Origin of the sequence: Thalassotalea algicola (assembly GCF_012932965.1) — a bacterium.
GTDB classification, from domain to species: Bacteria; Pseudomonadota; Gammaproteobacteria; order Enterobacterales; family Alteromonadaceae; genus Thalassotalea_F; species Thalassotalea_F algicola.
Window position 1 is genome coordinate 746980 of record NZ_JABBXH010000002.1, and the last position, 57671, is coordinate 804650.

The 57671-nt window shown below is 39.1% G+C and carries 49 protein-coding genes (2 of these 49 only partly in view); 28 read left to right on the top strand and 21 right to left on the bottom strand.

All coding sequences use genetic code 11. From position 1 onward, the window contains the following. Together HII17_RS08035 and HII17_RS08040 are read left to right on the top strand one after the other, a co-directional pair. A protein-coding gene (locus HII17_RS08035) for a glycoside hydrolase family 3 protein (RefSeq protein WP_169074816.1) crosses the window boundary here: on the top strand, nt 1-2339 show its 3' portion. Its footprint begins 235 nt before the window's first position; only the last 2339 of its 2574 coding nucleotides appear in the window; the start codon falls outside the window, past its left edge; it ends in the stop codon at nt 2337-2339. Nucleotides 2340-2395: 56 nt separating this feature from the next. Next, nucleotides 2396-3541 (top strand): glycoside hydrolase family 16 protein, encoded by a 1146-nt coding sequence (locus tag HII17_RS08040; RefSeq protein ID WP_235938671.1) that lies wholly within the window; start codon nt 2396-2398, stop codon nt 3539-3541. Between the two features lie 6 nt (nt 3542-3547). Here the strand turns inward: HII17_RS08040 and HII17_RS08045 are convergent, their stop codons facing one another. The 6 genes from HII17_RS08045 to HII17_RS08070 all read right to left on the bottom strand — a co-directional run bounded on the left by HII17_RS08045 (nt 3548) and on the right by HII17_RS08070 (nt 12294). Further along, on the bottom strand, nt 3548-4342 hold the full coding sequence (locus tag HII17_RS08045; RefSeq protein WP_169074817.1) for a polysaccharide deacetylase family protein: 795 nt from the start codon (nt 4340-4342) through the stop codon (nt 3548-3550). A 32-nt stretch (nt 4343-4374) separates the two neighbouring features. After that, nucleotides 4375-5862: a tryptophan halogenase family protein gene (locus HII17_RS08050; protein ID WP_169074818.1), complete on the bottom strand. Its 1488-nt coding sequence runs from the start codon at nt 5860-5862 to the stop codon at nt 4375-4377. Between the two features lie 14 nt (nt 5863-5876). After that, on the bottom strand, nt 5877-6881 hold the full coding sequence (locus HII17_RS08055; protein WP_169074819.1) for a cupin-like domain-containing protein: 1005 nt from the start codon (nt 6879-6881) through the stop codon (nt 5877-5879). Between the two features lie 15 nt (nt 6882-6896). After that, on the bottom strand, nt 6897-7613 hold the full coding sequence (locus tag HII17_RS08060; protein WP_169074820.1) for a SapC family protein: 717 nt from the start codon (nt 7611-7613) through the stop codon (nt 6897-6899). Nucleotides 7614-7633: 20 nt separating this feature from the next. Next, nucleotides 7634-9196 (bottom strand): tryptophan halogenase family protein, encoded by a 1563-nt coding sequence (locus HII17_RS08065; RefSeq protein ID WP_169074821.1) that lies wholly within the window; start codon nt 9194-9196, stop codon nt 7634-7636. A gap of 107 nt (nt 9197-9303) precedes the next feature. Then, complete coding sequence (locus HII17_RS08070; RefSeq protein WP_169074822.1) at nt 9304-12294, bottom strand: TonB-dependent receptor; 2991 nt, start codon at nt 12292-12294, stop codon at nt 9304-9306. A 504-nt stretch (nt 12295-12798) separates the two neighbouring features. On the opposite strand from HII17_RS08070, the gene HII17_RS08075 reads away from it, so the two are divergent. The 18 genes from HII17_RS08075 to HII17_RS08160 all read left to right on the top strand — a co-directional run bounded on the left by HII17_RS08075 (nt 12799) and on the right by HII17_RS08160 (nt 28295). Further along, nucleotides 12799-14190: an MFS transporter gene (locus HII17_RS08075; protein WP_169074823.1), complete on the top strand. Its 1392-nt coding sequence runs from the start codon at nt 12799-12801 to the stop codon at nt 14188-14190. After that, complete coding sequence (locus tag HII17_RS08080; RefSeq protein ID WP_169074824.1) at nt 14177-16552, top strand: GH36-type glycosyl hydrolase domain-containing protein; 2376 nt, start codon at nt 14177-14179, stop codon at nt 16550-16552. Before HII17_RS08075 ends, HII17_RS08080 begins: the two co-directional genes overlap by 14 nt. Further along, nucleotides 16549-17082, top strand: a complete 534-nt coding sequence (locus HII17_RS08085) for a gluconokinase (RefSeq protein ID WP_169074825.1) — start codon at nt 16549-16551, stop codon at nt 17080-17082. Before HII17_RS08080 ends, HII17_RS08085 begins: the two co-directional genes overlap by 4 nt. After that, nucleotides 17079-17852: a sugar-binding protein gene (locus HII17_RS08090; protein ID WP_169074826.1), complete on the top strand. Its 774-nt coding sequence runs from the start codon at nt 17079-17081 to the stop codon at nt 17850-17852. Before HII17_RS08085 ends, HII17_RS08090 begins: the two co-directional genes overlap by 4 nt. A gap of 14 nt (nt 17853-17866) precedes the next feature. Continuing rightward, entirely contained in the window at nt 17867-20392 is a 2526-nt protein-coding gene (locus HII17_RS08095) for a glycoside hydrolase family 3 C-terminal domain-containing protein (RefSeq protein ID WP_169074827.1), read from the top strand. A gap of 361 nt (nt 20393-20753) precedes the next feature. After that, entirely contained in the window at nt 20754-21212 is a 459-nt protein-coding gene (locus tag HII17_RS08100) for an Imm26 family immunity protein (RefSeq protein WP_169074828.1), read from the top strand. 97 nt (nt 21213-21309) lie between these two features. Continuing rightward, the gene (locus tag HII17_RS18960) at nt 21310-21855 is read left to right on the top strand and encodes a hypothetical protein (protein ID WP_211185283.1); all 546 of its coding nucleotides are present in this window, start codon (nt 21310-21312) and stop codon (nt 21853-21855) included. Nucleotides 21856-21965: 110 nt separating this feature from the next. Further along, nucleotides 21966-22373 (top strand): hypothetical protein, encoded by a 408-nt coding sequence (locus HII17_RS08110; RefSeq protein ID WP_169074829.1) that lies wholly within the window; start codon nt 21966-21968, stop codon nt 22371-22373. Between the two features lie 111 nt (nt 22374-22484). Then, nucleotides 22485-22934: a GNAT family N-acetyltransferase gene (locus HII17_RS08115; RefSeq protein ID WP_169074830.1), complete on the top strand. Its 450-nt coding sequence runs from the start codon at nt 22485-22487 to the stop codon at nt 22932-22934. Nucleotides 22935-23061: 127 nt separating this feature from the next. Further along, nucleotides 23062-23556, top strand: a complete 495-nt coding sequence (locus HII17_RS08120; protein WP_169074831.1) for a chloramphenicol phosphotransferase CPT family protein — start codon at nt 23062-23064, stop codon at nt 23554-23556. Nucleotides 23557-23705: 149 nt separating this feature from the next. Beyond that, entirely contained in the window at nt 23706-24173 is a 468-nt protein-coding gene (locus HII17_RS08125; RefSeq protein WP_169074832.1) for a GNAT family N-acetyltransferase, read from the top strand. A 121-nt stretch (nt 24174-24294) separates the two neighbouring features. Beyond that, on the top strand, nt 24295-25386 hold the full coding sequence (locus tag HII17_RS08130; RefSeq protein WP_169074833.1) for a serine hydrolase domain-containing protein: 1092 nt from the start codon (nt 24295-24297) through the stop codon (nt 25384-25386). Nucleotides 25387-25492: 106 nt separating this feature from the next. Beyond that, the gene (locus HII17_RS08135; protein WP_169074834.1) at nt 25493-25849 is read left to right on the top strand and encodes a nuclear transport factor 2 family protein; all 357 of its coding nucleotides are present in this window, start codon (nt 25493-25495) and stop codon (nt 25847-25849) included. 42 nt (nt 25850-25891) lie between these two features. Beyond that, the gene (locus HII17_RS08140) at nt 25892-26248 is read left to right on the top strand and encodes a DUF1428 domain-containing protein (RefSeq protein ID WP_169074835.1); all 357 of its coding nucleotides are present in this window, start codon (nt 25892-25894) and stop codon (nt 26246-26248) included. A gap of 23 nt (nt 26249-26271) precedes the next feature. Next, nucleotides 26272-26661, top strand: a complete 390-nt coding sequence (locus HII17_RS08145) for a Fis family transcriptional regulator (protein WP_235938673.1) — start codon at nt 26272-26274, stop codon at nt 26659-26661. Nucleotides 26662-26782: 121 nt separating this feature from the next. Beyond that, nucleotides 26783-27130, top strand: coding sequence for a DoxX family protein (locus HII17_RS08150; protein WP_169074836.1), 348 nt, complete (start codon nt 26783-26785; stop codon nt 27128-27130). Nucleotides 27131-27208: 78 nt separating this feature from the next. Further along, the gene (locus HII17_RS08155) at nt 27209-27577 is read left to right on the top strand and encodes a PH domain-containing protein (RefSeq protein ID WP_169074837.1); all 369 of its coding nucleotides are present in this window, start codon (nt 27209-27211) and stop codon (nt 27575-27577) included. 106 nt (nt 27578-27683) lie between these two features. Continuing rightward, a complete protein-coding gene (locus tag HII17_RS08160) occupies nt 27684-28295 on the top strand; it encodes a LysE family translocator (protein WP_169074838.1) in 612 nt (203 codons plus the stop codon). 42 nt (nt 28296-28337) lie between these two features. On the opposite strand, the gene HII17_RS08165 is transcribed toward HII17_RS08160, so the two are convergent. The 4 genes from HII17_RS08165 to HII17_RS08180 are packed head-to-tail and all read right to left on the bottom strand — an operon-like array spanning nt 28338 to nt 33508. Next, the gene (locus tag HII17_RS08165) at nt 28338-29051 is read right to left on the bottom strand and encodes a cytochrome b/b6 domain-containing protein (protein WP_169074839.1); all 714 of its coding nucleotides are present in this window, start codon (nt 29049-29051) and stop codon (nt 28338-28340) included. A gap of 22 nt (nt 29052-29073) precedes the next feature. Further along, the gene (locus tag HII17_RS08170; protein WP_169074840.1) at nt 29074-29388 is read right to left on the bottom strand and encodes a DUF3240 family protein; all 315 of its coding nucleotides are present in this window, start codon (nt 29386-29388) and stop codon (nt 29074-29076) included. Then, nucleotides 29381-32449 (bottom strand): efflux RND transporter permease subunit, encoded by a 3069-nt coding sequence (locus tag HII17_RS08175; RefSeq protein ID WP_169074841.1) that lies wholly within the window; start codon nt 32447-32449, stop codon nt 29381-29383. Before HII17_RS08175 ends, HII17_RS08170 begins: the two co-directional genes overlap by 8 nt. 3 nt (nt 32450-32452) lie before the next feature. Further along, nucleotides 32453-33508, bottom strand: a complete 1056-nt coding sequence (locus HII17_RS08180; RefSeq protein ID WP_169074842.1) for an efflux RND transporter periplasmic adaptor subunit — start codon at nt 33506-33508, stop codon at nt 32453-32455. Nucleotides 33509-33668: 160 nt separating this feature from the next. Here HII17_RS08180 and HII17_RS08185 point away from each other — a divergent pair, with 160 nt between their 5' ends. Next, complete coding sequence (locus tag HII17_RS08185; RefSeq protein ID WP_169074843.1) at nt 33669-34163, top strand: helix-turn-helix transcriptional regulator; 495 nt, start codon at nt 33669-33671, stop codon at nt 34161-34163. Nucleotides 34164-34338: 175 nt separating this feature from the next. Beyond that, complete coding sequence (locus HII17_RS08190; RefSeq protein WP_169074844.1) at nt 34339-34698, top strand: hypothetical protein; 360 nt, start codon at nt 34339-34341, stop codon at nt 34696-34698. A gap of 59 nt (nt 34699-34757) precedes the next feature. Here the strand turns inward: HII17_RS08190 and HII17_RS08195 are convergent, their stop codons facing one another. Further along, nucleotides 34758-35384, bottom strand: coding sequence for a glutathione S-transferase family protein (locus HII17_RS08195; RefSeq protein WP_169074845.1), 627 nt, complete (start codon nt 35382-35384; stop codon nt 34758-34760). Between the two features lie 155 nt (nt 35385-35539). Next, nucleotides 35540-37333, bottom strand: a complete 1794-nt coding sequence (locus HII17_RS08200; RefSeq protein WP_169074846.1) for a hypothetical protein — start codon at nt 37331-37333, stop codon at nt 35540-35542. Between the two features lie 213 nt (nt 37334-37546). Between HII17_RS08200 and HII17_RS08205 the strand changes: the two genes are divergently transcribed. Then, the gene (locus tag HII17_RS08205; RefSeq protein ID WP_169074847.1) at nt 37547-38023 is read left to right on the top strand and encodes a low molecular weight protein-tyrosine-phosphatase; all 477 of its coding nucleotides are present in this window, start codon (nt 37547-37549) and stop codon (nt 38021-38023) included. 64 nt (nt 38024-38087) lie between these two features. Here the strand turns inward: HII17_RS08205 and HII17_RS08210 are convergent, their stop codons facing one another. Both HII17_RS08210 and ppsR read right to left on the bottom strand, forming a co-directional pair. After that, entirely contained in the window at nt 38088-39149 is a 1062-nt protein-coding gene (locus tag HII17_RS08210) for a 3-deoxy-7-phosphoheptulonate synthase (RefSeq protein WP_169074848.1), read from the bottom strand. A 178-nt stretch (nt 39150-39327) separates the two neighbouring features. Next, entirely contained in the window at nt 39328-40137 is an 810-nt protein-coding gene (gene ppsR / locus HII17_RS08215) for a posphoenolpyruvate synthetase regulatory kinase/phosphorylase PpsR (protein WP_169074849.1), read from the bottom strand. A 206-nt stretch (nt 40138-40343) separates the two neighbouring features. Here ppsR and ppsA point away from each other — a divergent pair, with 206 nt between their 5' ends. After that, complete coding sequence (gene ppsA, locus HII17_RS08220; RefSeq protein WP_169074965.1) at nt 40344-42719, top strand: phosphoenolpyruvate synthase; 2376 nt, start codon at nt 40344-40346, stop codon at nt 42717-42719. A 134-nt stretch (nt 42720-42853) separates the two neighbouring features. After that, on the top strand, nt 42854-45913 hold the full coding sequence (ydiJ, locus tag HII17_RS08225) for a D-2-hydroxyglutarate dehydrogenase YdiJ (protein WP_169074850.1): 3060 nt from the start codon (nt 42854-42856) through the stop codon (nt 45911-45913). 87 nt (nt 45914-46000) lie between these two features. On the opposite strand, the gene HII17_RS08230 is transcribed toward ydiJ, so the two are convergent. The 3 genes from HII17_RS08230 to HII17_RS08240 are packed head-to-tail and all read right to left on the bottom strand — an operon-like array spanning nt 46001 to nt 49184. After that, the gene (locus HII17_RS08230; protein ID WP_169074851.1) at nt 46001-47371 is read right to left on the bottom strand and encodes an alkaline phosphatase; all 1371 of its coding nucleotides are present in this window, start codon (nt 47369-47371) and stop codon (nt 46001-46003) included. 11 nt (nt 47372-47382) lie between these two features. Beyond that, the gene (locus HII17_RS08235) at nt 47383-48552 is read right to left on the bottom strand and encodes an endonuclease/exonuclease/phosphatase family protein (protein ID WP_169074852.1); all 1170 of its coding nucleotides are present in this window, start codon (nt 48550-48552) and stop codon (nt 47383-47385) included. After that, nucleotides 48552-49184 carry a TetR/AcrR family transcriptional regulator gene (locus tag HII17_RS08240; protein WP_169074853.1) on the bottom strand — a complete coding sequence of 211 codons (633 nt, stop codon included), beginning with the start codon at nt 49182-49184 and terminating at the stop codon, nt 48552-48554. The genes HII17_RS08235 and HII17_RS08240 overlap by 1 nt, the downstream gene beginning before the upstream one ends. Before the next feature lie 500 nt (nt 49185-49684). On the opposite strand from HII17_RS08240, the gene HII17_RS08245 reads away from it, so the two are divergent. The 3 genes from HII17_RS08245 (at nt 49685) to deoA (ending at nt 54664) form a co-directional block, all read left to right on the top strand. Beyond that, nucleotides 49685-52789 carry a TonB-dependent receptor gene (locus tag HII17_RS08245; RefSeq protein ID WP_169074854.1) on the top strand — a complete coding sequence of 1035 codons (3105 nt, stop codon included), beginning with the start codon at nt 49685-49687 and terminating at the stop codon, nt 52787-52789. Nucleotides 52790-52935: 146 nt separating this feature from the next. Then, complete coding sequence (locus HII17_RS08250) at nt 52936-53340, top strand: cytidine deaminase (protein ID WP_169074855.1); 405 nt, start codon at nt 52936-52938, stop codon at nt 53338-53340. A gap of 10 nt (nt 53341-53350) precedes the next feature. Continuing rightward, complete coding sequence (deoA, locus tag HII17_RS08255) at nt 53351-54664, top strand: thymidine phosphorylase (protein ID WP_169074856.1); 1314 nt, start codon at nt 53351-53353, stop codon at nt 54662-54664. 91 nt (nt 54665-54755) lie between these two features. On the opposite strand, the gene upp is transcribed toward deoA, so the two are convergent. The 4 genes from upp to HII17_RS08275 all read right to left on the bottom strand — a co-directional run. Then, nucleotides 54756-55385 (bottom strand): uracil phosphoribosyltransferase, encoded by a 630-nt coding sequence (gene upp, locus HII17_RS08260; protein ID WP_169074857.1) that lies wholly within the window; start codon nt 55383-55385, stop codon nt 54756-54758. Nucleotides 55386-55451: 66 nt separating this feature from the next. Beyond that, complete coding sequence (locus tag HII17_RS08265) at nt 55452-56030, bottom strand: thymidine kinase (RefSeq protein WP_169074858.1); 579 nt, start codon at nt 56028-56030, stop codon at nt 55452-55454. A 16-nt stretch (nt 56031-56046) separates the two neighbouring features. Then, complete coding sequence (deoC, locus tag HII17_RS08270; RefSeq protein WP_169074859.1) at nt 56047-56832, bottom strand: deoxyribose-phosphate aldolase; 786 nt, start codon at nt 56830-56832, stop codon at nt 56047-56049. A 15-nt stretch (nt 56833-56847) separates the two neighbouring features. Beyond that, nucleotides 56848-57671, bottom strand: partial view of a NupC/NupG family nucleoside CNT transporter gene (locus tag HII17_RS08275; protein ID WP_169074860.1) — the 3' portion only. 424 nt of this gene lie beyond the right edge of the window; the window shows 824 of its 1248 coding nt (coding positions 425-1248); its start codon lies beyond the right edge, outside the window; its stop codon occupies nt 56848-56850.

Sequence of the window (57671 nt, forward strand, 5' to 3'; positions counted from 1 at the left end):
TACAACCAGAAATTCGCGACATTACTATCGAAGACATGCGCAAGTATGGGTTTGGCTCGTATCTTAATGGTGGCGGTGCGTTTCCTAATAATAACAAGCATGCAACACCACAGGACTGGATTAAGCTTGCCGAAGATTTATACCAAGCATCTGTTGATGACAGCGTAGATGGTATTAATATTCCAACTATGTGGGGAACAGATGCCGTACATGGTCATAACAATGTTATTGGCGCGACCTTATTTCCGCATAACATCGGCTTAGGCGCCGCAAACAATCCTGCATTAATCGAGAAAATAGCAGAAATTACCGCAACTGAAGTTATGGTCACGGGTATTGATTGGGTGTTTGCACCAACAGTTGCTGTTGTTAGAGATGACCGCTGGGGCCGCACTTATGAAGGTTACTCTGAAGATCCAGAGATAGTTCGCGAATATGCTGCCGCTATTGTAAATGGGCTACAAGGGCATGCAGATGGAGATTTTCTAAGCGATAAACGCGTTATTTCTACCGTCAAACACTTTTTAGGTGACGGCGGTACAGAAAAAGGTGATGACCAAGGGGATAACATTGCCGCAGAACAAGCCCTTTTTAATATTCATGCTCAAGGTTATGTTGGCGGTTTAGGTGTCGGTGCACAGTCAGTAATGGCATCTTTTAACAGTTGGCATGGTGATAAAATTCATGGCAATAAATACCTTTTAACTGATGTGTTAAAAGACAAAATGGGTTTTGATGGCTTTGTAGTGGGTGACTGGAATGGTCATGGACAAGTCAAAGGCTGTACCAATGAAAGTTGCCCGCAGGCAGTAAATGCAGGGCTGGATATTTATATGGTGCCAACCGCAGCTTGGAAACCTTTGTATGAAAACACCATTGCTCAAGTAAACTCTGGAGAAATTGCTCAATCTCGTATTGACGATGCTGTTCGTCGTATTTTGAGAGTAAAATTTAGAGCAGGGCTTTTTGATAAACCAAGTCCTGAAAATCGCCCTTACTCTGGTAAAACAGAGTTAATTGGTGCGAATGCACACCGCGAAGTAGCGCGCCAAGCGGTACGTGAATCGTTAGTGCTTTTGAAGAATAAAAATAATCTTTTGCCTTTATCTCCAAAGTTAAATGTTTTAGTTGCTGGAGATGGCGCTGATAATATTGGTAAACAGTCGGGTGGTTGGACAATTACTTGGCAAGGTACCGGCAATAATAATAATGATTTCCCTGATGGTACATCAATTTACAATGGTATTGCCAAGCAAGTAAGTCAAGCGGGGGGCTCTGCGACACTAAGTGTAGATGGTAGTTTTGAGCAAAAACCTGATGTCGCTATTGTTGTTTTTGGTGAAGACCCTTATGCAGAAGGTCATGGTGATCGCGATAACTTAGCTTATCAACGAGGCGAGCAGAGTGATTTGGCATTATTAAAGTCACTAAAAGCACAAGGTATTCCGGTAGTGTCGCTATTTATTAGTGGTCGTCCAATGTGGGTTAATGGCGAGCTAAACGCTTCAGATGCTTTTGTTGCCGTATGGTTACCTGGCTCTGAAGGTAATGGTGTTGCCGAGGTTATTTTTAGCGATGCTAACGGTAAAGTTCAGCATGACTTTAAAGGTAAGCTTTCATTCTCATGGCCGAACTCGCCTAGCCAAGCAGTTGTCAACCGTGGCGACGCAGATTATGCGCCATTACTGCCTTATGGGTTTGGTCTGAAATACGGTGACAAGAATGTATTGGTCGACAGTTTAGATGAAACTGTTATTGCGAGTGCTGATGAGCAGCAAAGTGAACAATTTTTTGATGGGAAAATGCATAAACCTTGGTTAATGTGGTTGTTCTCTGGTGAACAAAAAATTGAGCCAACCGCTAACACGCACATGCTAGGCAACCTTGCTTACCGTACCGTTGATAAAAACGTTCAAGAAGATGCAAGACAAATTAAAGTTACCGACGGTGTTAAAGCGGGCTTGAGCTTTATTAGTAAAAGTAATTTTAGAGAAGATTTGATCTCAGCAATAGAAAGCAAATCTGTTCTACGCTTTATGGTCAGTGTTACTGAAGCACCAAAAGGTAGGGTTATGCTAGCAACTCGCTGTCAAAAAGCGGAAAGTCCAACTGATAACTGTGGTTCAGAAGTTGATATTACAGAGCATCTATCACAAATCATCCACCATGGCTGGTCCGAAGTCACGGTGGATCTTCAATGTTTCGCCGAAAAAGGAACTAGCTTTGGTGATCTTGTCGTACCTTTTGAAATTTATTCTGAGAAAGCAATGACTTTGCAAATAGCAGAGGTTAGCTATGAGCCAAATAAGGCCAATGAAGCTTCCTTAAGCTGTCAATAAATACTCAATAGTAAAAAGCAGCCAAGTAGGCTGCTTTTTTTTAAGGAAAAATTGTCATGAAAAAGTGGATAACTTTACCGGCATTTATTTCATCGGCTTTAAATCTACATGTATTAACGTTATCTGCGTTAATGGTGTTGGTAAGCTGTGGTGGCTCGGGTAGCAGTGTTAATAGTATTCCTTCTTCGAACCCTACTACAACAGAGCAAACAGAAGGCTCAGAGACGACAATCTCATTTGAAGTTCCTGAGGTCAGTGCAAATTGGCAACTGATTTGGTCTGATGAATTTGAGGCAGGTACGATAGATTCAACAAAGTGGAGTTTCGAACGGAATTGTGCCGGTGGTGGTAACAATGAGCAGCAATGCTATACCAATAGACTAGATAACGCCTTTATTGAGTCTGGTAGCTTAGTAATTAAAGCACTACGCGAAGATTTTACCGGCCCAGCAGTGTTTGATGACTCACCAAACTACGATACCAATATCACTAAAACTCAGCCGTATACTTCAGCTAGATTACGGACAAAAAATCTTGGAGATTGGCGTTATGGTCGTATTGAAGTACGCGCTAAGTTGCCGTCAGGCCAAGGAACATGGCCTGCGATCTGGATGCTGCCAACAGAATGGAAGTACGGTGGCTGGGCTGGTTCTGGTGAAATCGACATTATGGAAGCAGTGAATTTGAAGGCAAAATCAGACGCTTCTGGTCAGTTAACTGATACGGCAGAAAACAGAGTTCACGGTACGTTGCACTATGGTAGAAAATGGCCTGAAAATGTATATTCAGGCACTAGCTACAGTATGCCTGACAACGCTAACCCTGCTGATGACTTTCATTTATACGCCATAGAGTGGCAAGCGGGAGAAATTCGTTGGTATGTTGATGGTGCTCACTACGCTACACAAAACGCTAATGGTTGGTATAGCCAATTTCATAATGAAAAAGGTGAGATCATTGATGGCACTGGTACTGCACCATTTGATCAAAAGTTTCATTTGATCCTAAACTTTGCCGTTGGTGGTGACTGGCCTGCTACTGTTAATGAAAAAGGCATTGATGAGTCGGCATTTCCTCAACTTTTTGAAATTGATTATGTTCGTGTTTATCAATGTAGTATAGATGCTGATTATGGGCGGGGTTGCGAGGCTATAGGAAAAGATGCAAAGCTGGTTGAAGGGCATACGGCACCACCTTTATAAAACTAATTACTTAAGGTGATTATGTTTGTGAACATATTCACTTATTTCTCTATAAGTCGCTACCCAATAGAGAGAAGCATTACTTGCAAGATATTTAAGTAATGCTTCGTGTGCTTCTTTAGTCACTGATAAATGATCACCGCCAATACCATGAAATGTATAGTTGGCAAGACTTCCTTTATTCGCAGCATTTTCTGCATAGCCTATTAACGCAGCGACATTTACGTTGTGTGGTGCCCATACTTGTGCATCTTTTACATCAAGGTTGTATCGTTCAACAATGGATTTATTCGCTTTGGTTTTTATCCCTACAAAGTGAGTTTTAAGTGCAGGTAAAATTGACTGTCCTTTGACAATTATATCGCCACAAGGCAGAGTCAATGTACGGGTATTCTTTCCATCAATGGCGTGTAGCCAAGCATTAGCGTTAAGTAGCTCTTTGAGGTATTGCTGATGTGTTTGTTTATCTAGGTCATTTTCTACAGCTACCCAATCTCTGTTAGGTAGGGATTTTCGACAAGGGTGACTAATACTGTGATTGCCAAGTTCATGACCTTGCGCTGCAGTTGCTCTCCAGTCAGCTAAACGTGTGCTTAGCGTAGGAGAGGAAAGCGTTAAATAGAATGTGCCTTTGAACCCATATTGATTCAGTTGTGGAATAGCATTATCTAAGTGGCTGGTTAAAGCATCGTCATAGGATAAACTGATTGCCGCTTTAGCACCGTTGGGCCAACTAAACTCTGCATTGGTTGCGGTTGCAGTGAAGGACATCACTATGAAACTAAGTGTTAACTTTTTCACAGTTAAATCCTTCTTCACTTTAATGGCAATACTTAGCTGTCCTTGATTAAACAGTATTTATCGACAAACTGTTTGTGTGCAGGCAATGCATTGACGGTATTGGTAATATTACTTTTTATATGATCAAGGAAACGTTTTAATTCATCATCGCTCATATTATCGACTATAGGGTGGTAACTTTCAGGTATCAGCCCTTGTCCGATCATAACTTGCATCCAAGAATCATCAAATAACTCATTGTTTTTTCTAAATACACGTCCGGTATTTTTAAATAATTTTATACGGTGTGCTAAACCTTCTGGTATATCGATATTTTGGCAGTGACGCCAAAATGGTGTGTCGTCTCGGTTATGAACCTTATAATGTAAAATGATAAAGTCACGAGTTGTTTCCCAATCAAAGCGTGTTTGTTGATTAAACTCTTCTACGTCATCTTCACTAATGCCTTGTTGCGGAAACATGCGCAATAATCTGACGACTGACTGTTGAATTAAATGAATACTGGTTGACTCTAGCGGCTCCAAAAAGCCACTTGATAAACCAACCGCAATACAGTTCTTATGCCAATGTTTACGTCGCATCCCAGTTCTGTATTTGATAACAAAAGGCTCAGTAATTGGCTTTCCGTCGATATTATTAAGTAAGGTTTGCTTGGCTTCTTCATCACTTACGTACTGGCTACAATAGACAATACCGTTGCCAACTCGATGTTGCAGTGGAATACGCCACTGCCAACCAAAATCGTGGGCAATAGAGCGTGTATAAGGTTTTGGTGTTTCAACAGACTCAGTTTGTACAGCAACTGCGGAATTGTTTAATAACCAGTGTGACCAATCCTCAAAGCCGGTATGCAGTGCACCTTCAATTAGTAGTGCTCGTTGTCCTGTACAATCTAAAAATAAATCGCCTTGTACTTCTGTACCATTAGTAAGGGAAAGCGACTCAATAAAGCCGGTTTCACTGTTAAGGTTTACGTCAGATATTTTACCTTCTACACGATTAACACCGCAGGATTCAGCTATCTTACGTAAAAACTGACCATATCGTGTTGCATCCATGTGATAAGCGTAATTCAAGCCATTATTTGGTAGTTGAGCAAACTTCTCTTTAACCGCTGCAACCTGCTCAAGACAGTAATCGCCAAAGTCGCTTGCGAGCCCTTTTTGTTTACCTTTTAACCAAAAATGTTGAAATCCGGCGGCCCAGCAATCATTACCTGTAGTACCAAACGCATGAAGATAATCTTCATTTTTATTGCGCCAGCTTTCAAAGTTAATACCTAGCTTAAATGTACCGTGGGTTGCTTTAAGAAACTCTGCTTCATTTATTTTAAGTAATTGATGGAAGTATTGCAGGGTAGGGATAGTTGCTTCACCAACGCCAACAGTACCTATTTCGTCAGATTCGACCAAGGTGATTTCTAGGTTTTTTCCTATTGTCTTTGCAATGGCTGCTGCTGCAATCCAACCAGCGGTTCCACCACCAGCGATTACAACTTTTTTCACTTGATTGGTATTCATAATTAGTATCTTTTTTATTGATTGAGCTTGTTAAGTAACAAGGCTCGTAACTTTCTAATTGATAACTCGTCGTCGGTTTTAAGTACGCCTAGGGCCTTTTCTGGTATATGTTTAAAACGATTTGGTTCATCACTAAAAACGTAATAATCGAATAACGATTTCATCGCTTTTTTTTGCACTGTTGAAAGTGATCCTAAGTTCATTATTCCATGCATTAAGGCATCCATCGGAGCACCTGCACCTGCAGTGGCCTGTTGCCACCAAAAATTAACTAAACCATTAATTGGCGCCAGGCTTTCAACACAGTGCCACCATAAACTGGGGAGTAATAAAGCGTCACCAGGCTGCAATTCTGCAACTAACGCAGTTTTAAGCGCTTTTTTATATTTAGGGTGTAGAGCAAAGTCAGGTTTTCTATGGTCTACTAGACTAATAGCTTGACCAGCAGGGGTTAAGTCAATTGGACCAATGTAAAGGTTTTCAATTTGTTCAGGTGGAAATAATGTAAATCGCCTTACCCCTGCAACACAAACCGCAACATTGTTAGGTAAATCCTGATGGGCAGCTACGACAGTTTTATTACTTAACCAGATGCTAACAAGTGGATTTTCATCTACAAGTGCTTCGATATCATTGTCAGCTCGAATGGCAGGAATTAATTTATCGACATTTGTAGAGCCCATATAGTGAGCTTGACCTTGTTCTGTGTCGTCAACACTAGAAAGCATGTCAAGAAACTCATCAAAGGCGACACTTTTTCTGGAAAAATTAAAGCCAGAGCATTCTTGGTTATAAAAAAGTCGTCCTTGATGTTCATTTGCAACAGAGCCTGTACCCACGATCATAGGTTCATGATGTTGTTTTAGGTAGTCAAGAAAGCTGTTGTCTGAAATATTTGCCGCTTTAACCATAGGCCAGTTTTCGGCTAAACCTTTAAATATAATAGGTTCTCTAACCTCAACTAAGTAATCGTTAAGGTTGTTAACTTCAGAGAAAGTAACTTCTTTCACCATTTTCATTAAATGAACCTTTGGCTACCTAAATGTACGCTGTTCTTTTCGTTGAATTAACGCTGTAACGTTTGCGTGAGACGCGATAACCATATAAATCAGGTTTAACAATCCGGATTTGTTTAATGACGCTAATTGCTCACCATCAAGTTGAGCGAGTTTATCTTCATTAATGGTATAAAAGCCTGATAAACGATTATTGGAGCCGTCATTTAATTGAATGTCGAGGTTAAACGGTTCAAGTAAATCGAGCTCTTGAACAGTCTCCATAAATTTTTGCGTTGTCGCTTTACTGTCGTGAATGGTTTTTAAAATAGTACTAATGCGATTAATGTATTCGCTGTTACCACCATGAGGTAAAAACACCTCTACACCAGTCTCGGTGTTTACACGAGGACTGTCCATATCAATATGCACTACTGGGCTTTGTTCGTTTTGCTCATTAGTTTGAAAGCCGATTAGAAAAGGCTCTCGCTCAACCATTAACGGCACATAGCTCGCTTGCCAACCTTGATCAGTTAAAAATAAGTTTTCATTTTGCTCAAAGCCAAATAACGCAATCGAAGAATAAGCGTCATTTTGATCTTTTAGGAAGAAAATAGGGTAGTCAGCTTGAGCGTGCTTATATTCAAAAGGGTAAAGCAAACTATAGGTCTTGTTATTGCCAAACTTGGCCGACTTCTCTGTATTAATTTTGAGATCTTTGTGCTCAACGTTATTGAGTAATTCGTGATTTGCCATAATTTCCCCGTGGTATTTTTCTAGCCCGCTTTTTGTTGTTGATATTGCGAGGTTAAATAATTGATTAATTCTCGATTAGCAGGCAATCCTGCTAAGTATTTATCTGTAAGTTGCTTGTTTTCGTTAAATAATTTTTCGCTGAGCAATTGATTGTCGTATTGTCGTTGTGTCGCTCGATGTTGAGTTTTAAACCCCATGCCATACAAAATGTACTGGTAACTGGCGGCTGGAAAAATTTCTTCAATTTGAATGAAGTCATTATAGGTTGGCTCTTGATGCTGCCAAAGAGCCAATAGTTCTTGTAAATGCTCTGGTACAGTTGCCGATGCGCGATTATCTTGCCAATATTTGCTTGAGCGCATACTTAATACGTAATGAAGTTTTAAAAATTCTACGATTCGTTGCCAACGATAGTTAAAACGCTGATTGAAACGTTTTGCTGCGATAGGCATTACGTCCATTACACTTGGTAGCTCTTTGGCAATCATTTTTGCAGATAATTCGATTAGTGCTAATGCAGACGCTTCAAGTGGTTCAATAAAGCCTGCAGCCATGCCTACGGCAACACAGTTTTTATGCCAGAATATTTCTCTATGACCTGGTGTAAAGGAAATCTCTCTAAAATCTAGAGATTCAATGTCCTCGTTAGTTAATTCTTTACTTAAATATTGGGTGAGTTCTTCTTTGGCTTGCTCTGTATTACAATAATCGCTGGCATATACGCAACCTACGCCACGACGATTAACAAGGCCAATATCCCATAACCAGCCATTATCATGAGCTGTAGCGATAGTTTGGCTAGCAATTGCCTGATCTGGCTTTTTATAAGGGACCTGAACGGCAATAGCACTGTCGTTAAATAGAATGTGCTTAAGACTTTTCAAAGGTATTTGGTAATGTTTATCGATTAGTAAGGCATGTTGCCCTGAACAATCGATAAATAGGTCACCCTTAATTTCACCATGGTTTTCCGTAATAACGGCTTCAATATCGTTATCAATTGCCCCTTTAACTTGGTTAACCTTGTCATCGATATGGATAACACCAAGGTTGTTAACACAGTGCTCTTTTAAAAGCGTAGCGAATTTCCCTGCATTTAGATGGTAACCATAGTTGGCTACTGCTGCATATTGTGGTGTTTGCAGTTGTTTTGGTGCTTTGAAATTGTCGCAAAGGTGTGGTTGACAACTTAACGCATGAGCAAAAGAAGTTTGTTGCTGGTTTTGTTGCCAATAACTCACTAAGTCACTTTGACCAAATCCGTGGGGGGCAACAAAAGGGTGGTAGTAACTATCCTGCTCGGTGTCATGACACCAGTTAACAAAAAATGAACCTTGTTTAAACGATGCATCGCAACAAGCAATAAACGCTTGTTCACTGATACCGATTGAATGCAATGTGTCGCGCATTGTTGGCCATGTTCCTTCACCAACACCAATGGTAGGAATATCGCTCGATTCAATTAAGGTGATGTTAATACCGTTCGGTAGATGCGTGTTATGTGCGGCAGCTATTATTCCAGCAGTTAACCAACCGGCTGAACCACCACCAACAATCACGATTTGTTTTACCGACTTATCCATACTACCAAGGCAACCTATACGAACATCGTGTAGCTAGAGTAATGAATACTACTAATAAATGTAAAGGCAAAAGCCGCTAAATTTAAGCGGCAATTGCCCTTGGGGGGTTAGAACTTGTAACGAAGTCCAAAGTTATAACGAGGTCCCATTTGCTGAATGTTTTTCACCATTAACTTATGGCGACCATACGAGCGTGTATATTCATCGGTAAGGTTAATACCTTCAACGAATAGTGTTAGGTTTTCGTTATAGTCATAGCTAATGTTAGCGTCTAACTGACCATAGTCTTCAACGTAAACAGGGTTTGAACCTTGACCGTCATTTAGACCTTGCAAGAAGTCGTCACGCCAGTTGTACGCGATACGTACTTGCAAACCGTCTTTGTCGTAGAAACCAACAAGGTTGTATGAGTCACTTACACCTAGTAATGGTGTATTTTCGTCACCATGGTCAGCATTATCATATTCTACGTCACTATCAACAATCGTGTAGTTAGCAATGATACCGAAACCTGTATCGTCAAATAAATGCTGAACAGCTAGCTCGAAACCATCAACTTTATTTGAGCCTTGGTTGTAAGGTTGGCTAAACAATACACTTAACGGATCGTTACCTGTTGGGTGACCCCAAATTTGGTTTTTAACCGGATCACCGCCTGGATCAACGATTACGTATTCACCATCAGCATAGTTAGCAGCAAGGTATGCACGAATCGCAGCACTATTTGATGGATCGCCACCTGTAGCAGCTACAGCTTCTTGATAACGAGCACCTTCAACAGGGCTAGTTGCATCATATGGCTGTTCTACAACTTCACGAGAACCGATAACGTTATCTACATCTTTTTGGAAGAAACCAATTGATGCGTAGCTACCTTCACCGTAGTAGTACTCAAATGATAAATCGATGTTGTCAGATTCAAGCGGTAATAAACCTACGTTACCACGTGATCCTCGACCGTTATCAACATTACGAACTTCGTCTAATACCGAGCCGGCCGTTAAGTTACCGTAACCAGGACGAGTAATCGTTTGACTGTATGATGCACGGAAAATCATGTCTTCCATTACTTCAATATCAAAATCGATATTAGGTAATAAGTAGTCGTAATCGCCTTCATCACTGAAGAACTGCGCATCGCCGCGAACAATTTGGAATTCGTTGGTAGATACCCAACCAATTGCATTAATTTCTGGCAATAATGTCTTTGAAGTTACATCAGTTTGCTCGTAGCGTAAACCAACGACTAAGTTTGCTTGTTTTTCGCCAATTTCAAAGCTCATGTTAGCTTTAACGTAAGCACTTACCGATTCTTCTTTAGTACGACGATCTGTCTCAAAAGTAGATGGTGCACAAATTGTCGTGCCACAAGGCCAAGCTGTTGGATCGCTTGGATCACCGTATAAGTTTCCTACAAGGTCAGCAATGGTATTAAAGTCAACGGCCCAGTATTGATTAATCATATTTGATTTATCACCTGGTAAGTTGTCAAAACGATCAACCATTGTATCCATGCTAGCTAATAAGAAACCATCATCGATATCTGCTGGTGAACCGGTACCACCCCAGTTAGGGCGCTCTGCTCGGCCAAAGGCATTGCGGTTTTCTACTTTGTTAAAACCAATACCAAAGTCAACACTTTCAACAATACCGTCATCAAAAATGTAGGTACCGTCTAATTGAATTTGGTCAATTTCAGATTTCATGTAACTATTACGGAAACTAGTACCCGTTGTCATTACACCTTCAGGTGTTAAACCTGCTGTGCCATCAGGGAATACCACTTCAACTACTGGGAAACCTGAAGAAAAATCAACTTTAGTCTCAGCACGCGTCCAAGTCGCCATTTGAATAGTATTACTGTTACCGTAGATGCTATCTGGCTTCGCTTCAGCTTCTGAGCTATGGAAATCTAACGAGAACTGTAAGTTGTCATTTACTAAGTATTCTAAATTTAAACCGACAGATTTATTTTCATTAACTTGAGCACTTTGCTCTACTTGGCTAACTAAATCAGAAGGGCCATCCATATCGTGTAGGAAAATAGGCGCTGCTACGTTATCACTATTTGGATCAGTCCATTGAGAACCTGTTGGTTGACCCGCATAGTTTAAGCTCATCCATACTGAGTGGATATTCTGATTAAGCTCTTGCTCAAGTTTTGAATAAGTATAATCGAGAGTTGCAGTAAAGTTTTCTACAGGGCGGTACTGCATAGTCAATTGACCGTTAGTACGTGTACGCTCTACTTCACTAAAACCATATAGTACATTGTGTGGCACTGCATAAGTTACGCCATCAGCTGGTACGTTAATTTGATTCGGGCCTTCACCAACCGAACCCCAGTCACCAACACCACCGGTTTGTGGGCGCCAACCGTTATCAACACCAGCACGTGCTGAACCGCTTTCGCGTTCTTGGACACTCGCTGTAATTGCAACACCAAAGGTGTTATCTGCATAAGTATTGCTGTATAACGCTGATAATTCTGGAGTTACGCTAGAGCCAGTTTCTGACGAAGTATCATGCACACCTTTAATACCGATAGATGCGCGCTCTTCACCTATGTTTAATGGCTTAATCGTGACTAAGTTAATAGTAGAACCGATACCACCAGTTGCGACGTCTGCACGGCCAGTTTTATAAACTTCGACTGAAGAGATACCTTCAGAAGCCAAGTTAGCAAAATCGAAAGAGCGAGAATCAGAAGCGCTCGTATCATTAATATTTGCTGTTGGCATTTGACGACCATTTAACGTAACAACGTTATAGTCTGGTCCAAAGCCACGTACTGTTACTTTAGAACCTTCACCGTTATCACGGTCAATTGAAACACCGGTAATACGTTGTAGTGATTCTGCTAAGTTAGTATCTGGGAACTTACCCATATCTTCAGCATTAATCGCATCAACAACACCATTTGCGTTACGTTTGATATCCATCGCCTTTACTAAACTACCACGAATACCACGAACTTCGATTACCTCGATTTCTTCGTTTGATTCCTCTGCAGCAAAGGTCGGGCTAGCTATTGTAGCGCCTAAAATCAAAGAGAGGCTAGATGCCAGCTTTGATTTTTTAAACCTGTTATACGTCATGTTTTTTCCCTCGATTTCGTTTTTATATCATTATTATGCGTTAATGATTAATTGTAAGCGCTTACATCAAAGTTTAAAAAAAACCTTAGCGTTTCTCTAGTAGTTTTAATTTGAAAGCGCTTACATTAAATTAGTTCAAAATAAAATAGGGGTCAACAGAAAAAGTCACTTATATGAAAATATTTTTACTTTTTTGCTCGATATTTGGACAGTTAAGAAACTGTTGGTTTTGTAACTTGTTGTTTTAAATGTGTTAATAATAGGTTGTTAGGTTTTTTGATGCATTGAATTTTTTCCTTGTGTTTTTTTTGAACAATGCTTATATTTTGTGTAAGCGCTTACATTTGATTGTTCGTCATTGAGTTTTCTAGGACAGAATTGGCTGATTATGACGGCATCAAATTTCAAATAAGCGCTTACATTTATGCGTAATGTAAGTTGTAACACGTTAGGGGCACATGGATGTGATCCTGCTTTTATAAAAATAACCAAATGGAGTGACACGTGTTTGCACAAGGCTCAAACAAACTCTCTTTACAAGAAAAGTTAGGCTATGCCTGCGGCGATATAGCGTCTAATTTTTATTGGCGAGTATTCGACGTATTCTTATTTATATTTTATACCGATGTATTTGGCTTACCTGCAGCTACTGTTGGTACCATGATGTTGGTCACCCGTGTGATAGACGCAGTGTCTGATCCCGCTATGGGCGCGTTAGCCGATCGCACTTCAACTAGGTTTGGCAAATTTAGGCCCTATTTAATTTGGGGCATTATTCCCATTGCAGCAGCAGGTGTGTTGACCTTTACCGTGCCGGACTTAAACGATAGTGGCAAGGTGATATGGGCATACTTAACTTATATCTTCATGATGCTCGCTTATACATTTATTAATGTACCCTACGGTGCATTACTTGGTGTTATTACGTCAGATAGTCAGGAACGTACTACATTAACCAGTTTTAGATTTATCGGTGCCTTTAGCGGTGGAAGTTTAGTCGCATTTATGACGCCTGAACTTGTTAATTGGTTCGGTGGCGATAATGCTCAACAGGGCTGGCAATACACAATGGCGCTTTATGGTGCCATCGCAGCAATCTTGTTTTCGATAACGTTTTTCACAGTAAAAGAACGTATTGCTCCGCCAGAAAACCAACAAACCACGGTTGCGACAGATATCAAAGACTTGTTCGCAAATAAACCATGGTGTGTTTTGTTTGTTTTAGCATTAGTGATCATGGTGACCATTTCGCTGCGAGCAAGTTCAGGGACTTTTTACTTTAAGTACTATGTTGGCGAAGAAAGCCTAATCGGCAGTTTTACTACCGTATATTTATTGGCGTTAGCTGCTGGGGCTGCATTAACGCCCGTAATGACTAAATTTATGGATAAAAAGCCTTTGCTCTTATTGCTAATGACCATAGTAGCGATACTTTCGTTGGCGTTTTATTTTGTACCTAAAGATCAAATAGTCTTGATGTTTGTACTGCAAGCATTAATTGGCTTGGCATTAGGCCCAAAGTCACCATTAGTATTTTCAATGTATGCAGACACTGCTGATTATTCAGAATGGCAAACGGGTAGAAGGGCGACAGCCATGGTGTTCTCCGCTGCCGCGTTTGCTCAAAAACTCGGTGGCGCAATTGCTGGTGCAACCATCGGCTGGATTTTGGCATCACTTGGTTATCAGGCCAATGTCGTGCAAACCGCTAGTTCAGAATCAGGCATTGTGTTGTTAATGACAATAATACCAGCCATTTTCGCTTTTATTGCTGTAGCTATTGTTAACTTTTATCCGTTGTCTTCACAAGAGTTAACCAGAGTTCAACAAGCACTTGAACAGCGAAAAAAAGATTTTGTTAATGCTAAGGAGATGTGCCCGCATGGCAAAGGATAATCAAGTCTTACAAAGTCTGTATCAAATAAAAAAGGGTAGCGTTAGGCTAAGTTCGCCTACTGCTTTGCCGATGGCAAGTGGCTATTTATATAACCAAAATATGTTGATGCAATTAAATTGTCGTGGTTATGCCAGAGCGCAATTTATGCAGCCAGAACCCGCTAAATATAGCCACGGACCAACGTTAGAAGCTAAAACGTTTATCCAACCAGAGCAGTCTTTTTATAAACATCATCCGGGGCGCTTTTTTTATCTAAAAAATAAAGACACTAAACAAATAGCGTCAGTGCCTTATGAACCTTGCCGGGTTGCGCCAAGTAAATATATGTTCGATCAACAGCTGGATCAAATACGGTGGGAGGTGGTTTATCAGCAAGTAAAAGTGACGGTTGTAGTGCAACTGGCAAATGAATATTCAGCAGAGCTTTGGCAAGTAACGTTGAAAAACATCAGCAAGGCTGATGCTAATTTAAGTTTATATCCCTGTTTTAGTATTGGTTATCAATCATGGATGTATCGTGAAGCTTATTATGATGAAACTATTCAAGGCGTGTTGGCAAAGTCGATAACGCCATATCAACGGCTTGAGGATTACTATGCAAACCAGTCATTAAAAGACTGCACATATCTATTGGCTGGTACAGCACCAGATTATTGGCAATGTGATTTAACTTCGTTTGAAGGTGAAGGCGGGCTGTCTTCGCCAGCACAAATTCACGCTGAGAGATTAAATAACCAAGCGGCGAGGTATGAAGACTCTATTGCATTAATGCAATACGATTTAGTGCTTAAAGCCGGTAGCCAAAAAAGCTATTGTTTTGCTTTTGGGCCGGCCAATAATTCTGATGAAATAGCACAACTTAGAACCGCGATATTTAATGGTGAACAATTTAGAAAAGGTGCTGCGTTTTCCGCACAGGTTAAGCCTGTACTTAAATTGCAGGGCGATGATGAATTTCAACACTTTATTAATGATTGGTTGCCAAATCAGGTTAATTACCATGGCACACTTAACCGTTTAACTACCGATCCGCAAACACGAAATTACTTGCAAGACGCGATCGGTATGAACTTTATAAAGCCGGGCCATACTCGTAATGTTCTATTGCGTTCACTATCACAGCAACGAAAAAATGGTGAAATGCCCGATGGCATCTTACTAAGTGAAGCAGCAGAGCTAAAGTATATTAATCAAGTACCTCATGCCGATGCCAATATTTGGCTACCAATAACTTTACTTAGTTATTTAAATGAAACCAATGACACCAGTATATTGGATGAATTAGTGCCTTTTGCTGACGATGAACTACTAACGCCTGTATATCAACATGTAGAGCTTGCATTGGAGTATGTCTTAAACCAGCGAGATGACAGAGGGTTATGCCTTATCTATCAGGGTGATTGGTGTGATCCCATGAATATGGTTGGACACAAAGGGAAAGGGGTGTCGAGCTGGTTATCTTTAGCACTTGCCTATGCTATTAAAAGCTGGATTGAAGTGATTGAAAATTATGGTGGCCACCTTATTCAAGCGGTAGAAACACTGTCTCGGCTTAACCAACTTGTCGAAGAGCTCAATTACACAGTAAACCTATATTGTTGGGAAGGTGATTGGTATGCCAGAGGTATAACTGACGACAATAAGTTATTTGGCGTTGCAGAAGACGTTGAAGGGCGAATTTATCTTAACCCGCAAAGTTGGGCGTTATTAAGTGGTGCCGCGACAGTTGCTAAAAAATACACATTGCTCAACGAAGTAGAGCGACAATTAAATACACCATTTGGCGTTATGATGCTCGCCCCGAGTTACACCAGTTTTAGAGAAGATGTAGGCCGGTTAACGCAAAAGTATCCTGGGACGGCTGAAAATGGTTCTGTCTATAATCATGCGGCGATATTTTATGCCTATGCCTTGTATCAAATTGGCGAATATAACCAAGCATATCAGGTGATAACTAAGATGTTGCCGTCGGTGAAAGATATAGAAACGCGTGGTCAACTCCCTAATTTTATTCCTAACTACTATCGTGGTGCTTACTTTCAATTTCCTTCGCATGCAGGGCGCTCTAGCCAAATGCTAAACACGGGAACCGTTGCGTGGTTATACCGTTGTATTGTAGAGGAGCTGTGCGGCCTTAAAGGGGGAGCGGGGCAGTTAGTCGTAGAACCTAAGTTACCAGACGCTATTGAGCACTTAAGCGGGCAACGCAATTTTATGGGGGCAAACATAGAGTTTTCTATCGAAAAGCATACTGGTGACAGTATCAAGCTAACCGTTAATGGCCAAGAGATAACCGGCAACCGCATAACTGACATCGAAAAAGGCGCTAGCTATCAGCTTAAAATAAAGGTGCCACGATGAGTAATGCACTAATACCATCGCTAATTGTGATAATGGGAGTTAGTGGTACGGGAAAGTCTTCATTAGCTGAGTGTCTTTCAAACCGACTACATTACCGATTTATAGATGCTGATGACTTTCATTCGGACGAAGCAAAGGCCATGATGGCCAATGCTAAGCCGATCACTTCACCTATAAGACAGGCGTGGATAAACCGATTAAGTACCTACTTGTCGGAACTTGCTGTCAAAGGGCAATCGGTCGTGTTGGCTTATTCCGGATTAATCGCTAGCCATCGTAAGCAAATAGCTGCACTACCTTTTAAACACTATCCGTTTTTGTTGATAGGTGACGAAAACACTATTTTTAACCGTATGAAAAACCGTACAAGTCATTTTGCAAATCCCAAATTACTTACCAGTCAAATTAATAGTTTTGAACCTATTACCGAAGAAGAGAGCAACTTAGTGCTATTAAATTTAGAGCAGAGCCTTGAGCAATTAACCGATGAAGTTATATCCATTGTTGTGGCCGAGGAAAGCAAGCAATGAACAAGTATTTAGTCATCATGTTGTGCGGTGCAATGTCGCTTAATGCACAAGGGAAAAATGACATTGAAGCAATGCAAACTGTAGTACCAATTAACGTAGATGGTGTACCTAATGAAGTGCAATGGCAAAAAGCTCAATGGTTGCCAATGAAAGAGGTTATGTTAGGGGAAAGCCCCAGCACCAATGATTTTAATGGCAAATATAAATTGCTATGGGATAAAGAGCACGTGTATTTACTAGCTCGCATAGTTGACGACGTATTATATGACCGTTATTCAAATCCATTAGAGAACTATTGGGATGATGATTGTTTAGAAGTGTTCATTGATGAAGATAATTCTGGCGGCCAGCATTTAAATAACTTCAATGCATTTGCCTACCATGTTGCCTTAGATAATCAAGTAGTTGATATTGCTCCAATTGACGAAAACCAAGGTGCTCCTAAGCTTTTTAATCACCATGTTAACAGTCGTTGGCAACGCAGTAGCGAGCCAGATAACGCCATTTATTGGGAACTTGCGATTAAGTTGTTTCGTGACGATGCTCCTTACGACTTATCTAATGATGTAAAAGTAGAAAATCAGTATCGCGTAACCAATAAAGTCGGGAAAAAGCTAGGGTTTATGCTGGCTTACTGTGACAACGATGGCAGCAAATACCGAGAGCATTTTGTAGGTTCGACTGCAATTACACCGGTAAATGGCGATAAAAATTTAGGCTATAAAACTGCGGATGTCTTTGACACGTTAACCCTAATAAAGCCCAATTAAAGACTGGATTTAATATGAACAATAAACCTAAAGTTTTTCGACTATTTGCGATTTTTTGCGGCCTTTTGGGGTTAGTGGCTCAGTCGTTTGCAAGCCCTGAGAAACGAAATGACGAAGTAGTAGAGCGTAAAGTTCAACAACTCATAGCGAAAATGACTTTGGCAGAAAAAATATCTATGGTGCATGCCAGTGGGAAGTTTCATGTGAATGCGATCCCTCGTCTTGGTATACCGGAACTTTGGTTGTCTGATGGGCCACACGGCGTAAGATATCAAATAGAGCGTGATAGTTGGTCACCTGCCGGTTGGGATAATGACTATTCTACTTACCTGCCGCACTTAACGAGTGTCGCTGCAAGTTGGGATCCAGAAATGGCCAGCCTACATGGCCATGTATTAGGCGCCGAAGCACGAGATAGACAAAAAGATATAATTTTAGGGCCCGGAGTTAATTTGGCGCGATTGCCTCTTTATGGTCGCAACTTCGAGTATATGGGAGAAGATCCTTTTTTGGCTGCGTCTTTGGTGGTACCGGTAGTTAAAGCCATTCAGTCTCACGATGTTGCTGCTAACGCTAAACATTATGCCTTGAATACCCAAGAGCTTAATCGTATTGGTGTTAACGCGATGCCAGATGAACGCACATTACGCGAAGTATACTTGCCCGCATTTGAAGCAGCGGTAAAGCAAGGTGGCGTTTATTCAATTATGGGCGCATACAATGAATATTTTGGCACCAATGCTAACCAGTCTAAACACTTAGTTAAAGAAATCCTCAAACAAGAGTGGGGGTTTGATGGTGTGCTATTAACTGACTGGAACGTCGATATTAATACTTATGACGCAGCGATGAATGGCTTAGATTTGGAAATGGGAACGGAAGCAAAAAGTTATGATGATTACTATTTTGCTAAGCCATTACTTAACCAAATTAAAGCCGGTAAAATTCCAGAGCATGTTCTAGACGATAAAGTCAGTAGGGTACTGCGCTTAATGTACCGTGTTGGGTTATTTGATAAAAACCGTAAACAAGGTCAACGTAACACCAAAACACATCAACTTAATGCTCGCAAAATTGCCGAAGCAGGCGTTGTTTTATTGAAAAATACCGACAATGTTTTACCGCTAAGCAATTCGGTTAAGAGTGTCTTAGTGCTTGGGCCAAATGCCGACAAAATTCATGGTTTAGGCGGAGGCTCGTCTGAGGTTAAAACGCCTTATGAAATAACGCCATTACAAGGATTAAACAATAAACTCGGTAACGCTACTTCGATTAATGTTATGCGTGCTAAATCGGCTGGTGTTATGCCAATAGCCGCTGACTACATTTCAAGTCGCCATTGGACAGGGACACCTGCTTGGACATTTAAACGTTACGCTGATGCGACTAATACTCAGCTTGTAGAAGAAAATTGGATAGTAAACTGCCAATATAAGGCAAGTGACAATACAGTTGAACAGTATATTGAAATGTCAGCAAGTATATCGCCTAAAGATACCGGTAAACATATATTTAAAGTGATTGGTGATGGGCAATTAACACTATCTGTAAATGGCAAACAAGTGTTGCATGAGCAGTTAGCCAATGGCGATGTTGTTGAGTATCAGCAAGCTTTAACGGTTGGTAAGCAATATCAGGTTAGCTTGAGCTATGTTGGAAAAGAGCATTTTACTATTGGCCTGCAAACACCTAACGCGTTATTTACTGAAGAATCTATCTATTTAGCTGCAGCCAAAGAAGCCGATGCGGTAATTTATGTTGGTGGCTTAACGCATGCAGACGATCGCGAAGCGATTGATCGCAGCGACATGAAACTACCAGGTAATCAAGATGAGGTGATAGCCAAACTATTAAAGACCAACCCTAATACCGTGATATTGCTTGTTGCAGGCTCCGCGGTTGAAATGCCATGGGCAGAGCAAGCAAAAGCGATTGTGTGGGGCTGGTATGGTGGCATGGAAGCGGGTAATGCTTTTGCCAATGTATTATTCGGTGATGTGAATCCTAGCGGGAAAATGCCGATTGTATTGCCAAAAAACTTAGCGCAAACCGCCCCGATAATGTTAAATGACTACAACGCTCAAACGTCTAAATACAGCGAAGGGGTATTTATTGGTCATCGATGGTTAGAAAAGCAGAGCCTTTCCCCACTTTTCCCATTCGGCCACGGCCTGTCGTATACTCAGTTTAGCTATGGTAAAGCGCAGCTTTCCGCTCAGAACTTTACAAAAAACAAACCCTTCACGGTTACGTTACCAGTAACGAATACAGGTAAAAAAGCGGGAAGTGAAGTGGTTCAATTATATCTACAAGACGTTGAAGCCAGTGTCCAAAGGCCAATCAAAGAGCTAAAAGGCTTTAAAAAAGTGTACCTGTTACCAGGCGAAACTAAACTGGTGAGTATTGACCTTACATTGCGTGATTTGTCGTTTTGGCATACAGGAAATAATGATTGGCTAGCTGAACGAGGGCAATTTATTGTACACCTTGGCGCTTCACATAAAGATATCAGGCAAGTCGCACGTTTTACGCTTAATTAAGGGAGCGGTACTTTAGCTACTCTCTAAGCTGTTTCTGTATCATAGTGAAATACAAAATAAACATTGTATTTCACGTTACTCCTCCTCTTTTCGTTTTGCTTCACTTCGTTAGCTATCTGATATTTAAGTAATTAATTTTTAGTGGAAAAATTTCGCCAAATTATATTTAATAGAATAAAAATAATACTCGATATAAGAATTCTTGCTTTGTTCATGGAGGGACAATGAATCTACACGTAGAAAATGGAATTTTAATCTATTTAAATCAACTATCTAGCAATGTAAATTTGTCTTCGCGTAAATGTGCGCGCAAGACTTTATACTAAATGCTCGATAATAAGCGTTATACGCAAGGAAGCTCATGCCTCGTCAAAAAATCAAAGTAGGTGATGTATTCTGGGTTCCTATAGAGGATGGTTCATTTGTACTTGGGCAAATTGTTGAAGAACAAAAAGAAGTATTGAACAGCATCACATGTGTGTTTTTTGATTGTCGAGTTAGTTCAATAATTGATGCCGAATTACGATTCGATATTCCGATAAGCTGTCAGTTTGTATCTAGAGAGCTATTCAATTCAGGAAAATGGAAGAGAATAGATAATTTACCGAATCAAATTGAATATACTTTCTTACCTTATCGAGAGACTGAAGATAATGGTTGGATTGGAGCTTCAGTGGTTGGTTCAGCAAATATCACTTCATTTTTAGCTGCTTTTTACGGACTAAGAGAGTGGGATGAAATGTATAACCCAAGCTATTATCAAGCGTTATTGCTTTCTGGAGTAGCGCGAAGGCATTACGATAACAAGGGCATTAACTAACGGGGCACATAACAGTTGGCTTGTCGTTCGTTCCTCGCTAAAGTTTAGCCAAGCATTTATGCGCACATTAGTCAGACATTAGTTAAAAAGGAAGCATATGCTAAATCTGCGAGTATTATTTTTAGCCTTTGCACTTACTGGCTTTAGTGTTGAAGCCATTGAAAAGGGAAGTCAATTGAACGAAGAACAATATATTCCGCCTACAATGCCTGAATACCCAAAGTCATATGATGATGTGATGAGCACTTTGGCTCCTCATTATCAGGCAGAACAGCCTTTAGACTACTTTTTCGAACTCTATATCATTAACGTATTGGAAAAAATGCCGAATGAAACAGAAGTTGCACTTCAAGAGTTTAATCGGAAACACCCAAGTTTTTTCGAGTCAACTAATGGTGATTGGAAAGCTTTTGTTAAAAAACAACTTAAATTATCAAGCACAATAGAAGTGGCAATATGGGATTTATGGATTCGTAATTCAGCCAATGCAAAACAGAACGGCTGGAATTACCACCCTTGGCATTTTGCCCGGAACTTTCTGGATAATTATTTTGCGGAAGGTAGCAAAGTAGATATGTGGGAAGGTAATTCATTGAACATGGCAAAACAAAGAATTGCCGTGTTCCGTGGAAATGGTAACTAACAAGTAACTTAAAAGGACGCAAAACACTTGGCTTGCGCTCCTTCGTCGCTAATTTTAGCCAAGCATTTATGCGCCCATTGGCAAGGCGTTAGGTTTCAAAAGGAGTTGAGATGAAATTATATTTTTGTTGTTTTTATGCAATGTTAGGCATTATACAAGGGTGCAGTTCCAATAGCAGTTATACATCAAACCACAAATGCTTGGATGTAGCTAACGAGTTGCACGAATTAGCTACCAGTAATGTTGCTGGAATATCATTGAATATGCCGAATAATGAAGGCTCGGTATATTTCAGAATGAATGAAGGACAAATAAAGGCTATTTGCTCTTCTGCCAACTTCAAAATTACGAATAGAGGGCTTGTTACTTCGACACCTAACCAAGATGTTTACTACTTTCAAAATTCTGAAGTTGAACTCGTTGATGCTCGCAAGAGTACCAACGGACTTTGGTATTCGAAACTAACACCAAAAAATAAAAATCAATGGTTCGCTGTTTTTGTGCCAACCAAAACATAACAAGCGCATTAAGTAAATAGACGTCCAAAGCTTAGCTCATATTCATTCTTCACATTTTAGCAAACTATTATCAGCCCCTGAATGGGGCGTCATATCTAATAAGGAAGGTTTGTGAACATTATCCAAGCGGAAATTAACAATTTAGATTCGGTGGCAGAGCTGTTCGACCTGTATAGGCAGTTTTATAAACAGGCACCGGACTTAACGGCTTCTAAAGAATTCATTGCAAATAGATTAGCGTTGAAAGATTCTATAATCTTTTTGGCTTTATCCGATGATAATACACCTATTGGTTTTACTCAGCTTTATCCTGCATTTTTATCTGTGGCCATGAAACCAATGCTTTATTTAAACGATTTGTTTGTCTTATCTGAACAACGTAAATCAGGTACTGGTAAAGCGTTACTCGATGCGGCATATGACTTCGCATTAACCAATGGTTTTGGTCAATTAAAGCTAGCGACAGCCATAGATAACGATACAGCAAAGTCTTTATACGAAAGTAGTGGTTATAATAAAGTAACCGCTTTTGATCACTACACTCGAAAAGTCGAGGCATAACAGGCTGTGTTAATGCAAATTGCTTAGGCTTAGCTCAGATTCTTTTATGTGTACAGTATATCCAAGCATTTTCACCTCTTTGCGGGGGGATGTGCAAACTGTAATTAGCTTTAGGAGCAGTGACGGCGTGAAAAGGTTTGGAAGAATAGTTGTGCTAAATGGAACGTCAAGTTCTGGTAAAACCACGCTAGCTAAAGAAATACAGGCAAAGTGCTCAGAGGTATACTTACATTGCGCTTTGGATGCCTTTTGGGATATGACACCTATTGGAGTCCCCGCTGGTTCTAAAAACTTTCCGAATATGAAGTTGGCTATTGCAAAGTCGATAAAAGCGTTAGCAGAAACAGGTCACAATGTTATTTTGGATATAGTATTTTGTGGTCAGAAAACATATTTCGAAATAACTGAAGAGCTTAAAGGGTTCGATGTGAAAATCGTAAAAGTTGAGTGTCCATTATCAGAATTAGAAAATCGAGAGTTAGTTCGCGGCAATCGTGCTATTGGTCTAGCTAAATCTCAATTTGACAGTATTCATGTAGGGGTTAAGTACGACTTAACTGTTAATACGTTTGAGCAATCTCTTGAAAATTGCGCACAAAAGATAATAAATAATTTATCGTAAATGGCATTTTATATGCTGTTTTATTGCGACCAAACAACAAGTAGTGGTTGGTTATGTTTCGCTTCACTTTACAATAATAACGCAATCAATGTTTAGCCTGTTAATGGGGCGTAACATGCCATTTAGGTTTGGAAAAGGTTAAATATGTTATGGAAAAATTAGTTGTCATTAGAAACGCGCAAGAAAGTGATCATCCGTTTATATTTGAGTTATCACCTTATCTAGCTGAAGTTGCTCAGTTAGCGTGGCATACCGAAGACGTTATTCAAAAAATGCAAAATGATTATATTTCACAGATGCTGGCTGAAACATCTCAACCATGTTGTACATTTATTGCTGAAGCTAATCAAGTTCCATTAGGCTTTATCCATGTTCGTACCCACAAGGACAGTATTTCAGAAGAAACTTGTGGAACAATACCGCTTCTTGCTGTATCCCCTAAATCGCAAGGGTTAGGTATTGGCAAGCAACTTATCAGTCATGCTGAAAACTGGGCTAAACAATTAGGATGTCGGTTGTTACACCTAGAGGTTTTTGCCAACAATAAAAAAGCGAATAGCTTCTACCAAAATATAGGGTTTAAACCTGAAACTGTGCATATGATAAAACCAATATAGTGTTTTACATATTACAGGCGATTAAAGACGATATTGCCGAAGCTTAATTCATTGTTGCGTTCTAGACAATTTCGCAAACTATTAACCAGTCCTAATGTGGGTGTTTATTTTTGGAGTTTTAATGAGATTTAGATGTTGGCTATTTGTTTCATTAATGTTGAATAGCGGTTTTGTATTTTCAAAGTCTAATTTAGAAAAAGAGCTTTCATTGATTGCTAATCAGTTTATTAGTGAAAGTGGATATGTGGGTTTGTCAGTTGCCGCGCAACAAGGAGGTAAAGAGCTATTTAACCTATCATTCGGTCATACAGATATTGAAAGAACTCATCCATTCACAATGAACACAGTAGTGGCGCTGGGTTCAAATATGAAAGTTGTCACTGCAAACTTTATTCACCAGCTTTCCGAACAACAAAAAATAGACATAAACGCGCCGTTCGGTCGCTATTTACGCAACAATATTAAATATGGCAATAAAGTGAAAATAAAGGACTTGCTTTGTCACACTTCAGGGTTACCCAATGTTTTTGGTGAAGGGGAGTTTTTAGATTATCACTGGGAAAAGGCGCTTTCTAAAAAAGAGCTGTTGGATCGAATTAATTCCAGTGTTATTAACCCCGTGCCTAATAACAAGTATGAATACAATAATACCGGCTATTTAATTTTAGGTTGGATTATTGAAGATGTAACAGGGATGACTTTAGGAGATTACACGCGAGAACATTTAATTAAGCCGCATAATTTGCAAAAAACGTATTATTTAGGGGATACGTTTCACATTCCTAACTTCTCTGACGGATTTCAAAGTAAAAATGGAAATTTGCAAGCTATTCCTCAGGAAGAACTCATAGAGTATAGAGTAGTGGGTGGCGCTGGCGCACTTGGTGGCACCCTTAGCGATTACAACAAATGGTTTTCTCTTGTCGCAAAGGGGAAATTAGTATCTGCAAAAACTAAACAGCTTATGCAGACTCCATGTAAGTTAAACTCGGGCGAGAACGCCCCAGAAGCGCTAGGCATTGAGTGGAGCGAAGTAGAAGGTGAAAAAGCACTTAATGGTGGTGGAGTAGTAAATGGATTTCTGTCACTTTCATATTATTTTCCTGAGTACGATTTAACGATAGGCTTTGTCGGTAACACAGAAACCGATTGGATAGCGTTTTATGAAAAATACTTTGCTACGGTGTTGAGGTGGTATAAAAATCAACATTAGGCGTTTAAAGAGGGTACGTAACGGTTGAATGTTGCTTTTCCTCAAATTTTTAACTAGTACTTGTTAGCCCTAGGTTAGGGGATTTATTTTAACTATTGGAGTTTTTATGAAGCCTAAAGAGTTAGTGGAATTATGGGTAAAAGCCTTTAATGAAGGTGATGCGGATAAAATAGCGAAGCTCTATTCTGAAGAGGCGATAAATCACCAAGTAGCAAATGAGCCTGTTGAAGGTAAAGCTGCGATTCGCAATATGTTTGCTGAAGAGTTTGCAAATGCCGAGATGGTTTGTATTACTGAGAATATTTTCCAAGACGGTAATTGGGCAATTTTAGAATGGAAAGATCCAATTGGTTTAAGAGGCTGTGGTTTCTTTAAAATAGAAAATGACCTAATTGTTTTTCAACGTGGCTATTGGGATAAGTTAAGCTTTTTAAAAGCGCATAATTTACCTATTCCAGAGTAATAACATGCTTTTAGTTATAAAGCACAACTAACCGGAGAGAGTATGTCTAATTATATTGATGGATTCGTTTTTCCAATTGCTATCGAACATCTTAACGAATATAAACGACTATCTGAAAAAGTAGCAGACATATGGAAGGAACACGGCGCATTAGACTACCTAGAATTTGTTGGTGATGACATGGAGCTAGCCGGGACTCGTTCGTTCACTGACGCAATAGCAGCAAAAGAAAATGAAATTATAGTGTTTGGCTGGGTCGTATTTGAATCTCGTGAAACACGAGACTTGGCCAACAAAAAAGTCGCAGCAGACCCTAGAATGAAGGATTTGCATGAATTCTCTGAAGCTGGCTTTAATGCAGAAAGAATGGCCTACGGAGGCTTTAAATCCGTTAGTTAAATTGCTAACAAAAAGTTAAGTTAATGAGCATTTTATTGCAGCTAGAGGCAATGAGAATTATTAAGGAAATTATGCGTAAATCTGATAAGAAAATTGACAACAAACTCCGCATAGCGTTAACCGATGTTTGTGAACTCGCATTAAAGAATATAGAAGGGTTTCAATGGCTCACGCATATTGTTAATTACGCTAATTTTCCACAAAGTCTAAAAGTTGTGTGTGTGTTTGATACCAATGAACATCTAGATAGTTATTGGCAATCCACTAAAAATCAGTTACTTGTATCGCTAGTAGCACAGGAGTTTACGCGCATTGGTATCAATGTGAAAAGTGCTAGCAAACATATAAGCTATGACACAGAAGAAAATTGTACCTATCAACACGAAGGTAATTGGGCCCGCAGGTTAGGCTAACTAGCTGTTCTTTTTCAACTATTAATGAAATGTTGAAATTGATAGTTCAGGTGGCTTTATAATTAATATCCCACAATTAATTTAGTATTTAAAACGTATTTAGTGAAAGGAGAGAGGATATATGAAAATTGTGAAATTGATCCTGACTTTGCTCATCGCGTTGCTAAGCATTGCTGCTGGTGTTGCTAAGGTAATGGCTGTGCCAGAAGAAGTTCAGTTTCTAAACAGCTTTGGATTTAATGCAATGCTTATTATGATATATGGGGTTATTCAGATAATCGGTGGTGTTTTATTCGCGATACCAAAAACGATAAAGTGGGGCGCGGCCATTATCATAGTGGGATTTTGTATTTCTACTGTACTTATTATCTTAGATGGTAATTATGTCTTTGCATTGACGTCTCTGTTACCCATTGTGTTAGCGGTATTCGTGCTTTGGCAATCTAATAGTGTTAAATCAGCAGGGTAATTAGCTGCATTACACTACATTATTTTAAGTTCATAAATAGCTACCCGTTAGTCAGGGATAGTCATAAAAGGATATTCGATGATCGATTTTAATAATAAAGGTTTTTTCAAACTTAAACAGAATTCAGATTTTGCAGAAAAAGTAAGAGACTTACTTATCGATGATGAACATATTGTCGATTCATATAAAACAATGCGTGATGGCGTAGTATTTACTAGTAAGAGAATAATCGCGGTAAACGTACAAGGGATTACGGGTAGTAAGAAAGATTTCACCTCGTTGCCTTATAAAAATATCGTAGCCTATTCTATAGAAACGTCTGGCACGTTCGATCTTGACTCCGAATTAGAGATATATTTTTCTGCGCTAGGAAAAGTAAAGTTCGAGTTTACCGGTGAATCTTCAATGCTTGAAATTTCAAAAATTATTTCTGGTTATTTACTGTAAAAACGCATCTTCTTTAACAACGCCAAAAACTGATTAACATCAGCTTGACTAATGTTTAAGTCGACACCATGTCATAGGAATGACGTAATATAGTAAGGATAACTAGATGGAATATCTTTTAGCTGTGGTTTTATTTGCCGTGTCGTCTTCTGTGACGCCTGGTCCAAATAATATTATGGTGATGACTTCAGGATTAAACTTTGGCGTTAAAAGAAGCTTACCATTGCTGGCTGGCATTTGCGTTGGTTTCACGTTAATGCTGTTGCTTGTCGGGGTAGGATTTTCCCAGTTATTTGATTTGTTTCCTTTTTTGCATTTCATCATAAAGTGTATTGGTGTTTTGTACTTATTATATCTCGCTTATCTCATAGCACGCTCTGCTGGAAATCTTGAATCTAATGAACAACATCAGCCGTTTACGTTTTTAAAAGGCGCGTTGTTTCAATGGGTAAATGGCAAGGCGTGGGTGGTTGCAACTGGTGCTGTCGCAGCTTTCACTACTGCAGGTACTAACTTTTACAGTCAGATTGTTATGATATCGACAACTTTTTTTGCCGTATCATTTCCATGCGTGGGTGTTTGGCTATTATTTGGCTCATTGCTAAAAAATGCGCTAAATAGCGCTAAAAGTAGAATGATCTTTAACTATACAATGTCAGCTTTATTAGTGTTGTCAGTTATCCCTGTAGTTAAGGAAGTTGTGCAGCAGATCAGTTGACTCTAAATGCTTATTTAAAGTCAACATCCTTAAATATCATTGCTAATCTTTTGTATCCACAGGCAGATACTTATAACCATTAATCATTGAAGAAACTAGAGCACTTCGTTCTCGACGCTCAGCAATTATTACCCCAAAAATATGTAGCGGTATTAGGAAAATCAATCCATAAAAAGCGTATATATGAGCAGTTATAAACGGCTTTCTTACTTCTCTCATCGCTTTATATGCACTTTCATCAATGTTTACTTTAGAATAAGGCTTAACGTCTTCTAGTTTGTTTTTATCAATGGCAACACTTTCCGCGAAGTAGCGTCCTAGTGGTGGATAATATATATCTGTTCCCGCTATCACTAGTCCAGAAACTGTTTGCACCAGCATTAATGTCATCAACGCTAAAACCATTAATTTTCCTAATGGGTTATGTCCTTTATAAGTGGGCTGTTTGTTTTGTATAAACTCGCGTAATTCACGTGCAAATTTTTTATTAAATGGTAATGTTTTGCTCCATTTTTCATAAGTGGTACCAATAAAGCCAAATAAAATACGAATAAATAAATTTAATGCAAACACATAGCCGACAAATACATGTAAGGTTTTTAATAGAATTTTCCCGTCGGTACTTATACCGAAAGTTTTACTATTAAGAATAATCACGCCAATAGCTACTAACAAAGTAATGGCAATAACATTCAGCCAATGAAAAAACCTAATTTTTCTGCTCCATACATAAATTTGTTTTCTTTCTGTATCCATAGCAACCTCGTTGAAATAAGTTTTATTTCTCGTTTAAATGAGCGCTTTCATTAAGTGGTACTACCCAATACTTTAATTTATTTGCTCGGGTAACTTTTGATAACTCATTGATTAAAGCTTGTTTATCAATTTCAGCAATAATTATGTCGAACTGACTAAGTTGCTTAAAACCTTGAACTTGTTCTTCAATGTTAAAGCAATGGTGTTCTTTGCTAAACCCATTAATGGTGCTTAAATTGAACCCTGAAATGAGATCAAATTTCATTAAACAGTCGATAATGTCATCTTTTAGCTCATTGGGAGTAATTAGTGTGAACTTTACTTGATGATCAGACATTCCGACTCTCCATATAGCGATAAAAAATGGGTAATAGATATAAAGTTGTAATGGTGGAACTTACTAAGCCGCCAATCACTACTATTGCCAATGGCTGTTGAATTTCAGCGCCAGGACCAGTAGCAAATACTAATGGCATTAAACCAAACATGGCTGTGGTCGCGGTCATTAAAACAGGACGTAAACGCCTTACCGCACCAATATTTACTCTCGTACCAATATCTGGATATTTCAATTTGTTTTGTTCGAAATAACTTACCATTACAATACCGTTAAGTACGGCTACACCGAGCAAAGCAATAAAACCGACAGATGCAGGAATAGATAAATATTGTTCGCTAATATAAAGCGCGAATACGCCGCCCATTAATGCAAAAGGGATATTGGCAACGATCAGACCTGAAAGAGAAATTGAACGAAAGGTTGTAAATAAAATTATGAAAATTAGCATTAGGGCTACAGGTATAACTATCATTAAATTTGCCATTGCCCGTTGCTGGTTTTCAAATTCACCGCCAAAACTAACGGTATAGCCGTTAGGCAATTTAACTTCTTGGTTGATTTTAGTTTTTAACTCTTCTACAAAACCAACAACATCACGATTTTCTACATTAGTACTGATTGAAACGAATCGTTTTCCGGTTTCTCGCTCTATTAATAACGGTTCTTCTCTTACTTGAAGTGTGGCGATAACAGACAAGGGAAGCAATGTATTGTCGGGCATTAAGACTTTGTAATTAGCCAATTCATTAATTGAAGTCAATTGCTCAGCTTCTGAGGTTGCGCTAGTCGCCATCCTAATCGGCGTGAATTTGTTTACTTCGATAATCTCAGAAATTGAACGACCTTCTAGTTGATTAATTAAGTAGTCAGTTAAGTGACGAGTCGTCATGCCGTACTTATTGGCAATAGCCGGTTTTAACTCGATGCTAATGAATTTTCCACCTTCAATAAGCGCTGACTGTATATCTTTACTACCTGAAACTTGGCTTGTTTGTGTAGCAATATTTTCAGCCAGTTTTGCGAGCTCTGAGACATTATCACCAAAAACTTTTATTGAAACGTCACCAGTACTCCCTGTTAACATTTCTGATATGCGCATTTGGATAGGTTGGGTAAAGTTGATGTTCATGCCTGGGTAGTCTGCTATTACTTGACGAATTGCTTCAATTAACTCTTGTTTTGTACTAAATCGCCATTGCTCAGGGGGTAATAGCTCCATAAATACGTCAGTTTCGTTTAGTCCCATTGGATCTAATCCTAGTTCATCTGAACCTGTTCGAGCCACTATTTGCACGACTTCTGGAATTCTCTCTAAAAGGGCAAGTTCTACCTGTTTGTCTATTTCTAGTGAAGCTTGGAGAGTAATACTTGGTGATTTTTCTAACTGAACAATTACGTCGCCTTCATCTAATGTAGGCATAAAGCTTTTGCCAATTTTAGTAAATAAAATTCCACTGCTAATAAGTGCCACAAGGGCTAATGAAATAACAACCATTGGAACGTTTGAAGACTTTTCTAATGAGTACTGATAGCCACGCTGAAGTAGCTGAATTAGCTTAGGTGTTGTTTCATTTTGTTGTCTTAGTAAAAATGAAGCACATACAGGAATCACTGTTAATGATAAAACTAATGCTGATAGCATCGCGAAAACAATGGTTAATGCGACAGGTGTGAATAACTTACCTTCAAGGCCCGCCAAGGTAAGCAAAGGTGAAAAAACAATAACGACAATCAAGGTGCCGGAAACGGTGGGAATAGCTACTTCTTTAGATGCTCGGTAAATTGTATGTAATTTTGGTAGTTGTTGATTTTCGGAGAGTCTATTTACTGTATTTTCAACCACCACGACAGATGAGTCGACTAACATACCAATAGCAATTACTAGCCCTCCAAGGCTCATTAAATTTGCTGACAAACCGAAGTAACTCATTAAGATAAAGGTTGTTAAAGCAGCTAAAGGTAATGAAAGTGAGACCACGAGAGCTGCTCTGATATTGCCAAGGAATAGTGCTAACAAAATAATGACAAGAATAACAGCTTGGACTAAGGCGTTTGATATCGTGCCAATGGCAGTTTTTATTAAATTAGCGCGGTCATAAAACACATTGATAGTTGTGCCTTCAGGTAAGGTCGGCTGAATATGTTCAAGCTTTGTTTTTACTTTGTTGACGACATTTGCGGTATTACTATTTTTTAACGCAATAACTAAACCCTGCACTGCTTCTGTGCCATTATGTGACACAGCTCCGTAACGAGTTAAATGACCCTGTTGAATGATTGCGACGTCTGACAGTTTAATGTTGTAGTGCTCTGACGTTTTGACTATCAGGTTTTCAATATCACTTTGGTGTTCAAACCTTCCTTGTGTTCTTACAATAATATTGTCATTTCCTTTGTTAATACGACCAATGCCGCCATTGAGGTTATTTTCTAAAATGGCATGATTGATATCGCTAAAGGAAATATCTAAACGTTGCATTTTTAAAACGTCGGGCGCTATCTCATAGGTTTTTACAAAACCACCTAAACTGTTTACATCAGCTACACCAGGCACGGTTCTTAATAATGGCCTGATTTGCCAATCGAGAATTTCTCGACGTTGTTGTAGGCTTAAGTTAGGGTTATCTACAGTAAACATGAACATTTCACTAAGCGGCGTGCTCATTGGCGCTATACCGCCGGTAATATTGTTTGGTAGTCTAGGCCAAATGTTCATTAAACGTTCGTTAACTTGTTGTCTTGCCCAATAAATATCAGTACCTTCGTTAAAGTCGATTGTAATATCTGTAATGGCATATTTAGTCGTTGAACGAAGTGTTTCTTGAGAGGGGATACCGAGCAGTTCAGTTTCTATAATTCGGGTGACTTGCGCTTCGATTTCTGTGGTTGTCATGCCTGGCGCTTTTAGTATTATTTTTACTTGCGTTGGCGAAATGTCAGGAAAGGCATCTATGCTTATTTTAAACCAAGCATTTGTGCCCATTGCGATAATCAGTATTGCGACAATAACTGTAAAAGCACGCTGAACTAATGAAAAACGAATGATTGTTGCTAGCAAAATTTATTCTCCTAGTCCCAAAAATAACCCTTGAGCAATACTTACTGAGCTACTAAGAACTTGAGCGTGTGAAGGTAAATTTTTGTCTTTAATAATAAAGTTTTCACCTTGCTTGCCAATTATAGATACAGAAACTAATCGCAAGTTGCGACCATCTTTAACAGCGATATAGTCTTGGTTATTTATTTCAAAGATCGCTTCCTTTATTACTTGTTTGGCTGAAACTTTGAATTGTGGCGTTACCTCTACTTCTTGACCGAACTGAATTTGACAGTGGTTGGAAACAGGTACAGCCCAAATTGATTGATGATAGTCTTTTACCATAGGTTCGACTTGTTGAATTTTGAGTAAACAGTTGGTTTTCGTGTCAATGAGCCCTGAAAGTGATTGGATATTTTCCGCAGGGATATGAGCGTTAAGTACCAGGCTGTTTGGAGGCGTTATGTTAAATAGTGCACCATCTATAGAAGTTGGATTGCTTTTCGGAATGTGTACTGTGCCAGCAATGGGACTGAGAATATCAATTGTCTCGTCATCGTTAATTCTTATCGTGTTTTTTATATGGTTAAAGTGTTCATAGTTTAGTTCTGCTTGTTTAAATGCTTTGCTGATTTCTAACCACTCTGTTGTTTTAAATGTACGTGAATCACCTGAGGCCTTAGTTGCTAGATAATACTTCTTACTATCGAGGTATATTGCTTTTGCTGCAGCCACTTCATCAATGAAATGATGGGCATCGGTTCCTGATACGCGCGCTACAACATCCCCCTTTTTAACGTCATCACCATTGTGTCTATAGTAACTTGCCTGTTGAACCATGAAAGGCAGAGTAACTTGGTAATTGGCGCCGTTTTTTTGCATTACGCTAGCCAAAACAGAAGCACCATTTATGTTTTGAATTGTTTTTAAATTGCTAAACGTTGTTGAAAATTTTCCCAGAGACGAAAGGGCTATTACGTTATTTTTAGTTTGATTTTCGTCGGCGTAACTCAGCTTATTGAAGCTCGTTAAACCTATAAAAACAGTGGCAAATAAATATAGCGATTTAGTTAATTTCATGACCCGCTATTAACCTCAATATTGTTGATAGATGAACTTAATGTTCAAAGGCAGTCGTGATCATATTCGCTTTGTGGTATTTTTCATCGGGCACATGTACTTATTCGCTTTGTCTTTATCGCGCATATGTACCATAAAACGTTAATAGATTGATTTATTTATGAAAGATAAGGTTATTGCCATTATTTTGGGCATTATAATGGTGTTAAATTTTTTGGATGTACTTACCGATATGTCGCTAGGTGTTCCTGTTTGGCACATAGTAGAAGAAAGTATAATAGTATTAGCTTCTGCAATTGGTTTTGTGTATTTGATAGGCGAAATAAATAGACGAGCTAAGCACATAAATTATTTAAAGGAAGAGCTTGTTAAATCTGATCATCAACTTCAAAACATTTCGGATGAAATGAAAAATGCACGGACACAGTACAGCGAACTTATTTATCAACAGCTCTCAAAATGGCAGCTAACAAAGAGTGAAAAGGAAGTTGCTATGTTGCTTCTTAAGGGATTAAGTTTTCGGGAGATTAGTGGTGTGCGAGACACAAAGGAAAAAACAGTAAGACAACAAGCGTCTAATATCTATGAGAAAGCAAGTGTCGAGGGACGTCATGAATTTTCGGCGTGGTTTCTTGAAGATTTCATGGAAAATTAACCTGATATTTATTGGTTTTATTAACAGTGTTAATGTTTATTGGTTTCATAGCGGTAAACGAACGATATTCGTAACTGGTAATACTTACGTAAAACCAAATGATAATTGATGAAGATCACTAACCATTCATAAGCCCTAGTGCATTATAAAGCTGTTGTAATTTAAAGGGGGCTTTATGATTTATCTATATCTGGGTTACTTATCCGCTCAACTATATTCTACATTTACGGTAATTCAGTCGACTTCTATGCCATTTAGCGCTTTGCTTTTTTCTATTGTTGTCTTTTTAATTTGGACATTTATACCAATAGTCGGTTATATCGTGGCGTATCTACTAGGCGCTCGACATCGCTTTACTAATGTTCAACTGTTGTTAATTGGCTGCGGTGTAGGATGGCTTGAAAACGGTGTTTTCTATTTTGATTTACTCAATAATGATCAATTAGGAATAGGTATGCTGCTAGTCGCAATTGTATTTTTTATTATTGCGTTTGATACAAATAGACATAAGTTTGGTCGCATGCTCTTTAGTTAAGAAAATTGCTTAGCTAATTTATTAGAGCATGCTGTTATTTGGTTAGTTGAACGTTAACGTTATTCCTCATCTAATAAAGGTTTTACTGTTGTTAGCCACCGTAGAATATTACTACATTGCTGAGGAACCGTTTCTTTCACCCAGCCAGCAAAGTTACAAATAACGTAGGCGTCAATATCAGCTTGTGTAAATTGTTGGCCGACTACGAATTCTCGACCGTCTAAGTGCTCATCGAGCATTTGCCAAAAAGCAGCTAAACGGATTTTTCCGCGCTCGATAAGTTCTGGTAGTTGCTTAACATTAACTTTCCCTGGTAACGCTCGGTCGGCGAAAAACTCACTGCTATTACGAAGGATATCTGCAACAGCACTTAACCCTTCGACATAAATTTTATGTAACCAGCCAACTATTTGTGCGTATTCTTCTTTGTTAGAACCCATTAATGGCTTGTCGGGGTACATACTATCTAAATAGACGCATATTGCGATCGCGTCCGTTAGTAACTCCCCATTATCTAGTTGCAAAGCAGGTACAGTTAATGTTGGGTTTACCGCTTGAAATTCAGGGTTGAACTGCTCTTTTTCTCGTAAGTTTATTTCTTGCGTATCTATGTTTAATCCTTTGTATTTAATCATATAGCCTACACGCATTGGGTTAGGAGCAGGTGAGAAAGTATAGAGCTTCATATGTATTCCTTTATTTTTGTTAATTTGAATAATAAGCCAAGACTCATTGAGTATTGAGAACAATTGGTTTTTAGTCAATGCTTTATAAAGTAGACAAATGCTATTTTTAAACATAAAAAAAGCACTCCAAAGAGTGCTTATAGATTACAACGGCGTTAGCCGCCTAATTCGGCAAGTTTCGCCTCGAGCTCTTTAACTTTAGCATTGGCTCTTTCGGCGGTATTGGTTAGGCGCTCAAACGTAGTTGTTTGATTATGTTTCATAAATTCTATTTGTTCTTTAAGCTTCACGCGTGCCTCTTTTGCATCTTGTCCGTTTGCTTTTTCTTGCGTGAGTAAGTTTTCTAATTCTCGTACTTTACTCATTGCTTGTTCAGATTTTTGAGTTAAACGCTCCACTGTTGAAATAGAGTTGTTCTTAACGAAGTCCATTTGACTTGTAAGCTTGGTGTTTTCGTTTTGAAGTTCAATAACGCGTTGTTCGGCGCTTGAAACTTTTGCGTCTGCTTCACTGTACTCGCTTTGTTGTTTAGCAAAGGACGTTTTATCTTCTTCATGCGATTGTATTGCTGTGGCAAGCTCTTTTTCGAGAGTTGAAATTTTTTCAGCGGCTTCAGATATAGATTGCTGCAATTGAGCGATAACATCACCAGAGCTTTCGCTTTGTTGCGTGCGTTGCTCTAATTGTTGAGTTTGCTCTGTAAGGCTTTGCTCAAGCTTAGCAACTTGTTGTGTCGATTGGCTTAGGTCATGATTTAGGCTAGAGATTTTTTCGTTTTGTTCGGCAACTTCTTTATTTAGCTCATTAATAACCACATCAGAGCCTTGTGTGGCATCACTAAGTTGATTGCTATGACGCTCATTTATTTGAGCGAGTGCATCACTATGCTCTTGATTTAATGTATTTGCTAATTCTTCATTACTTTGTTTTAACTGATTAATTTCAGTTTGATGGGAATCAATTAAACGAGTGAGTTTTTCTTCTTGTACCTGTTTAATGTTCGTTAACTCATCTGTTAACTGAGTTACTTGCGAAGCCAATGCTTCGTTTGATTGGGTAAACTCTTGTGTTAATTGGTTTGTGACATTTTCAATGGCTTCAGACTTGCTTTGCTCCGAAGACTCTTTAACTGCGGCTAACTCTTGAGTAATCTGTGAAACTTGCGCATTTAAAGCTTCTTTTGTTTGCGTAAGTTCGCTTGTTAATTGATTGGTAACTCTTTCTACCGCTTCAGCTTGATTGTGTTCTGCTGAAGCTTTAACTGCGCTTAATTCTTCAGTTAATTGGTTAACTTGTGAACCTAATGCTTCTTTAGTTTGTTTAAGTTCTTGAGTTAATTGAGTTGTTATGTTTTCAATGGCTTCTGTTTTTCTTTGTTCGGCAGATTCTTTAACCGTTCTTAGCTCTTGCTTTAATCCTGATACGGTATCATCTCTATCACGAGTGAAGTTATTCATCACTTGTTGATGTTTTTGGTTTTGCGCTTCTAATTCCGAATGATGACTTTCTATAGTTGTTGCAAGTTTTTGTTGAGCTTGCTCAGTAAGTTCCGCAAGTGCTTGAGTGTGCGCCAGATTTGTTTGCTCAATTGTGCCTGAAAGCTCAGATATTCTCGCTTTAGCTTTCGCTATCTCTTCTTGGAGCTGTGTATGTTCTGTTGCAAGGTGTTGCTCTACCTGCTTACCTTGTTCTATTTGACTTAAACTTCTGGCTAAAGCACTAGAAACAGCTTGATTAAGCTCAGTGTTTATTTGGTTAATAACATGTTCACTAACGGCCAATACGCTTGAGTCACCAGTATTGCTTTCTTCACGCCATTGATTAAATAAATTGAGTATATGATTTTGCGGAGCGTCAAAGTGCTCGAGCAAAGAGCTTAGTACATTCCCTTGATTGGTCTTAGAGACTTCATCACAAAAACGTTTTACGTCTTCATATACAACAGACACGCGACTCTTCCTTAAATTAACTTCGATTTATTTCGCCGGAAGATCCTTTTACCATAAAATTCGTAGAAAAGGAAATACTGCTTCAGATCAAATTTTGGATGATTTGACATCTGTCTAATTTAACAATGGTTGACTGTTTAAAGTGCAGCTAACATAATCTTAAAAATTAAACGCTAAATAAGCAAAAAATATAGTTTACTGGACGTAATTATCATGGATGCAAATCAACCTCTTCATTCTATTTTGTTTGTCTGTATGGGCAACATTTGTCGCTCTCCAACAGCAGAAGCTGTATTTCGTGATAAGGCGACGCAGGCGGGGCTTTCTTTTGAGTTAGATTCAGCGGGTACTATTGGTTCACACGCCCGAGAAAAGCCAGATCATAGAGCGATAAAAGCTGGCAACGAACGAGGCTATTCTTTTGAAGGCATTAAAGCACGGAAGGTGACGATTGAGGACTTTGATAATTTTGATCTTATTCTTGCTATGGATAACAAAAATTTAGAAGACTTAATTGACTTTGCGCCAGTTGAGCAGCAATACAAAGTGAAATTGTTTTTAGATTTTGCCGCAAACTATGAAGAAGCTGAAGTCCCTGACCCTTATTATGGCGGTGCAGGAGGCTTTAAATTTGTGTTGGATTTAGTAGAAGATGCCAGCGATGGTTTGATCGCTACTTTGAAAAGTTAACCACGTTAATAAGAGTGTAAAAAAGGCTGCAATAGCAGCCTTTTTTATCATTACTATTTTAATGTTACTTTTTAGCCTTGCGTCTTTGTTTTATCGCACTCGCTAAAACTTCAAGCATTTGCTCACTTGTTGAGAAGTTAACACAAGCATCAGTAATGCTTTGACCATAAGTTTCGGCTTTTCCATCTATCACTTCTTGTCGGCCTTCCACCAAAAAGCTTTCAATCATTACACCGAAAATTGCAGTTGAACCTTTAGCGATTTGATTTGCTAATTCTTCGCCAACAATGGGTTGGCGATTATGGTCTTTACTACTGTTGCCATGGCTACAATCAACCATTAATGGTTTGTTAACCCCTGCTTTAAACAAATCATCTTGAGCAGCATTAATATCAGTCAATGAGTAGTTAGGTTTTTTTCCGCCTCGCAAAATGACATGAGCATGTGGGTTTCCATGTGTCTGGTAAATACACATTTGACCTTTTTTATCTGGAGAATATAGTACGTGCGGCACACTTGATGCCTTTATAGCATCGATAGCAATTTTAACATTACCGTCTGTACCGTTTTTAAAACCAACAGGGCAAGAGAGTGCTGATGCTAACTCTCGATGAACTTGGCTTTCAGTCGTACGCGCGCCGATAGCGCCCCAACTAATTAAATCTGAAATATATTGACCAGTAACCATATCTAAAAACTCGGTACCCGCTGGTAATCCAAGTTTGTTGATTTCTACAAGTAAGTTACGTGCGAGGTTTAGGCCTTTCGCTACATGGAACGATTTATCTAAATCGGGATCACTGATTAACCCTTTCCAGCCAACTGTTGTTCTGGGCTTCTCAAAATATACGCGCATAACTATAAGCAATTCTCGCTCATATTTGTCATGGAGTACTTTTAATTGTCTAGCATAATCCAAGGCGGCTTCAGGGTCGTGAATAGAGCAAGGACCTATTACTACAACTAAACGATCATCTTCTTTATTAATGATGTTTTCAATTTGAATGCGGCTATCTAGGATAAAGTTTGCTGTTTCGTTATCAAGCGGTATTTGCTCAGCAAGCTCTGCAGGCGACGCTAAATTCTCAATTAGCGTTGTTCTAATTTCGTCTGTTTTTATTGTCATTAAACACTTGGTTTTTTCGCTTGTTCACAAGCGACGAATCAATGACGGCTAACATAACGAAATTCATCGGTGAAGTGAATCAATTTTTCTTTATTTTTCTAGGGGTACAGGCATTTATTACCCATATTTGTTCTATGGCAAATTATGGGTAATAAAACGGTGGAATTATCAACAATAATTAGTACTTGTATCGTTGTAAGCCTGTTTCAGCTAAAATCTTGGCGGTAATTTCTTCGACCGAGAATTTAGTCGTATTAACAAACGGGATTTTTTCCTTTTTGTAGAGTTTTTCTACTTCTCTTAACTCCATTCGGCATTGCCGTGCTGAAGAGTATCGACTATTCGCCATACGGTTATCCCGAATTTCCATAAGTCGATCTGCGTCAATCGTTAAGCCAAAAATCTTCTTTTTATGTGCCTTTAAAAACTCAGGAAGTCTTAAGTCTTCCAAGTCTTCTTCGGTAAAAGGGTAGTTTGCGGCTTTTACACCGTATTGTAGTGCTAAGTATAGCGACGATGGGGTTTTTCCTGAGCGAGAAACACCGACTAAGATAATATCGGCATCTTCATAGTTACTAATATTTGAACCATCATCATTAGCCAGTGCATAATTTACTGCATCTATTCGATAATCATAACTATTTTCATGAATACTGTGTGTACGGTGTGCTTTAGGTTTAGCAGCGATACCGATTTCTTTCTCAATAGGGCTAACGAAATGTTCGAGAAAGTTGTAAATGACGCCATCACAGCTATCGATTATTTCTCGGATTTCGTGATTAACAAAAGTGTGAAAAACTAACGCTGGCTGCCCAGTACGTTTACATGCCGCATTAATTTTGTCTTTTGCTTCTAGCGCTTTTTCAATTGTTTCAACAAAAGAGATGGTGTGATGCTCAAATTCTGTTGGAAATAACGATAACAAGGCATGGCCAAAAACTTCTGAAGTTATAGCTGTACCATCGGAAATGTAAAAAGCTGGGCGCATTTTGATCTCTCTTGTGAAAACTTTTAAATATTGTTTTGGTATTTTTAGGCGACAGTGTAGAATGGCGGCGCTTTAAATACCAAATATTTCTATCGCAACATTTGGTATGCCAAGAATCAGTATCGAGGTCTATACTCAAGTTGCTTTGACTACAAAGCAGAGTTACTTAACTATAAACTTTAATGACTGATCTTGGAGAATTTGTCGTGCAAGAAAACGTACTTTGGTATGAAGCGCTAGGAATGAATGATGTAGACCGCGTAGGTGGCAAGAATGCATCACTCGGTGAAATGATTTCTAATTTGGCTCACGTTGGCGTTCAAGTGCCTGGTGGCTTTGCTACTACTGCATATGCTTTTAATGAGTTTCTCGAACAAAGTGGTCTAAACGACAAAATCTATCAATTATTAGATAAGCTTGATGTTGAAGATATCAATGCCTTAGCTGAATGTGGTGCAACAATTCGTCAGTGGATTATTGATACGCCATTTTTACCTGAGATGCAGCAAGATATTGAGCAGGCTTATGCTAAGCTCGCCGGAGAGCATGCAGAAGACGCCTCTTTTGCGGTTCGCTCGTCAGCAACGGCTGAAGACATGCCCGACGCTTCTTTTGCAGGTCAACAAGAAACCTTCCTTAATGTTAAAGGCTTAGATGCAGTTATGACTGCAATTAAGCACGTTTTTGCTTCTTTATTTAACGATAGAGCGATTTCTTATCGTGTTCATTCTGGATATGACCATCGCGGTGTAGCACTTTCTGCAGGCATTCAACGCATGGTTCGTTCAGATATTGCATCATCAGGTGTCATGTTCTCTATTGATACGGAATCAGGCTTTGAAGATGTGGTATTCATCACGTCAAGCTATGGCTTAGGTGAAATGGTTGTTCAAGGTGCTGTAAACCCAGATGAATTCTATGTACATAAACCAACGCTAGCTAAAGGTAACCCAGCTGTTGTTCGTCGTACACTTGGCAGTAAAGCAATAAAAATGATTTACGCTGATACACAAGAGCACGGTAAGCAAGTTGAAATAGTAGATATAGACGAAGCCACGTCTAATCAATTTTCGTTAACAGATGACGAAGTGATGGAACTGGCTAAGCAAGCGGTTATTATCGAAAAGCACTACCAACGTCCTATGGATATTGAGTGGGCAAAAGATGGTTTAGACGGCAAGTTATATATCGTTCAAGCACGCCCAGAAACAGTAAAAAGCCGTGAAAGTGCTAATGTAATGGAGCAATTCCAATTACAAGGTAGTGCAAATGTTGTCTGTGAAGGCCGCTCAATTGGACATAAGATAGGCTCAGGTAAAGCAAAAGTATTGTCGTCATTAGAAGAAATGGACAAAATTCAGCCGGGCGATGTGTTAGTAACCGATATGACGGATCCTGATTGGGAACCAATCATGAAACGTGCTTCTGCAATTGTTACAAACCGTGGTGGCCGTACATGTCATGCGGCAATTATAGCGCGTGAAATGGGGATTCCTGCGGTTGTTGGTTGTGGTGATGCTACCAGTAAAATTCAAACAGGTGATGATGTAACTGTATCTTGTGCGGAAGGTGATACCGGCTTTATTTACGAAGGTAAATTAGAGTTCTCGGTAACGACGTCACAGGTTGATGAAATGCCAGAACTACCGCTTAAAATAATGATGAACGTAGGTAACCCAGACCGTGCATTTGCTTTTGCTCGCTTACCACATGCAGGTATCGGTTTAGCGCGTTTAGAGTTCATTATTAACAAAATGATTGGTGTTCACCCTAAGGCATTACTAAATTTTGATGAACAATCAGCTGAATTAAAGGAAGAGATTAGCGACATTATTGCGGGTTATGATAACCCTGTAGAGTTTTATATTGCTAAATTGACTGAAGGTATTTCTACACTTGCTGCTGCATATTCACCTGAACGCGTGATTGTGCGAATGTCTGACTTTAAATCAAACGAATACGCTAACTTAGTTGGCGGAGAAGAGTTTGAACCTGAAGAAGAAAACCCAATGATTGGTTATCGCGGAGCTTCTCGTTATATTTCTGAAGATTTCCGTGATTGTTTTGCGCTTGAATGTGAAGCTATCAAACGTGTTCGTAATGAAATGGGCTTAACAAACGTGGAAGTAATGATCCCATTTGTTCGTACGTTAGAGGAAGCGTCGCAGGTAATCGATATCCTAGCTGAACATGACTTAGAGCGTGGTAAAGACGGCTTAAAAGTGATTATGATGTGTGAATTGCCATCGAATGCACTTTTAGCGGACCAGTTCCTTGACTATTTTGACGGATTTTCAATTGGCTCAAATGACTTAACCCAATTAACATTAGGCTTAGATAGAGACTCAGGTTTAATTGCTCATTTATTTGATGAACGTAATCCTGCGATCAAGGTGCTGCTGGAAATGGCGATAAAAGCATGTAAGGCTCGTGGTAAGTACGTTGGTATTTGTGGTCAAGGCCCAAGTGATCATGCTGATTTTGCGGCTTGGCTTGTAGAGCAAGGTATAGACAGCGTATCGTTAAACCCTGATACTGTTTTACCTACTTGGTTATATTTAGCAGAACAGCACGCTAAATAACGTTTCCAACAAATAAATATTAATAAAGCCTAAGAATAAAAAGTTCTTAGGCTTTTTTGTCTCTAAGCTCCCATTCACAATTCGGCATGATATACTGACGTCCCCAAGAATTAGGCAAATCAGTATAAATCATCATGTTACCTCGGTTAGATCCTGTTGAATTAATTAAACCTATCTATCAAGACTTTATTAACGCGTTAGAACAAACCGCGTTTAAAGGGGAAATTAATAGTAAATATAGTGACAGACTTGCTGTCGCAACAGATAACAGTGTGTACCAACAATTACCGCAATTGGTACTACACCCCAGAACTAAACAGGATGTTCAGCTGATTACTCAACTAGCAAGCCAAGCACGCTTTGATGAAATTAAGTTTAGTGCTAGAGGCGGCGGTACAGGTACTAATGGACAAAGTTTAACGCCTGGTGTGGTAGTCGATTTATCTAAATTTATGAACCGCATTTTGGAAATTAATATTGAAGAAAATTGGGTACGTGTTGAAGCTGGTGTAGTGAAAGATCAACTCAATGACTTCTTACGACCGCATGGATTTTTCTTTTCGCCTGATTTATCTACATCAAATCGCGCTACATTAGGTGGCATGATAAATACTGATGCTTCAGGGCAGGGGTCTTTAGTATACGGTAAAACCTCGGATCATGTATTAGGGCTAGAGTCAGTTCTTGCTGATGGGAATTTAATTGCTACTGAACCAATGGCAATAACTGACGCAGAAGAGTTAGCTAAAGAAAACAGCACGCTTGGCCAAATAACTAAGCAAGTTCTTGAAAGTTGCCGCGATAATCGCGATCTCATTTTAACTAAGTTTCCACGTTTAAACCGATTCTTGACAGGCTATGATTTAGAACACGTTTTGAATGAAGATTTAAGCCAGTTTGATCTAACCCGGATAATTACTGGATCTGAAGGCTCGTTAGCCGTTGTTTGTGAAGCTAAGTTGAACTTAACACCAATTTCGAAAGCTAAAGCGTTGGTGAACATCAAATACGACAGTTTTGATTCAGCACTAAGACATTCTCCTGATTTAGTCGAAGCACAAGCGACATCAGTCGAAACAATCGACAGTAAAGTATTGAACTTAGCTAAGCAAGACATTGTATGGCATACCGTTAGCGACTTAATTACTGATGTACCAGGTAAGGTAATGGATGGTCTTAACATAGTTGAGTATAACGATGTTTCTATTAAGGCACTTGAAAACCGAATCACTAAGTTAGAAGAAATATTAGCCAAAGACATGGAAAGTGATAAAGGGCTGATCGGTTATCAAATTACCTACGACTTACCAAGTATTGGTCGCTTATACGCTATGCGCAAAAAAGCTGTTGGTCTATTAGGTAATACCGAAGGTAGTGCTAAACCACTTGCGTTTGCTGAAGATACAGCTGTACCACCAGAAAATTTAGCCGATTTTATTGCTGAATTTAGAACATTGTTAGATGATCATAACTTACATTACGGCATGTTTGGTCATGTAGATGCCGGTGTCTTACATGTAAGGCCAGCGCTTGATATGTGTGATCCAGAGCAAGAAAAACTGCTACGACAAATATCAGATCAGGTAGTCGCTTTAACTGCAAAATATGGCGGTTTGATGTGGGGAGAGCACGGCAAGGGGTACCGCAGTGAATATGGACCAGAGTTTTTTGGCGAGCAACTTTTTACAGAGCTTAGAAAAGTAAAAACAGCGTTTGATCCAAAAAATAAAATGAACCCAGGTAAAATATGTACACCAATAGACTCCAGTGAGCAGCTGGTTTCTGTTGATGATAGAAAGCGTGGCTATTTTGATCGTCAAATATCTACGCCTGTTAAAACATCGTTTGACTCTGCAATGGGCTGTAACGGTAATGGCTTGTGTTTTAATTACGATACAACAAGTCCTATGTGTCCATCTTCCAAAGTTACACGTGATCGCCGTCATTCCCCCAAAGGCCGCGCTGGCTTGATGCGTGAATGGTTGCGATTAGTCGAAACCAGTGGCGTAGATATTTTAAAGCTCGAAAATGATATTAACGGTTGGTCTGTTAAGCGTTTATTAGACAAGCTGTCGAATAAATTTAAGCCAAGTAGTAATGACGACTTTTCTCATGAAGTGATGGAAGCGATGCAGGGTTGTTTAGCGTGTAAAGCTTGTGCTAGTCAGTGTCCAATAAAAGTAGATGTACCAGACTTTAGGTCTCGTTTTATTAACTTGTACCACAGTCGATATTTTAGACCGCTGAAAGATCATTTAGTCGCTAATGTAGAGATACTCGCTCCTATAATGGCTAGGTTTCCAAAACTAACTAATGCTGTTATTGATAATAAAATTTATAAAAAATTCTCTTCTACATCGATAGGCTATGTTGATACTCCGCTGTTAAGTTACCCAACATTAAAGCAGCGTTTAGCTAATCGTGATTTTACGCAATTTAACTTAGAACAATTATCACAGCGTTCACCCGAGCAAAAAGCAAGAACTGTGTTAATAGTGCAAGATCCATTTACTTCGTTTTACGATGCTAAGTCCGTCGAAGCGTTAATGGTGCTGGCTAAAAGTATTGGGTTTGACCCGATATTATTGCCATTTAAACCTAATGGCAAACCACAGCATGTAAAAGGCTTTTTATCTCGTTTTGCTAAAACAGCCGAAAATGCAGCGGAATTTTTAAATAAACTTCATTCGATTGATATTGCTTTGGTGGGGATCGATGCATCGTTAGCGCTTTGCTATAGAGACGAATATAAACAAATTCTAGGCAAAAAGCGCGGCGAATTTAATGTATTGCTTGCACATGAGTGGTTGTCGGATGTTGTAAATACACTTGATGCTAAGCAGTTTAAGGTGAATTCGTCGACCAATTTTAAGTTATTTGCTCATTGTACTGAGAAAACCGCTTTGCCTAAGTCAGAAAGCCAGTGGCAGCAAATATTTAATCAATTTGGATTAACATTAGACAAAGTCTCTGTTGGTTGTTGTGGTATGGCAGGGACATATGGGCATGAAGCGGTTAATCTAGATAACTCTAAAAGCTTGTTTGAAATGAGTTGGCAAGGGCAGTTGAATCATTTAGAAGATCAGCAAGTATTAGCTACTGGTTTTTCTTGTCGCTCTCAATCGAAACGGTTGGCAAAGGTAAATGCTAGACATCCTGTAGAAGCACTGGCAGAAATGCTCTCTGCTAATTAGCGCTTTAGCGGCGCTATAAAATATTATGAATAAAAAAAGGAGCTCATTTAATGGCTCCTTTTTTTATTGCTAGGATATAAAGACAATTTAGTGCTGTCGATATTGTTCTAGTAATTTGAATACTTTTTTAGCGATATCTGTGTTGTCTTGATGTCCAGCAAACATCTCAGCATGTTTACCTAACGCAATAACAGGAACATCAATAGCCGTATGTCCGCCACTTGTCCAACCGGTGTTGGTCCGTGTATCGATAATATGAGTTACTGCTTTTCCTACTATACGATTTGGACGTGGTTTCTTCGCTGACTTTTTTTGTTCGCTGCTTAAAGCGTTATAAATTGCTATTTGCTCTTCACTTTTCAATTTCGCAATAATTAAATCATTAACTTCTTGTTTGGTTAATTCGAAGTTAAATAATTGATTAGTCAGGGACGGAGAAATTTCATTCGTAATTAATTGCTTAGTGATTGCTTCTGCCGAATGTTTTTGCAGTTTCAATATATCTGGCTGCCAAACATATTTGCCTTTCGCTGCTAAAGTTAAACCACCTGTACTATGGTCAGCCGTTAGAATCACAGTCGTATTAGGGTTATTAGCGACGTAGCCTTCTAACAGTTCCATGGTTTTTGCTAAGTCATCCATTTCAGCCATTGCAGAAGCTATATCATTAGCATGACCTGCCCAATCTACTTGGCTTGCCTCAATTAAAAGAAAGTAACCGTGGCTATTGTCTAATAGTTTTGTCGCCGTATTGGTAAGTGCCGAAAGCCTATGAGGGTTTTTATCATCTAGTGCCCAAGGTAGACCTTTTTCAGCAAACAATCCTATTGCTGATTTGCCTTTTTTTAATGATGATAGTTGTTGATACTTATCAATGTATTGAACATTTTCTTGCTTGAATTCTTCTACTAGATTTCGTTCGTCACGAATAAAATAAAGCCAACCACCACCGAGTAATACGTCAAACTTAAATTGACCTTCAATGCGATCAATAAAATAACTATCGGCGATATCGTTATAGTTTCTTCTATGCTCGTTATGAACAATGTAGGAAGCAGGTGTGGCATGGTTTACTTGAGATGTAACTACTGCACCTGTTTTCATTCCATATGATTTAGCACGCTCTAAAACGGTTTCAATAGGTTGCTTATTTACATCTACCGCAATTGCACCATTATATGATTTTATACCCGTTGACAGAGCCGTTGCTCCTGCTGCAGAGTCAGTAACATAACCAGAAACAGGTGCAGGGTAAGTTGAAGCAGAACCAATTTGGTATTTATCAAAAATGGTTTGTTCTACCTGTTCGGTACTTTTGTCATCGTTAAAATATCGATAACCGGTAGTAAAAGCTGGGCCCATGCCGTCAGCAACTACCATAATAATATTGTGAGATTCTTGAGACGCTGCAACATTTAAACTTGTCGCTAAGCAAAGTGATAAAGCAAGTTTACGCATTATTTATCCAGTTACTTAAAGGTTAACTCTACCCAGACCATACGATGATCTGAAGAGGCAGAGCGGCTATCTATTAAACGGTATAGTTCATCTTCTTTTGTTGGCCAGAATACGCCACTATCTTTAATTGTCCACCCCGCTTTAGAGGGCAATACATAGTCTGCTCGCATACCCCAATATGCAGTATGATATCGACTATTTTCATTTTCTGGTTTATGAAGATCGCCACCTTTACTGCTGGGGTGAGGATCTTGAACTAATTTGTGGTTGATGAGCGCTGAGATCCCAGCCTTTATCGCATCACCATCTTTATCTGATGCGTTTAAATCACCAAGTATGACAAATGGATTAGTTGAATCTATTGAACCTTTTATGCCTTTATCATCATAAATATAGTTTCCAACCGTGCTATCCAAATAGTCAGCTATAAGGCGAATTTCGTCGTGGTTACGTTTGCCATTTCTATCTTCTGGACCGTCAAAGACCGGTGGTGTAGGGTGGCTGGCTAACACGTGAATTGTTTTTCCGCCAATAATAACCGGAATGTCCCAGTGTGATTTTGAAGATAAACGAAACTGTTGCCAAACTTGTTCAGGATAATAACCTTTACCGTCAACCATAGGTTTGAACGCATTAGGCATGTCTTGCCACAAAAACTTTTGAAAAGTGCGAATATTATTATGATCTATAGGGTATTTTGACAACAACGCCATACCAAAGTGGCCAGGAAAGTAACCAAACCCATAGGTATCTTGTGGTTGGGTGATTTTTCCGTCGCTATTAACGTCGACGGTCATTTTGACACCTGTATTAACAGGGCCCTGATAATAATATGGGTAATCTATAGCTGCTTGTTGGTTTTGGCTTTTATTTAGGTAGTTGCCAATAAAGTTTTTTAATGCAATAGCATTATTGTCTGTTCGATCAAACTCATTTAGCAATATGATATCAGGGTTAACGCGCTGAATAATTTCCGCTATATTTTTAATTTGCTGATGTTGTTGACTTAATGCTTGGCTAAGCTCATCACCATTTGGCGATTTACCTCTATCTATATAATTTAACGCTTCCATACTTACGTTAAACGTTGCTATTTTTATGGTTTGGTTATCCATGGCATAACTTACTGAGCTAGCGAAAATTGTTGTACTAATAATAATGTTTTTAAAAAAGTGCTTCATTATTTAAGGCCACAACCTCTAAGAATAAAATCTGTTAAAAATTGAGTAACTTGCTCTTCATCTTCTTGTTCGTAGTCAGCACGATTCATCACAGTTAAAATTTGCGTTTCAAAATCAGCATAATGTTGAGTAGTAGACCAAATTAAGAAAATAAGGTTGTACGGATCGACTTCTGCCATTTCGCCATTATCAATCCATGTTTGAAATAATGCCGCTTTATCTCTAACCCACTTTCTTAGGTATGTGCGAGCAAACTCTTTTAAATGTTGAGCACCTTGGATAATTTCCATGGCGTAAATTTTTGAAGCGCTAGGGTGTTTAAAAGACATTCTAACTTTGGAAGCGATAAATTTCTCAATGGCCACTTTGGGACCATCGGCAGCATCTATATCGCCAATTCCCTCATCCCACATATCTAATGTTTGCTCTAAAACTGCATGATAGATATTTTCTTTATTCTTAAAATAATAAAGGATGTTTGCCTTGGGTAAACCGGCACGGTCTGCAATCGATTGAACCGTTGCTCCTCTATATCCTTGTAAAATGAATTCTTCTTGCGCTGCGGCTAATATTTTCGCTTCACTTTGCGCACGAATTTTTCCTTGTTTTGATTCTTTTTTTGCTTCGCTCATTCTTGAGGTAACCGTTTGTTGACCAATAGGTATAGTTTTTAATTCTGTAAGCGCCTAAGTCTACACGAGAAATTGTAAATTAAATAGAGATTAACCAAATAGTCAAAAAAACTTAAAGGTGTATTTATAAGCTTAAAATAGATGATTTAGCGCATTTACAATTCATTAACTAATTGATTTTTCATTTCTATGTCATATAGAACTATTGAAATACATGACCCTTTAGTCAATAAAATAGATAAATTGTTCATCATTTATAGTAAATATTCAGACAAATGATGGTCTGACTTCTCTTGCATCCCTTTCTTATAGCGGACGGGTTCTTCTAAGCCTTTAAAAATGGCATAAGTGAAAAAAAATTGTGCAAAAGTCTTGACCAAATAGACAAAGTGTAATGATTTTGTCATTTAATTCTGTTTTAATACATCCTGTAACATAAAGTCACAAAGTGTTTCGCTGTTTAAACACGAAATATAAAAATAAAACCAAGGAAAAGTAAGATGAATAGTCATCGTCTCTCAAAATTGGCAGGTGCAGTCGTAGTTGCGCTTGGCTTATCTACTTCTGCTATGGCAAATACCATCACTTCTGCAGTTAAAGGGCAGATAGTTGATAACAATGGTGCGCCAGCGACAGATACAACTATTACAATCACGCACGTACCTTCAGGTACGAGTAAAACAATTGCAGTTAACCAGTCAGGTAGCTTCTCTACTAAAGGTTTACGTGTAGGTGGTCCATACACGATTGTTGTTGATTCTGAATCATTAGAAGATCAAGTAATCAATGACGTATACCTAACCGTTGCAGAAACTTACCCACTGAATGTTTCTTTAAATCCAATTTCTGATGTTGAACGCATCGAAGTTACAGGCCGAGTAATCAGCGCAAATGCTGGTGGTACAGGTCCTGCAACACACTTTGGTTTAGAGCAGCTAGAAAACCTTCCTGCGATTAACCGTGATATCACTGATATTGTTCGTGTTGACCCACGCGTTTACGTTGATGAAACTAGCTCGAACGCTATTCAGTGTGGTGGTGCACACCCTAGATTTAACTCTTTAACGTTAGATGGCGTTCGTATGAATGACCGTTTTGGTCTAAATAGTAGTGGTTACCCTACAGAGCGTATTCCATTCTCATATGATGCTATTGAACAGGTAGCTGTTGAATTAGCTCCTTTTGATGTTAACTACGGTGGTTTTACAGCTTGTAACATCAATGCAGTAACTAAGTCTGGTACTAACGAAATTAAAGGTGGTTTCTTCTACGACTACACTTCAGACTCTTTAAAGGGTGACAAAGTAGATGGTGAAGACGTAGATAACGGTGATTACACAGAAGAGCGTTACGGTTTCAATGTTGGTCTTCCAATTATTGAAGACGAACTTTTCTTGTTCGTAGCATATGAAAAATTAGAAGGTGCTGAGTTATTTACTTACCCAGGTTTAGGTAACTCTGTAACACAAAGTGATCTTGATCGTATTGGTCAAATTTCCAATAGTTTATATGGTTATGATATTGGTAGTACTCCAGCGAGTATGCCGGTAGAAGATGAAAAAGTTTTAGTTAAAGTTGACTGGAACATTAACGACGCTCATCGTGCAGCTTTCGTATATAACTACAATGACGGTTTCTCTTTAAGTCAATCTGATGACTGGGCGGTTACCCTTGATAGTCACTTCTACGAACGTGGTGCTGAATTTACCTCTCTTGTTGGTTCATTATATTCAGACTGGAGCGATAGTTTCTCTACTGAAGTTCGTGTCGAGTCTTCAGACTTAGATAATCGTCAAGAGTCTTTAGATGCAGCGTCTAGCTTCGCTGAAGTTCAAATCCGTCATAATGGTAATACTATTTTCTTAGGTCCTGATGATTCTCGTCAATCAAATGACCTTAACTGGGAAAATTTATCGTTTAAAGTTTCTGGTACATATTACCTAGATGACCATGAGATCTCAGCTGGTATTGAGTATGAAGATTTAGAAATCTTCAATTTATTCATGCAGCATACTCAAGGTGAATACCGCTTTGATAGTATTGATGATTTCGAAGCTGGTACTCCAGCACGTATTTACTACAATAACTCAGCAGGTACCAATGATCCTAACGATGTTGCAGCGAGCTTTGCATACCAACAGACATCGCTTTACATCCAAGACGTTTGGTCACTAGATGAGTATGACTTAACTCTTACAATGGGTATTCGTTACGACAAATACTCTGGCGATGACAAACCTCGTTTCAACCAAAACTTCCAAGATCGTTACGGATTTGCCAACAACGGGAACTTTGATGGCCTTGATTTATGGCAACCTCGTTTTGGTTTTAACTGGATAGCAAGTGAGCAGTTAGAAGTACGTGGTGGCTTCGGATTATTCTCAGGTGGTAACCCGAATGTTTGGTTATCAAACAGTTACTCAAACGATGGTTTAGTACAAATTGGTTTACAAGACAGATCTCGTGAATCTTTATTTGATAAAGAGTTAACTGGCGAAGGTCGTCCAATTTATGATATTCCTCAGGCACTTTACGATACGATTGCTGGTATTCCAGAAGGCTCAGGTGATGGTGATGTAAATGCTATCGATCCTAACTTTGAAATTCCATCTGAGTGGAAATATTCACTTGGAGCGACTTATGTTACTGAAGATAACTACATCTTTAGTACTGACGTAATTTACACCAAGAAGAAAGATGCAGCGTTAATTAATAACATTGCATATGACTACTCTGGTGATGTAGCACCTGACGGGCGTCCAATGTACGAGCAAACTGTATCAGGTCGTTTCTCTGACTTTATGCTAACGAATGTTGATGGTGATAGTGGTGAGTCTACCGTACTTTCTTTCACTGTTAGCAAAGACTTCGAAAATGGCTTTGATGCATCGTTTGGCTACTCACACATTGACTCTGAAGATGTAAGTCCTATGACAAGCTCTGTAGCGGGTTCAAACTTCTCGTACTTTGCACGTACTGATTCAAATAACCCAGGTGTTGCAACTTCGGATTACGTAATTCCACAACGCTTTACGTTAAATTTAGGTTACAACGTAGAGTTATTTGATGGTTACTCAACTCGCTTCTCAATCTTTGCTTCACGTAGTGAAGGTAAGCCTATTTCATACACTTTTAATCGCTCAGACCGTGAGTTTGGTGATTCAAACTGGTCAAACAGTAGCCAGTTAATGTATGTGCCAACATTCAACGATCCGTTAGTTACTTATGACGGTATGGATGAAGCTAGCTTCCAAGATTGGATCGAAAGTGTAGGTCTTGATAAGTACCGTGGTAAAATTGCTCCTCGTAACGAGTTAGATGCTGGCTGGTGGACTAAAGTTGACTTCCGTATTAGCCAAGAGATCCCTGGTTTCATGGATGGTCATAAAGGTAAGGTGTTCTTCGTAATTAAGAACTTAGGTAACTTACTTAATGATGAGTGGGGTGTGTTAAAGCAGTATAACTTTAGTACACAAAGTATTGTTAATGCTGAAATTGACGGAGCTACTAATACTTATGTATATAGTGACTTCTTCAAGCCTGAAGCAACAGTACAACCAGCATCTTTATATGAAATCCGTATGGGTATCTCATATAAGTTCTAATCACTTTAAATAAAGTGTAAAACGTTAAAAACCGCACATTACTGTGCGGTTTTTTGTTTTATGACTAGCAATTATTTTAACACTGCATTACTATTGAGTTGACCATTTGGTCAGGAAGTTTGTAAAAATAAAAGGTATAACAACTTATGAGCTCAATTGACTGGCAAAGGCTTATGCAAATGGCGAAACAAGCATATGAAAATGCGTATGCGCCATATAGCAATTTCAAAGTAGGAGCGGCAGCTATTGATGACGAAGATAATCGTTTCTGTGGTTGTAATGTAGAGAATGCATCATATGGCTTAACAGTATGTGCAGAGCGTAATTGTTTCGCTCAGCTTATTGTTAACGGTGCAACCACTGCTAAAGCGTTAGTAGTGTATACCGAGCAAGAAAAGCTTACACCGCCATGTGGAGCATGTCGACAGGTCATTGTTGAATTTATGGCGCCTGACGCACAAGTAAAAGCTATGAATCATTTGGCACAAGAAAAAACCTGGTCGGTAAAAGAGCTGTTACCCGACGCCTTTACTCCAAAAGATTTAACTTAAAGGATTTTCAATGTTATTACCGCAAGAAGTGATTCGTGTTAAACGCAATGGTGATGCGTTAACAAAAGAACAAATTCAATATTTTGTTGATGGTATTACTAACGGCAAATTTAATGATGCGCAAGTTGGCTCTATGGCGATGGCGATATTCCAGCGTGGTATGAATACAGATGAAATTGTTCACTTCACGCAGGCCATGATGCGCTCAGGCACTGTTTTATCTTGGCCTGAATTAGATAAGCCTGTAGTAGATAAGCACTCCACTGGTGGTGTTGGAGATAAAGTAAGCTTTATGTTGGCTGCAATTGTAAGTAGCTGTGGGGCTTATGTGCCGATGATTGCAGGTAGAGGACTTGGTCATACTGGTGGCACGGTTGATAAATTAGAGGCCATTAAAGGTTTTAATACTCAGCCTTCCATTCCAGAATTTAAAACGTTAGTTAAAGAACTTGGTATGGCTATTATTGGCCAAACGAGTAATTTAGCTCCTGCAGATAAACGCTTGTATGGTATTCGTGACATCACAGCGACAGTTGAGTCTATTCCGCTTATTACAGCGTCCATTTTATCGAAGAAGTTAGCGTCTGGGTTAGATGCGTTAACAATGGATGTTAAAGTGGGTAATGGCGCCATGATGCATGATTTAGAAAGTGCTACGGCTCTTGCGCAGAGTATCGCAAATGTCGCGAATGGGGCAGGTGTGAAGACACAAGCCATCATTACCGACATGAACCAAATATTGGGTGATAGCGCGGGTAACGCATTGGAAATCGTAGAAACCGTTGATTATTTAACGGGTAAATATCGTGAGCCTAGATTACATAAAGTAGTTGTTCGACTAGCGCAAAGTATGCTGTTTAATACTGGCTTGGCAACAAATGATGAGCAAGCGTTAACTATGATAAATCAAGCGTTAGATTCAGGGCGAGCTGCAGAAAAGTTTTCTGTGATGATTGCCAGAATGGGGGGGCCAAATGATTTATTAGAAAATCCTTGGCAGTCTATGTCTAAAGCTAATGTTGTACATGATTTAATTGCACCTGAATCTGGCTTTATAGCTGCAATGGAGACGCGAAAACTCGGTATGACAATTGTTGAAATGGGCGGTGGTCGTACAGGTAACGAACAGGCAATTGATCATAGTGTTGGCTTTGACAAGGTTCAACCTGTAGGTACTAAGGTCGACAGAGGCGATGTTATTGCGCGTATTCATGGTAAAGATCAGCAACAAGTTGCTTTAGCGAGTAAGCAGTACTTAGCAGCATTAGAGTTTAGTGATTCTCAGCAAGAATTTTTGCCGGAAGTTTATCGAGTGATTGATTAGTTCCAGCGAAAAAAAAAGCGGCTAAGCCGCTTTTTTTTGGTCGCTTTTAGGTTGTTAAATTTAAGGTATTAAAATTTGAGATTCAGCGCGTTTAAGCGATTGTTCCGAATAGTTTATCGCCAGCATCACCTAATCCAGGCAAGATATAGCCTTGATCATTCAGTTTTTCATCTATAGAAGCTACGTATAGATCTACATCTGGATGAGCTGACTGCAACGCTTCTATACCTTCAGGGGCAGCCACTAAAAATAATGCAATGATACTTTTGCTACCCGTTGATTTAAGTAACTCTATAGTTGCTAAAGCAGAGCCACCCGTTGCTAGCATAGGATCTATAATAATTGCGGTGCGCTCTTCGATATCAGCGACGATATTCTGATAGTAACTTTCAGGTTGTAACGTTTCTTCATTACGTTTCAAGCCAACAACACTTATTTTTGCGCACGGTAAAATTTTAAGCGCTCCATCAAGCATACCTAAACCTGCACGTAAGATAGGAACTAAAGTTGGGTTCTTATTGGCTAAAATAGGTGCAGAAATAGTACCTGACCAACACGTGATAGGGGTTTGTTTTAATGCCAAATTTGTCGTTGCTTCGACTGTTAATATTGTCGCAATTTCGTTAGCTAATTCACGAAAAGACTTCACGGAAATACTTTCTTCTCGTAAAAGGCTTACCTTATGTTTAACCAAAGGATGTTCGCTTGCAAAAACTGCCATATTAATTCCTGTTATTTGATTTGGTTCGCGCTTAAATAGATAACAAAAGTGTACTTTAAAGTACATTTATTGCCAGACTAATTGTTTAAAATGGATACGACAAAGAGACTCATACCTGTCATTTCCTCCAACCTCTACTTGGTTGCCTGAAGTGACAGCAGCTCCTTTCTCATCAATTCTAACCACAAAATTGGCCTTTTTACCGCAATGACAAATCGTTTTAAGCTCGACCAATTTATCTGCCCATGCTAGTAGGGCGGCACTACCTGAAAAGGTATTACCTAAAAAATCTGTACGGATACCATATGCAAGCACTGGGATTTTTAGTAAGTCTACGACATCGGTTAATTGTTTCACTTGTTGCTCGGAGAGAAACTGCGATTCATCAATTAATAAACAGTCAACTTTGTGCTTTTGGTGTTCAGTTGCTGTTGCCTGATATAAATCGGTAGCGTTATTGAATAGTTCGGCATCGGCATTAATGCCAAGTCGCGACGCAATTTTTCCTTGCTCAAAACGGTCGTCAATTTGTGCAGTATAAAGCATGCACCTCATACCGCGCTCTCGGTAGTTATAGGCAGATTGCAGCAAATGTGTAGATTTACCGGCATTCATTGCTGAATAATAAAAATATAATTGAGCCATCTAAATACTTTATTGTTTAGTAGTTATTGGTATTAGTTTCGTTATTTGACTGGTGACCTAACGTCTCTAGTAAACTACTTAAAAGGCCACTGGCACCAAATCGAAATCGGTTAGCATCTACCCAATTGTCACCTAGTACAGCTTTAGCTTGCTTAATGTATTGGCGAGCATCTTCAGCAGTTTTTACGCCGCCTGCTGCTTTGAAGCCAACAGCAGGGTTTAGGTTTTTAATGACATTTAACATGATATTGGCTGCTTCAGGTGTCGCATTGACCGGTACTTTGCCGGTAGAGGTTTTAATAAAGTCTGCACCTGCTTCAATACAGATTTCACTCGCTTGCTGAATAAGTGCATCGGTAGTCAATTCACCACTTTCGATGATAACTTTAAGGGTTACTCCCGAGTCATGGCACTCTTGTTTACACCGTTTAACCATTTCTAAACCAATAGTTGCATCACCCGCCATTAATGCTTTGTAGGGAAATACTAAATCAACTTCATCTGCGCCATAAGCGATGGCGGCTTTTGTTTCTGCTAATGCAATGGCTAGATTGTCACCGCCATTTGGAAAATTAGTTACTGTAGCTATTTTTATATCATTGGCATTAAGATCTGCTAGTGTTTGCTTCGCTAACGGAATAAAACGAGGGAAAATACAAATAGCTGCTGTATTGCCTGCTTTGCTATTTGCTTGCTGGCATAGGTGAACTATTTCTTCTGGAGTTTCTGAGTCGGTTAAGCTAGTTAAATCCATATAAGAAAGAGCTAGCTTTGCGTAATCTTGAATGGCTAAGTCAGTCATTAGGTTTTCCTACAGTTATAATCCAATAAATACGCCGGCAATGGCTGCACTCATGAGGTTTGCTAAGGTTGCCGCTAACATTGCTTTTACACCTAAACGAGCAATGTCAGGTCGACGACTAGGCGCCATAGAGCCAATGCCGCCAAGTAAAATGGCAATAGAGGATAGGTTGGCAAAGCCACAAAGCGCAAAAGTGATTATCGCTTGTGTTGATGCGCTTAGTGTTTCTTTTACTTCAACAAACTGAACATAGGCAAAAAATTCATTTACCACGACTTTTTGGCCGATAAAACTACCTGCTTGAAGCATTTCGTTAACCGGTACACCGATTATGAACGCAATTGGAGCAAACAAGTAACCCAGCATCCACTCGATAGTAATGCCTTCAAATCCAAGTAAGTTTCCTAACCCATTTACCATGCTGTTTAGTAAGGCAATAAGGGCGATGAAAGCTAGCAACATAGCACCAACATTTACAGCAAGCTTTAAGCCTGATGCTGCACCAGATGCTGCTGCATCTATAACATTCGCTGGTTTCTCTTCTTCGGCTTCGTCAATATCAATGCTTTGTTCTTGACGAGTGTGAGACTCTGTTTCTGGCAAAATGATTTTAGCCATTAACAGTCCGCCTGGTGCTGCCATAAATGAAGCCGCGATCAAGTATTTTAAGTCGACCCCTAAGCCAGCATAGCCAGCCAAAACTGAACCAGCTACTGACGCTAAACCACCAACCATAATGGCAAACAGTTCTGATTGGCTCATGTTTTTAATATATGGTCTAACAACAAGAGGCGCTTCTGTTTGACCAACAAATATATTTGCAGTTGCCGACAGTGATT

Excerpts from the sequence above, each read along its gene's own strand:
- HII17_RS08100 (WP_169074828.1), top strand. The coding sequence starts at position 20,754 with ATGCCTCGTCAAAAAATCAAAGTAGGTGATGTATTCTGGGTTCCTATA.
- HII17_RS08060 (WP_169074820.1), bottom strand. The coding sequence starts at position 7,613 with ATGGCAAATCACGAATTACTCAATAACGTTGAGCACAAAGATCTCAAA.
- HII17_RS08150 (WP_169074836.1), top strand. The coding sequence starts at position 26,783 with ATGAAAATTGTGAAATTGATCCTGACTTTGCTCATCGCGTTGCTAAGC.
- HII17_RS08170 (WP_169074840.1), bottom strand. The coding sequence starts at position 29,388 with ATGTCTGATCATCAAGTAAAGTTCACACTAATTACTCCCAATGAGCTA.
- HII17_RS08265 (WP_169074858.1), bottom strand. The coding sequence starts at position 56,030 with ATGGCTCAATTATATTTTTATTATTCAGCAATGAATGCCGGTAAATCT.
- HII17_RS08095 (WP_169074827.1), top strand. The coding sequence starts at position 17,867 with ATGAACAATAAACCTAAAGTTTTTCGACTATTTGCGATTTTTTGCGGC.
- HII17_RS08250 (WP_169074855.1), top strand. The coding sequence starts at position 52,936 with ATGAGCTCAATTGACTGGCAAAGGCTTATGCAAATGGCGAAACAAGCA.
- HII17_RS08230 (WP_169074851.1), bottom strand. The coding sequence starts at position 47,371 with ATGCGTAAACTTGCTTTATCACTTTGCTTAGCGACAAGTTTAAATGTT.
- HII17_RS08070 (WP_169074822.1), bottom strand. The coding sequence starts at position 12,294 with ATGACGTATAACAGGTTTAAAAAATCAAAGCTGGCATCTAGCCTCTCT.
- HII17_RS08155 (WP_169074837.1), top strand. The coding sequence starts at position 27,209 with ATGATCGATTTTAATAATAAAGGTTTTTTCAAACTTAAACAGAATTCA.
- HII17_RS08245 (WP_169074854.1), top strand. The coding sequence starts at position 49,685 with ATGAATAGTCATCGTCTCTCAAAATTGGCAGGTGCAGTCGTAGTTGCG.
- HII17_RS08055 (WP_169074819.1), bottom strand. The coding sequence starts at position 6,881 with ATGAAAATGGTGAAAGAAGTTACTTTCTCTGAAGTTAACAACCTTAAC.
- HII17_RS08145 (WP_235938673.1), top strand. The coding sequence starts at position 26,272 with ATGAGCATTTTATTGCAGCTAGAGGCAATGAGAATTATTAAGGAAATT.
- HII17_RS08140 (WP_169074835.1), top strand. The coding sequence starts at position 25,892 with ATGTCTAATTATATTGATGGATTCGTTTTTCCAATTGCTATCGAACAT.
- HII17_RS08180 (WP_169074842.1), bottom strand. The coding sequence starts at position 33,508 with ATGAAATTAACTAAATCGCTATATTTATTTGCCACTGTTTTTATAGGT.
- HII17_RS08065 (WP_169074821.1), bottom strand. The coding sequence starts at position 9,196 with ATGGATAAGTCGGTAAAACAAATCGTGATTGTTGGTGGTGGTTCAGCC.
- HII17_RS08110 (WP_169074829.1), top strand. The coding sequence starts at position 21,966 with ATGAAATTATATTTTTGTTGTTTTTATGCAATGTTAGGCATTATACAA.
- HII17_RS08210 (WP_169074848.1), bottom strand. The coding sequence starts at position 39,149 with ATGACAATAAAAACAGACGAAATTAGAACAACGCTAATTGAGAATTTA.
- HII17_RS08050 (WP_169074818.1), bottom strand. The coding sequence starts at position 5,862 with ATGAATACCAATCAAGTGAAAAAAGTTGTAATCGCTGGTGGTGGAACC.
- deoC (WP_169074859.1), bottom strand. The coding sequence starts at position 56,832 with ATGACTGACTTAGCCATTCAAGATTACGCAAAGCTAGCTCTTTCTTAT.
- HII17_RS08130 (WP_169074833.1), top strand. The coding sequence starts at position 24,295 with ATGAGATTTAGATGTTGGCTATTTGTTTCATTAATGTTGAATAGCGGT.
- HII17_RS18960 (WP_211185283.1), top strand. The coding sequence starts at position 21,310 with ATGCTAAATCTGCGAGTATTATTTTTAGCCTTTGCACTTACTGGCTTT.
- HII17_RS08240 (WP_169074853.1), bottom strand. The coding sequence starts at position 49,184 with ATGAGCGAAGCAAAAAAAGAATCAAAACAAGGAAAAATTCGTGCGCAA.
- HII17_RS08080 (WP_169074824.1), top strand. The coding sequence starts at position 14,177 with ATGGCAAAGGATAATCAAGTCTTACAAAGTCTGTATCAAATAAAAAAG.
- HII17_RS08195 (WP_169074845.1), bottom strand. The coding sequence starts at position 35,384 with ATGAAGCTCTATACTTTCTCACCTGCTCCTAACCCAATGCGTGTAGGC.
- HII17_RS08185 (WP_169074843.1), top strand. The coding sequence starts at position 33,669 with ATGAAAGATAAGGTTATTGCCATTATTTTGGGCATTATAATGGTGTTA.
- HII17_RS08235 (WP_169074852.1), bottom strand. The coding sequence starts at position 48,552 with ATGAAGCACTTTTTTAAAAACATTATTATTAGTACAACAATTTTCGCT.
- deoA (WP_169074856.1), top strand. The coding sequence starts at position 53,351 with ATGTTATTACCGCAAGAAGTGATTCGTGTTAAACGCAATGGTGATGCG.
- HII17_RS08205 (WP_169074847.1), top strand. The coding sequence starts at position 37,547 with ATGGATGCAAATCAACCTCTTCATTCTATTTTGTTTGTCTGTATGGGC.
- HII17_RS08190 (WP_169074844.1), top strand. The coding sequence starts at position 34,339 with ATGATTTATCTATATCTGGGTTACTTATCCGCTCAACTATATTCTACA.
- ydiJ (WP_169074850.1), top strand. The coding sequence starts at position 42,854 with ATGTTACCTCGGTTAGATCCTGTTGAATTAATTAAACCTATCTATCAA.
- HII17_RS08090 (WP_169074826.1), top strand. The coding sequence starts at position 17,079 with ATGAACAAGTATTTAGTCATCATGTTGTGCGGTGCAATGTCGCTTAAT.
- ppsR (WP_169074849.1), bottom strand. The coding sequence starts at position 40,137 with ATGCGCCCAGCTTTTTACATTTCCGATGGTACAGCTATAACTTCAGAA.
- upp (WP_169074857.1), bottom strand. The coding sequence starts at position 55,385 with ATGGCAGTTTTTGCAAGCGAACATCCTTTGGTTAAACATAAGGTAAGC.
- HII17_RS08085 (WP_169074825.1), top strand. The coding sequence starts at position 16,549 with ATGAGTAATGCACTAATACCATCGCTAATTGTGATAATGGGAGTTAGT.
- HII17_RS08135 (WP_169074834.1), top strand. The coding sequence starts at position 25,493 with ATGAAGCCTAAAGAGTTAGTGGAATTATGGGTAAAAGCCTTTAATGAA.
- HII17_RS08165 (WP_169074839.1), bottom strand. The coding sequence starts at position 29,051 with ATGGATACAGAAAGAAAACAAATTTATGTATGGAGCAGAAAAATTAGG.
- HII17_RS08040 (WP_235938671.1), top strand. The coding sequence starts at position 2,396 with ATGAAAAAGTGGATAACTTTACCGGCATTTATTTCATCGGCTTTAAAT.
- HII17_RS08160 (WP_169074838.1), top strand. The coding sequence starts at position 27,684 with ATGGAATATCTTTTAGCTGTGGTTTTATTTGCCGTGTCGTCTTCTGTG.
- HII17_RS08125 (WP_169074832.1), top strand. The coding sequence starts at position 23,706 with ATGGAAAAATTAGTTGTCATTAGAAACGCGCAAGAAAGTGATCATCCG.